Origin of the sequence: Pantoea stewartii subsp. stewartii, assembly GCF_008801695.1 — a bacterium.
Lineage (GTDB): Bacteria > Pseudomonadota > Gammaproteobacteria > Enterobacterales > Enterobacteriaceae > Pantoea > Pantoea stewartii.
This window is the reverse complement of record NZ_VZPF01000039.1, coordinates 1-45,405: the sequence shown is the minus strand read 5'-3', so window position 1 is coordinate 45,405 and position 45,405 is coordinate 1. Positions and strand designations below refer to the sequence as shown.

General features: G+C 55.9%; 38 protein-coding genes and 4 pseudogenes. 17 read left to right on the top strand and 25 right to left on the bottom strand.

Features of this window, described 5'->3' with window-relative positions:
• Both F7Q90_RS13305 and acrD read left to right on the top strand, forming a co-directional pair.
• Positions 1–97, top strand: a 97-nt coding sequence (locus tag F7Q90_RS13305) for a transposase domain-containing protein (protein ID WP_151160719.1), incomplete at its 5' end; no start/stop codon positions are given.
• Entirely contained in the window at positions 90–3,206 is a 3,117-nt protein-coding gene (gene acrD / locus F7Q90_RS13300; protein ID WP_044242379.1) for a multidrug efflux RND transporter permease AcrD, read from the top strand. The genes F7Q90_RS13305 and acrD, both read left to right, overlap by 8 nt.
• Before the next feature lie 127 nt (positions 3,207–3,333).
• Here the strand turns inward: acrD and ypfM are convergent, their stop codons facing one another.
• Positions 3,334–3,396 (bottom strand): protein YpfM, encoded by a 63-nt coding sequence (ypfM, locus tag F7Q90_RS27880; RefSeq protein WP_139015967.1) that lies wholly within the window; start codon positions 3,394–3,396, stop codon positions 3,334–3,336.
• A gap of 386 nt (positions 3,397–3,782) precedes the next feature.
• Between ypfM and F7Q90_RS13285 the strand changes: the two genes are divergently transcribed.
• Genes F7Q90_RS13285 through F7Q90_RS13275 form a run of 3 tightly spaced genes read left to right on the top strand, consistent with a single transcriptional unit; the run spans position 3,783 to position 5,491 of the window.
• Positions 3,783–4,151: an ArsC family reductase gene (locus F7Q90_RS13285; protein WP_006120416.1), complete on the top strand. Its 369-nt coding sequence runs from the start codon at positions 3,783–3,785 to the stop codon at positions 4,149–4,151.
• 1 nt (position 4,152) lies between these two features.
• Positions 4,153–5,280: a succinyl-diaminopimelate desuccinylase gene (dapE, locus tag F7Q90_RS13280; RefSeq protein ID WP_006120418.1), complete on the top strand. Its 1,128-nt coding sequence runs from the start codon at positions 4,153–4,155 to the stop codon at positions 5,278–5,280.
• A gap of 22 nt (positions 5,281–5,302) precedes the next feature.
• Positions 5,303–5,491, top strand: coding sequence for a YpfN family protein (locus F7Q90_RS13275; protein ID WP_006120420.1), 189 nt, complete (start codon positions 5,303–5,305; stop codon positions 5,489–5,491).
• 37 nt (positions 5,492–5,528) lie between these two features.
• Here the strand turns inward: F7Q90_RS13275 and ypfH are convergent, their stop codons facing one another.
• The 6 genes from ypfH to dapA form a co-directional block, all read right to left on the bottom strand.
• Entirely contained in the window at positions 5,529–6,209 is a 681-nt protein-coding gene (ypfH, locus tag F7Q90_RS13270) for an esterase (protein ID WP_006120422.1), read from the bottom strand.
• Between the two features lie 73 nt (positions 6,210–6,282).
• Positions 6,283–8,250: a tRNA(Met) cytidine acetyltransferase TmcA gene (locus tag F7Q90_RS13265; RefSeq protein ID WP_006120424.1), complete on the bottom strand. Its 1,968-nt coding sequence runs from the start codon at positions 8,248–8,250 to the stop codon at positions 6,283–6,285.
• On the bottom strand, positions 8,247–9,110 hold the full coding sequence (ypfJ, locus tag F7Q90_RS13260) for a KPN_02809 family neutral zinc metallopeptidase (protein WP_006120429.1): 864 nt from the start codon (positions 9,108–9,110) through the stop codon (positions 8,247–8,249). Before ypfJ ends, F7Q90_RS13265 begins: the two co-directional genes overlap by 4 nt.
• A 129-nt stretch (positions 9,111–9,239) precedes the next feature.
• Entirely contained in the window at positions 9,240–9,953 is a 714-nt protein-coding gene (gene purC / locus F7Q90_RS13255) for a phosphoribosylaminoimidazolesuccinocarboxamide synthase (RefSeq protein ID WP_006120431.1), read from the bottom strand.
• Between the two features lie 143 nt (positions 9,954–10,096).
• Positions 10,097–11,128 carry an outer membrane protein assembly factor BamC gene (bamC, locus tag F7Q90_RS13250; RefSeq protein ID WP_006120433.1) on the bottom strand — a complete coding sequence of 344 codons (1,032 nt, stop codon included), beginning with the start codon at positions 11,126–11,128 and terminating at the stop codon, positions 10,097–10,099.
• Positions 11,129–11,142: 14 nt separating this feature from the next.
• Entirely contained in the window at positions 11,143–12,021 is an 879-nt protein-coding gene (gene dapA / locus F7Q90_RS13245; RefSeq protein WP_006120434.1) for a 4-hydroxy-tetrahydrodipicolinate synthase, read from the bottom strand.
• 110 nt (positions 12,022–12,131) lie between these two features.
• On the opposite strand from dapA, the gene F7Q90_RS13240 reads away from it, so the two are divergent.
• Together F7Q90_RS13240 and bcp are read left to right on the top strand one after the other, a co-directional pair.
• Positions 12,132–12,746 carry a glycine cleavage system transcriptional repressor gene (locus F7Q90_RS13240; protein WP_369974380.1) on the top strand — a complete coding sequence of 205 codons (615 nt, stop codon included), beginning with the start codon at positions 12,132–12,134 and terminating at the stop codon, positions 12,744–12,746.
• A 144-nt stretch (positions 12,747–12,890) separates the two neighbouring features.
• Positions 12,891–13,358 (top strand): thioredoxin-dependent thiol peroxidase, encoded by a 468-nt coding sequence (bcp, locus tag F7Q90_RS13235; protein WP_006120436.1) that lies wholly within the window; start codon positions 12,891–12,893, stop codon positions 13,356–13,358.
• Positions 13,359–13,395: 37 nt separating this feature from the next.
• On the opposite strand, the gene F7Q90_RS13230 is transcribed toward bcp, so the two are convergent.
• From F7Q90_RS13230 to F7Q90_RS13220, 3 genes and pseudogenes are all read right to left on the bottom strand, one after another.
• Positions 13,396–14,466 carry an AI-2E family transporter gene (locus tag F7Q90_RS13230; RefSeq protein ID WP_006120437.1) on the bottom strand — a complete coding sequence of 357 codons (1,071 nt, stop codon included), beginning with the start codon at positions 14,464–14,466 and terminating at the stop codon, positions 13,396–13,398.
• Positions 14,467–14,663: 197 nt separating this feature from the next.
• Positions 14,664–16,619 (bottom strand): glycoside hydrolase family 127 protein, encoded by a 1,956-nt coding sequence (locus tag F7Q90_RS13225; RefSeq protein ID WP_006120438.1) that lies wholly within the window; start codon positions 16,617–16,619, stop codon positions 14,664–14,666.
• A gap of 10 nt (positions 16,620–16,629) precedes the next feature.
• A pseudogene (locus F7Q90_RS13220) lies at positions 16,630–18,030 on the bottom strand (MFS transporter).
• 248 nt (positions 18,031–18,278) lie between these two features.
• On the opposite strand from F7Q90_RS13220, the gene F7Q90_RS13210 reads away from it, so the two are divergent.
• The gene (locus F7Q90_RS13210; RefSeq protein WP_006120443.1) at positions 18,279–19,100 is read left to right on the top strand and encodes a helix-turn-helix domain-containing protein; all 822 of its coding nucleotides are present in this window, start codon (positions 18,279–18,281) and stop codon (positions 19,098–19,100) included.
• A 67-nt stretch (positions 19,101–19,167) separates the two neighbouring features.
• Here F7Q90_RS13210 and F7Q90_RS13205 read toward each other — a convergent pair whose 3' ends face one another.
• From F7Q90_RS13205 to F7Q90_RS13170, 8 genes and pseudogenes are all read right to left on the bottom strand, one after another.
• Positions 19,168–20,733: a sensor domain-containing diguanylate cyclase gene (locus F7Q90_RS13205; RefSeq protein ID WP_006120446.1), complete on the bottom strand. Its 1,566-nt coding sequence runs from the start codon at positions 20,731–20,733 to the stop codon at positions 19,168–19,170.
• Positions 20,734–20,887: 154 nt separating this feature from the next.
• On the bottom strand, positions 20,888–21,718 hold the full coding sequence (locus tag F7Q90_RS13200) for a phosphodiesterase (protein ID WP_006120448.1): 831 nt from the start codon (positions 21,716–21,718) through the stop codon (positions 20,888–20,890).
• Positions 21,719–21,729: 11 nt separating this feature from the next.
• A complete protein-coding gene (locus F7Q90_RS13195; protein ID WP_006120449.1) occupies positions 21,730–22,716 on the bottom strand; it encodes an ABC transporter ATP-binding protein in 987 nt (328 codons plus the stop codon).
• Positions 22,713–23,528, bottom strand: a complete 816-nt coding sequence (locus F7Q90_RS13190) for an ABC transporter permease (RefSeq protein WP_006120450.1) — start codon at positions 23,526–23,528, stop codon at positions 22,713–22,715. The genes F7Q90_RS13195 and F7Q90_RS13190 overlap by 4 nt, the downstream gene beginning before the upstream one ends.
• Positions 23,525–24,406 carry an ABC transporter permease gene (locus F7Q90_RS13185; RefSeq protein ID WP_006120451.1) on the bottom strand — a complete coding sequence of 294 codons (882 nt, stop codon included), beginning with the start codon at positions 24,404–24,406 and terminating at the stop codon, positions 23,525–23,527. Before F7Q90_RS13185 ends, F7Q90_RS13190 begins: the two co-directional genes overlap by 4 nt.
• Positions 24,406–25,428: pseudogene (locus tag F7Q90_RS13180) on the bottom strand (ABC transporter substrate-binding protein). Before F7Q90_RS13180 ends, F7Q90_RS13185 begins: the two are co-directional and overlap by 1 nt.
• The gene (locus F7Q90_RS13175; RefSeq protein ID WP_006120452.1) at positions 25,412–26,437 is read right to left on the bottom strand and encodes a substrate-binding domain-containing protein; all 1,026 of its coding nucleotides are present in this window, start codon (positions 26,435–26,437) and stop codon (positions 25,412–25,414) included. The pseudogene F7Q90_RS13180 and the gene F7Q90_RS13175 overlap by 17 nt, the downstream one beginning before the upstream one ends.
• A gap of 124 nt (positions 26,438–26,561) precedes the next feature.
• Positions 26,562–27,167: a DsrE family protein gene (locus F7Q90_RS13170; RefSeq protein ID WP_006120453.1), complete on the bottom strand. Its 606-nt coding sequence runs from the start codon at positions 27,165–27,167 to the stop codon at positions 26,562–26,564.
• A gap of 726 nt (positions 27,168–27,893) precedes the next feature.
• Here F7Q90_RS13170 and bepA point away from each other — a divergent pair.
• Positions 27,894–29,357: a beta-barrel assembly-enhancing protease gene (bepA, locus tag F7Q90_RS13165; protein ID WP_006120454.1), complete on the top strand. Its 1,464-nt coding sequence runs from the start codon at positions 27,894–27,896 to the stop codon at positions 29,355–29,357.
• A 5-nt stretch (positions 29,358–29,362) separates the two neighbouring features.
• Entirely contained in the window at positions 29,363–29,710 is a 348-nt protein-coding gene (gene arsC, locus F7Q90_RS13160; RefSeq protein ID WP_006120455.1) for an arsenate reductase (glutaredoxin), read from the top strand.
• Here the strand turns inward: arsC and hda are convergent.
• The 3 genes from hda to upp form a co-directional block, all read right to left on the bottom strand.
• Entirely contained in the window at positions 29,707–30,414 is a 708-nt protein-coding gene (gene hda / locus F7Q90_RS13155) for a DnaA inactivator Hda (RefSeq protein WP_033740991.1), read from the bottom strand. The two genes, arsC and hda, sit on opposite strands and share 4 nt — an antisense overlap.
• A 94-nt stretch (positions 30,415–30,508) precedes the next feature.
• Positions 30,509–31,798: a uracil permease gene (uraA, locus tag F7Q90_RS13150; RefSeq protein ID WP_006120457.1), complete on the bottom strand. Its 1,290-nt coding sequence runs from the start codon at positions 31,796–31,798 to the stop codon at positions 30,509–30,511.
• 156 nt (positions 31,799–31,954) lie between these two features.
• Positions 31,955–32,581 carry a uracil phosphoribosyltransferase gene (upp, locus tag F7Q90_RS13145; protein WP_006120459.1) on the bottom strand — a complete coding sequence of 209 codons (627 nt, stop codon included), beginning with the start codon at positions 32,579–32,581 and terminating at the stop codon, positions 31,955–31,957.
• Positions 32,582–32,799: 218 nt separating this feature from the next.
• Here upp and purM point away from each other — a divergent pair, with 218 nt between their 5' ends.
• Positions 32,800–33,840, top strand: coding sequence for a phosphoribosylformylglycinamidine cyclo-ligase (gene purM / locus F7Q90_RS13140; RefSeq protein ID WP_006120461.1), 1,041 nt, complete (start codon positions 32,800–32,802; stop codon positions 33,838–33,840).
• Positions 33,837–34,475 carry a phosphoribosylglycinamide formyltransferase gene (gene purN, locus F7Q90_RS13135; RefSeq protein ID WP_006120462.1) on the top strand — a complete coding sequence of 213 codons (639 nt, stop codon included), beginning with the start codon at positions 33,837–33,839 and terminating at the stop codon, positions 34,473–34,475. Before purM ends, purN begins: the two co-directional genes overlap by 4 nt.
• A gap of 28 nt (positions 34,476–34,503) precedes the next feature.
• On the opposite strand, the gene pstB is transcribed toward purN, so the two are convergent.
• The 3 genes from pstB to F7Q90_RS13120 are packed head-to-tail and all read right to left on the bottom strand — an operon-like array spanning position 34,504 to position 39,011.
• On the bottom strand, positions 34,504–35,271 hold the full coding sequence (gene pstB, locus F7Q90_RS13130; RefSeq protein ID WP_033740860.1) for a phosphate ABC transporter ATP-binding protein PstB: 768 nt from the start codon (positions 35,269–35,271) through the stop codon (positions 34,504–34,506).
• A 12-nt stretch (positions 35,272–35,283) separates the two neighbouring features.
• Positions 35,284–36,918 carry a phosphate ABC transporter permease PstA gene (pstA, locus tag F7Q90_RS13125; protein ID WP_006120465.1) on the bottom strand — a complete coding sequence of 545 codons (1,635 nt, stop codon included), beginning with the start codon at positions 36,916–36,918 and terminating at the stop codon, positions 35,284–35,286.
• Positions 36,915–39,011: an ABC transporter permease subunit gene (locus F7Q90_RS13120; protein ID WP_006120466.1), complete on the bottom strand. Its 2,097-nt coding sequence runs from the start codon at positions 39,009–39,011 to the stop codon at positions 36,915–36,917. The genes pstA and F7Q90_RS13120 overlap by 4 nt, the downstream gene beginning before the upstream one ends.
• Positions 39,012–39,165: 154 nt before the next feature.
• Between F7Q90_RS13120 and ppk1 the strand changes: the two genes are divergently transcribed.
• From ppk1 to mgtE, 5 genes and pseudogenes are all read left to right on the top strand, one after another.
• A complete protein-coding gene (ppk1, locus tag F7Q90_RS13115) occupies positions 39,166–41,226 on the top strand; it encodes a polyphosphate kinase 1 (RefSeq protein ID WP_006120467.1) in 2,061 nt (686 codons plus the stop codon).
• Between the two features lie 5 nt (positions 41,227–41,231).
• The gene (ppx, locus tag F7Q90_RS13110; protein WP_006120468.1) at positions 41,232–42,755 is read left to right on the top strand and encodes an exopolyphosphatase; all 1,524 of its coding nucleotides are present in this window, start codon (positions 41,232–41,234) and stop codon (positions 42,753–42,755) included.
• Positions 42,756–42,757: 2 nt separating this feature from the next.
• A complete protein-coding gene (tehB, locus tag F7Q90_RS13105) occupies positions 42,758–43,396 on the top strand; it encodes a tellurite resistance methyltransferase TehB (RefSeq protein WP_071988775.1) in 639 nt (212 codons plus the stop codon).
• Positions 43,397–43,493: 97 nt separating this feature from the next.
• Entirely contained in the window at positions 43,494–43,679 is a 186-nt protein-coding gene (locus F7Q90_RS27215; RefSeq protein WP_006120471.1) for a YfgG family protein, read from the top strand.
• 124 nt (positions 43,680–43,803) lie between these two features.
• Positions 43,804–45,237, top strand: a pseudogene (mgtE, locus tag F7Q90_RS13095) (magnesium transporter).
• Between the two features lie 19 nt (positions 45,238–45,256).
• Here mgtE and F7Q90_RS13090 read toward each other — a convergent pair.
• Positions 45,257–45,405, bottom strand: a pseudogene (locus F7Q90_RS13090) (IS630 family transposase); the annotation flags it as partial.

Below are 45,405 nucleotides of genomic sequence, written 5' to 3'. Positions count from 1 at the left end.
GACGTGGTTGCGTTACGTCATCGGTCATATACAGGACTGGCCGGTGAACCGGGTCCGCGATCTGCTGCCATGGAAGGTCGAGCTTCCCTCTGCCTGAACGTCAATACGGTCTGAATGCGACGCTTACGGTTTTGGCAATTTTATTGTGTCTTTGCGGCACGCTCGCCATTATTTCGCTTCCCGTTGAGCAATATCCCGACTTAGCGCCGCCCAACGTGCGTATAACCGCGACCTATCCAGGTGCCTCGGCGCAAACGCTGGAAAATACCGTTACCCAGGTTATCGAACAGAATATGACCGGTATCGATAATCTGATGTATATGTCCTCGAACAGCAGCAATACCGGCCAGGCGCAAATCACCCTCACCTTTACTGCCGGCACCAATCCCGACGAAGCCCGTCAGCAGGTCCAGAATCAGTTAAAGGCAGCCCTGCGTCAGTTACCTCAACCGGTGCAGTCACAAGGTGTGACCGTCAATAAAACCGGTGACAGCAATATTTTGATGGTGGCATTTGTCTCCACTGACGGCAGCATGAACAAACAAGATATTGCTGATTATGTCGCCAGTAATATTCAGGATCCCATAAGCCGAATTGATGGTGTCGGTGAAGTGGATGCCTACGGCACCCAATATGCCATGCGCATATGGCTCGATCCCTACAAGCTGACCGCCTATGCCCTGACCACCGATGATGTGGTGAATGCCATCAAATCCCAGAACACTCAGGTGGCCGTCGGCCAGGTGGGCGGTTTGCCGGCAGTCAATAATCAGGCGCTGAACGCCACGGTGAACGCGCAGTCGATGCTGCAAACGCCCGACCAGTTTAAAGCGATTACCCTGAAGAATAATCCCGATGGCTCCGTCGTCACGCTGGGCGATGTCGCAACGGTGGCACTCGGCGCTGAAAAATACGATTCCCTCAGCCGCTACAATGGCCAGGCCGCCTCCGGACTGGGTATCAAACTGGCCTCCGGTGCCAACGAGATGAACACGGATAAGCTGGTGCGGGCACGTCTGGATGAGTTATCACACTATTTTCCGCATGGGCTGGAAGCGAAGATCGCTTATGAAACCACGCCTTTTGTCAAAGCCTCAATCACCGATATGGTCAAAACCCTGCTGGAAGCCATTCTGCTGGTATTTGGCGTAATGTATCTGTTTATGCAGAACTTCCGGGCCACGTTAATCCCTACCATCGCCGTGCCGGTGGTGCTGCTTGGCACTTTCTGTGTGATCTTTGCCTTCGGCTACAGTATCAACACCCTGACCATGTTCGCCATGGTGCTGGCGATAGGCCTGCTGGTGGACGATGCCATTGTGGTCGTCGAAAACGTCGAACGTATCATGAGCGAGGAAGGGATCTCGCCGCGCGCAGCCACCCGAAAATCAATGGGGCAAATTCAGGGCGCGCTGGTGGGGATTGCGCTGGTGCTGTCCGCCGTCTTTATTCCCATGGCCTTTTTTGGCGGCACCGTCGGCGCCATCTACCGCCAGTTTTCGGTGACGATTGTCTCCGCCATGATCCTGTCCGTGCTGGTCGCAATGATCCTGACGCCAGCCCTGTGTGCCACGCTGCTCAAACCCATCGCCAAAGGTGAACACCACGGCGAGCGCGGCTTCTTCCGCTGGTTTAACTATCATTTCAACCGCAATGCCGATCGCTATGAGCGTGGCGTTGCCCGCATTCTGCACACTGGCGGCCGCTGGCTGCTGCTTTATGTGGGGATAATTGGCGTCATGGCGTTTCTGTTTCTTCACCTGCCTTCGTCGTTTTTGCCACAGGAAGATCGCGGCATGATTTTGACGCAGGTCCAGTTGCCGGCCGGTTCCAGCATGGATCAGACCTCGGCGGTGGTGGCCAAAGTGGAAAAATACTACCTGACGAAAGAGAAAGATAACGTGCTGTCGGTCTTCTCAACGATCGGTTCAGGCCCCGGCGGGAATGGACAAAACGTCGCGCGTCTGTTTATCCGTTTGAAAGACTGGGGTGACAGACCAGGTGCCGATCGTACCTCGTTCGCCATCATTAAGCGCGCGGGTAAAGCCTTTAAACACATCAATGAGGCCATGGTCATTGCGAGCAGCCCGCCGGCCATTACCGGGTTGGGTAGCTCATCGGGCTTCGACCTGGAGATACAGGATCATGGCGGCATCGGGCATGACAAGCTCATGGCCATGCGCGACATGCTACTGGACAAAGCCAGCAAAGATACGCTTCTGTCCCGTGTCCGTCATAACGGCCTTGATGACAGCCCACAGTTGCAAATTGATATTGATGAGCGTAAAGCGCAGGCGCTGGGCGTGTCGCTGGATACCATTAACGACACGCTCGCCACCGCCTGGGGCTCAAGCTACGTGAACTACTTTCTGGATCGGGGGCGGGTAAAAAAAGTGTATGTGCAGGCTGATGCGCCCTATCGCATGCTGCCCGATGATATCGACAAATGGTACGTGCGTAACAGCAGTGGCACCATGGTGCCCTTCTCCGCCTTTGCCACCAGCCGCTGGGAAACGGGCTCGCCGCGTCTGGAACGCTATAACGGCTACGCCTCACTGGAGATCGTGGGAGAAGCCGCAGAGGGCGTGAGTAGCGGTACCGCGATGAACGAAATGGAGAAGCTGGTTGAATCCCTGCCGCTCGGTGTGGGCTTCCAGTGGACAGGTGCGTCGTATCAGGAGCGGTTGTCCGGCTCTCAGGCTCCGGCGCTGTACGCCGTTTCGCTACTGGTCGTGTTCCTCTGTCTGGCGGCCCTGTATGAGAGCTGGTCGATTCCGTTCTCTGTGATGCTGGTTGTGCCGCTCGGTGTGGTCGGCGCCCTGATCGCCACCTGGACGCGCGGGCTGGAAAACGACGTCTATTTCCAGGTCGGCCTGCTGACCGTTGTCGGGCTTTCGGCGAAGAACGCCATCCTGATTGTCGAGTTCGCCAACGAGCTTAACAGCAAGGGCGGCGAGCTGATTGAATCCACGCTTGCGGCTTCACGCCAGCGTCTGCGCCCGATCCTGATGACTTCACTGGCCTTTATCTTCGGCGTCCTGCCAATGGCGATCAGTAGCGGCGCAGGATCAGGCAGTCAGCACTCCGTGGGCACCGGCGTGATGGGGGGAATGATTTCCGCCACGCTGTTAGCCATCCTGTTTGTGCCGCTGTTCTTTGTGCTGGTGCGTCGTCGTTTCCCGCTGAAAGAGAAACATCCCGACTAACCTGCCCGCCTGTCTGGCGAATCAGACAGGCAAAAAAAAACGGCCTCTGGAAACAGCGGCCGTTTTATTTCTGTGTGTGGTAAGAACTGCAGCAGAGGGGAAAGTGCCCTGCTTTTCTCGTCACGTGTTACTTGTTACGTAACATCGCTTCGATAAATTCTTTCCAGTTCCCCATTTCGGTGTCAATCATAGAACCCTCTCTTATTGTAGTGGCAATATTACGCCTTTTTTTTCGCCTGGTGAATACGTTTACATCTGTTAGTACTATCGGCAAAGACGCAAAAAAGCTGAGTCTTTTCTGATTTGCTGGCTGACGCACATTTCAGCAAACCCTTAGCATGACAGGTTTCGCGGGGTGCTTAACCAGGACGTAGCCTAAAAATGGCATTTAAGGAAATTCTTAAAGGAGAAGTGATAAACCAGGAAATCATTAGCGCTCAAACTGAAACCGTTTACGTACACCTCAGGGCTGTCTGTTTACGTATTTTATTCGATGCGGAGCGCCGCTGGCGGATGCTGCATAAGATCACACTATGGTAAACTGCTCAGCGCATTTTTACGGGACAGGAGTAGGCGATGAGCGGGCAATGGGTCATGTTTGGCATTAAAAATTGCGACACAATCAAAAAAGCACGGCGTTTTTTAGAGGCGGCCGGCGTGGATTATCGCTTTCATGATTACCGGGCTGACGGCCTGACCGACGAACAGCTCCAGCAGTTTATCGATGCCCTCGGTTATCAGGACCTGCTGAATACGCGCGGTACCACCTGGCGCAAGCTGCCCGAATCCGAGCGTGACAGCATTACGGATGCCGCCAGCGCCAAAGCGTTGATGCTGGCGCAGCCCGCGATCATTAAGCGCCCTGTGCTGCGCACCGCCGATGGCACCTTGCTGCTGGGTTTCAGTGAAACCCTTTACCAGAATCTTCTTCAGGAGAAGTCATAATATGTTTTGTCCGGTCATTGAGCTGACGCAGCAGCTTATTCGTCGTCCCTCTCTCAGCCCCGATGACGCCGGATGCCAGGCGCTGCTGATTGCCCGCCTGCAGGCAATCGGCTTCCACATCGAAACCATGAACATCGACGACACGCTGAACTTCTGGGCTACGCGCGGTGAAGGGGAAACCCTGGCCTTTGCTGGTCATACCGATGTGGTGCCACCGGGTGACGCCAGCCGCTGGATCAATCCGCCATTTGAGCCGACCATTCGCGACGGCATGTTATTTGGTCGTGGTGCTGCCGACATGAAAGGCTCGCTGGCCGCCATGGTGGTTGCCGCAGAACGTTTTGTCGCAGTCAATCCTCACCATAAAGGGCGACTGGCGTTTCTGATTACCTCTGACGAAGAAGCCAGCGGCACCAACGGCACGGTCAAAGTGGTCGAGCGGCTGATGGCGCGTAACGAACGTCTGGATTATTGCCTGGTCGGCGAACCCTCCAGCAGCGAAATCGTGGGCGACGTCGTGAAAAACGGCCGCCGTGGCTCGATTACGGCTAACCTGACGGTACATGGGGTACAGGGCCATGTGGCCTACCCACAGCTGGCCGATAATCCGGTACACCGCGCGATGCCCGCGCTGAATGAACTGGTGGCAACCGAATGGGATCAGGGCAACGCGTTCTTCCCGGCCACCAGTATGCAGATCGCCAATATTCAGGCAGGCACCGGCAGCAATAACGTGATCCCCGGTGAACTGTTCGTGCAGTTCAATTTCCGCTTCAGTACCGAACTCACCGACAGCCTGATCCAGCAACGTGTGGCAGAACTGCTGGATCGCCATCAGTTGCGCTACACCATTGAATGGAAGCTGTCCGGTCAGCCCTTCCTGACGTCACGCGGTAAACTGGTGGATGCCGTAGTCAACGCCGTTACGCACTATAATGAAATTAAGCCGCAGTTGCAGACGTCTGGTGGCACCTCTGATGGGCGTTTTATTGCCCGCATGGGGTCGCAGGTGGTCGAACTGGGGCCTGTGAATGCCACGATTCACAAAATCAACGAGTGCGTGAAAGCATCCGATTTGCAGATGCTGAGCCGGATGTATCAACGCATCATGGAACAATTGATCGCCTGACAGCGAGGAAAGGAGCAGGCCTGTGGAGTTTATTAAAGATTACTGGTGGATCCTGGTGGTCCTGCTGATGGTCGGTGTGCTGATGAATGTGTATAAGGATTTGAAACGCATCGATCACAAAAAGTTTATGGATAACAAGCCCGATCTCCCGCCTCATCGTGATTTCAACGACAAATGGGATGACGACGAAGACTGGCCGAAGAAGAAATAACGCGTTTGCGCCCTCGCGGTCGCGAGGGCGTGCCCGGTTACATTGTCATAATCACATCATCATCGCCGGGTTTAGCCCCGCCCAACGCCTCGTCAAAGTAGCGTTTCGGCACCGTGTACTGCAGATGATGCAGGGCAAAATTCATGCTGCGGTGGTCGATGGCGTGGGCCAGATCATCCACAACATTCAGCGTGACGTCACCGCCGAGTGCGGTTAAACGCTGTTCGGCCTGATGAGCATGTGCCAGTGGCACGCGGTCATCATAATCGCCATGAATCAGATGCACCGTCGTGCGGGTGCTGGCGCTCTCCGGCAGGGTAATAAAACGTCCGCTGAACACCACTGCGCGTCCCGCCAGATCGTTGTGCGCTTTGATGCCCTCCAGCACCATGCTTCCGCCCTGTGAAAACCCGACCAGCGCCGTGGCTTCCGGACTTATGCCGCTCTGCTGCTGCCAGTGACGAACGGACTCAACAAACTGCGGCATACTGGCGTTAACGCACTGCTGCTCGCTTTTATCATGAAGTCCGGCCTCACTAAACCATTGACCGCCAGGCCCTGGCGATCCCACCGACACGACCAGCGCCGCAGGGAAGGTTTTCGCAAACCAGCTGCCAATTTCCCCCATGGCGTCAGGGTTATCACCCACGGCATGGTAAAGCAAAAACAGCTGGGCAACTTTTGGGGGTTGCTGAACAATTACATATCTCAGTGTCATATCGACCTCCTGCTACTACTCTACGCGCCCTGGCGCAGGATCATATTGGGAATATTTGAACGAGTTGGTGGATTTATTGCAATTGCTGACGAAACCCTTCGCCATCAATGCTTTGCAACGCCAGAAGTGCTTCTGCGGCTTCCGCGCGCAGTGCGGTGATTAACGCCTTGCGTCCGTTTAGCTGCGCGGTCTGCGCCAGCCGGGACAGATTGGTGTCGGCCCTGACGGCCTGCCTGAGAAGGCGTAACGGAGCCTGGCTGACAATGACCAGACGCTGGAGCACCGCCAGACTTGCTTCAAACGGGCGTTGTGCCCAGGCGAACCCGGCTGCGAGCCGGGCATCAAACGGGGTAAACGCGCAGTCATCGGCTGCGGACAAGGGCAATGCCAGTGGTATATGTGCGCTGAGAAATGACCAGTCCCGCGCCAGCTGCTGCGCCGCTTTCTGCTGCAACTGCCTGCCGGACGACGTCAGTCCCAGCAGCGCCATCGCGGCATAGCAACCACTGCTGGCCTCGCGCTGGCTGCCAATGCGCGCTAACGTAAAGCCACAGGCGCGCCAAAACGCCCATAACGCTTCAGTGTAGCCGAAACTCACCGAGATATAGTCGTATCCGGTCGCCGCCGCGCAGGCCGCCGTGACCAGTTGCCTGCCGGTTCCCTGACGGCGTCCGCGGGGTGCCACGGCAATCCGGCTGATACGTAAAGCCCGCAGCGTGGCGGCGTCGGTGAAACCGGCATGGGCCGCCAGTGACTGCGCCACCAGATTGCCGCGCGGCCGTCTGTGGCCCGCCCATACTGCCTGAGCTAACGCCTCGCTCAGTCCGCCCTCTTCCACCAGCCAGAGCGCGCCCTGCAATGCCGGGACAGTGCCCGCCAGCCACAGGTGCATACCTGGCGCATCCAGCAGGCGGCGTAAATCCAGCGGCGAGGTGCGATAATGAGCGCTGGTAAGCAGCTGATAAGCCGCCCGTAAGGCGGGCATATCCGTGCGTTCCGCCCGACGCGGACCACCCACTCTCGCAGGGGGCATATCGGGCGTTTCTTCAAACAGTAGCGCCTGATTCAGCCAGTTTTCCAGCGGATCGTTGCGCGCCCAGCGCAGCGGTTCATCCAGCGTAAAATGGCGCACCTGCTCCAGCTCCGCACAAAACTTCAGCATGAAGCCACGTCCGCTGCCTTCATAACCCTGAATGGTCGTTACCAGCAACACGCGACGAAAACGCGCTACCAGCGCATGCAGCAGCGGTGCGGGAATCGCCGCCACCTCATCGACAATAAGCCAGTCAACGTCTGGCACGGTTTCCAGAGCCAGAATGGCATCGGGCGCCATAAAGCGGTAGTGCTCACCCGCGAAGGCAGACAGGACGCCCGTGGCCACTTTTGCCGGGGCGGTAATAAGGCAACGTGTGTTCTGGCGGGCGAGCATCCCGGCCAGAGCCGATTTCCCTCTGCCGCGTGCAGCGGTCAGGACCGCCACGCCTGCAGAAAGGCCGTTCAACTGGCATAGGATTGTCTGCTGCTGGACGGTTGCCTGACTGTGCCATTCCGGTAAGGCTGGCCAGTCGGGCACGTTAAGTGGCGACGGCTGCCGCAGTAAGAGTCCCTGCGCATCCTGTTCGATCAGGCGTTGCAGATGGCGGATAAAGTGAGGTGTGGCAATGGGTTCGCTGACGTCGGCCCAACGCAGGCTGTCCGCGTCGGGTTGCTGTGGCCACTGTCGCCACGGCGGCACTAACAGCAGCAGCCAGCTGCCAGCCGTCAGCGTGCCCGCCAGCGCGGCGAATGCCTCGGCATGAAAGCCCGATCGGGCATCGAAGACGGCATGATGAAACTCACGCCCCAGTAAGGTACGGAACGCCGCTGGCACACAATGCGGGCCGGGGCCGAGAGGGACGTCACTCAGGCACAGCCAGTCGCCCGCCAGTGCGTCGAACCAGCGCGCAGCCATCGTCAGGCTGTAGTCAGCATCACCACTGATAACGGCTACGCGCCGTATGCCCGCCGACGCCATCGCGCGGCTGGCGGCCGCCAGCGTCATCCTTTACCGGCGAAGGTATCGCACTGGCCAGGATTGCCGGTGTCAAAGCCACGCTTAAACCAGGTATAGCGCTGTTGCGATGTACCATGGGTAAAGCTGTCGGGCACCACGCGCCCCTGACTTTTCTGCTGCAGGCGATCGTCGCCAATAGCTTCGGCGGCATTCAGGGCTTCCTGCAAATCGCCCACCTCAAGGATCTTCTCCTGTTCCATATAGTGGCCCCAGACGCCGGCAAAGCAGTCGGCCTGAAGTTCCATTTTAACGGACAGCTGATTGATCTGGCTTTGACTGGCGCCCTGCTGCATCTGGCGTACACGGGGCTCAATGCCCAGCAGCTTCTGCACATGGTGGCCGACTTCGTGTGCAATCACATAACCCTGCGCAAAATCACCGCCTGCGCCCAGTTTGTGTTTCATTTCGTCATAGAACGAAAGATCGATGTAGACGGTCTGGTCTGCCGGGCAATAAAACGGTCCCATAACCGACTGCCCGGTCCCGCAGCCGGTGCGCGTGGCACCGCGATACATTACCAGTTTGGGTGGCGTGTACTGCTTATGCATTTGTCTGAACAGCTTGTCCCAGGTATCTTCGGTCGTCGCCAGAATGACCGAGGTAAATTTGGCCGCTTCATCCTGATGGGGATCGGCGCTGCGCTGTTGCTGTTGGCTACCCGGCGTCGCCTCGCCGCCCGTCAGCAACGGCGTCAGGTCATAACCGTAATAACCCGCGACGGCGACCAGAATCAGCATGATAATGCCCGCTTTACCGCGTGGCAGAGGAATGCGTCCTCCTCCCATGCCCGATGACTGATTACGGCGGTCTTCAACATTGTCGCTTTCGCGACGTCCTTGCCAGCGCATGTTTTGCTCCCTGTGGCCTGTTATGCAGATGGCATGATTTTAGTTGTGTGAGGCCGCAATCACCAGCTTTCCACCAAAATGAAAAAGGAGAGCCCGCGCTCTCCTTTTGTCGACAGACGAAGGGCAGACTCAGTCCAGCTTCACGCCCAGGCGACGGGCCACCGCTTCGTAAGCTTCAATCAGGCCACCCAGGCTCTGACGGAAGCGGTCTTTGTCCATTTTATCCAGCGTTTCTTTGTCCCACAGGCGCGCACCGTCCGGGGTGAATTCATCACCCAGCACGACCTCGCCTTTAAACAGGCCAAACTCCAGCTTGAAGTCCACCAGGATCAGCCCGGCATCATCAAACAGTTTGCTCAGTACGTCGTTCGCCTTGTACGTCAGCTCTCGCATCCGCGCCAGGTTTTCTTTACTGACCCAGCCAAAGGTTTCGCAGTAGGATTCGTTGACCATCGGGTCATGCTTCTCGTCATCCTTCAGGAACAGGTCGAACAGCGGGGGATTCAGTACCATGCCCTCTTCAACGCCCAGGCGCTTAACCAGCGAACCCGCTGCGCGGTTACGAACGACGCATTCTACCGGTACCATCTCAAGCTTTTTCACCAGCGCTTCGTTATCCGACAGCAGGGCTTCCATCTGCGTCGGAATGCCCGCTTCCTGCAGCTTCGTCATGATGAAATGGTTGAACTTATTATTGACCATGCCTTTGCGATCAAACTGCTCGATGCGGGCACCATCGCCTGCTGATGTATCGTTGCGGAACTCAAGTATCAGCAGATCCGGGTTATCGGTGCTGTATACGGTTTTCGCTTTACCGCGATACAACTCAGCTCGCTTTTGCATCTTATTAACTCCAAACATGAAAGATCCGGTTCTGAGGCAACATATTCAGGTCGATTGCCGTGACGCAATCGATTACCTCGACGTGCGCTATTATGCCAAAAAACAAAATAAAAAGGCCGGAGAATCTCCGGCCTGGGGTAATTTTATTTGTTCATTGCGGCCTGGAACACCGACACCAGCGCATCATTTTGCGCCTGCGTCAGCACATGGCCTTTAGGATCAATGAATTGCAGACTGGTTCGGTTATCGAGATCGCCAACCTGAACCTTGTAATCGCCGTTTGGCAGTTCAGGATCTTTGGCGCCAAGGCTGTCCCAGGTGCTGCTGCCCGGCGCTTTGTAGGTCACTTTCATGCTGCCGGTTGAACGGGTCGTGTCCGTGACGTCCATGCCGACGCGTTTCATTGCCGCAGGCAGGCGCTGCCAGGCGACGTTGAACGGCGTACGTAATACCAGCATAGGCAGGCCGGTATCATCCGCTGCACTCTGCACATCAATCGCACCGTTCACGCGGCCCGCTGCGGCGTTTTCATTCGCCGTGGCAACCTTGTCCATGCCCGCCGCAATCTCATTCAGCATCTGCGCGGTATAGCGTTGGATCTGCTCTGGCGAGGTGATGTTAGTGCCTTCCTGCTGCAGTTCCAGCAGACGCACGGTCAGCACCTGCTGATAGCTCTGTGATTTCACACTGATCTGGTAACGCCCGCGATATTGCTTGTCTTCATCTGCGCGGTTCCACTGCACCCAGTCGGTGGTCAGCTGCTGTCCGGCGTCATTGCGCGACGCAATCGGGAAGTTTTTCGCCTGCACAACGCCCACAACCTGCGACCAAATTGATCCACGGTTGTTGTCGAAAATCAGTGCGCCGGTGTTATTGCTGAACTGCGCGCGTGAGCCGTTCATCAAGGCCAGCGGCTGCGCCGGTGGACGGATATCCAGCTGCTTGCCAACCGGTGTCTGACTGGTTGACGGTGGGATATCGTATTCGCCGTTCTGAACAGGCAGAATCATGCCCGGCGGCGCTTTTAACTCACGCAGCCCGCTGGCCTGCAGGTAAGATTCATCACCGCTGACCTGGCGCTTATAACGCTGATCGTTCGAACAGGCCGACAACAGCATCAGGGTGGAAAGCCCAACCACCGTTGCAATCGTTGACCGCTTTACTGAGTAATTCATTCACACTCCCTAAATTATCGCAAACCCGCTTTCACCAGCGCCTGCTCCACTTTTGGCTGTGCAACCGCCGTCAGTGGCGTCATTGGCAGACGCAGCGTGTCATTAGCGATTAATCCTAGCTGTTTTGCCGCCCATTTAACCGGGATTGGATTAGGTTCACAGAAAAGCGTCTGATGCAGGTGCATCAGACGCTGATTCAGACGGCGAGCTTCAACGAAATTGCCCTGCTGTGCCAGTTTGCACAGTTCGGCCATTTCGCGTGCTGCTACGTTTGCCGTCACCGAAATGACGCCGTTACCGCCCAGTTGCATAAAGTCCAGTGCGCTGGCGTCGTCGCCACTCACCAGGATGAACGCATCATCAACCAGCTCTTGGATCTGGCTGACACGTGATAAGTTCCCGGTTGCCTCTTTGATTCCGATAATATTTTTGATTTCAGCGAGGCGGGCAACGGTTTCCGGCAACATATCACAACCGGTACGGGAAGGGACGTTATACAGCATCTGCGGCAGGCTGGTACTCTCGGCAATCGCTTTAAAGTGCTGGTATAAGCCTTCCTGGGTAGGACGATTATAGTAAGGTGTGACCGTCAGGCAGCCAATGACGCCTGAATTTTCAAATCGTTTGGTCAGCGAGATGCCTTCCGCTGTCGCATTGGCGCCGGTGCCGGCAATCACGGGAATACGCCCATCCGCCAGATCCAGGGTTTGCAGCACCACATCACCATGTTCTTCATGGCTCAGGGTGGCTGATTCGCCGGTGGTGCCGACGGAAACGATCGCCGCAGTACCGCTGGCGACATGGTAATCAATCAGTTTTTTCAAACTCGCACGGCAGACATTACCTTTGTCATCCATCGGCGTAACGAGTGCAACAATACTTCCCGTAAACATTGGCGATCCCCTCGACAAACAAGTGCTTCATGGTACGGTTTACACTTAGGGAAAAGCAAGCAAGCTCCGCTATTCCCGCGCTTGTCAGCAGTTTTTTTTATGTTTACCTTATGGTTATTAGCAAATGCACAGGGAATCCTATTTTGTCGCAATCTCAACCCCATCACTTGGTGATCACCGCTCTGGGTGTTGACCGTCCGGGTATCGTTAATACGATTACTCGCCACGTCAGCAGTTGCGGTTGCAACATCGAAGACAGTCGCCTTGCCATGCTTGGGGATGAATTCACGTTCATTATGCTGCTGTCCGGCAGCTGGAACGCGATCACGCTGATTGAGTCCACGCTCCCGCTCAAAGGCGCAGAGCTGGAACTGCTGATCGTGATGAAGCGTACGCACGCTACCGCACGCCCTCCGATGCCCGACACGGCCTTTATCCAGGTCGAGGTAGCTGACTCACCGCATATCATTGAGCGCTTTACGGATCTCACCGATAAGCACCAGATGAACATTGCGGAACTGGTTTCACGTATTCAGCCTGCTCAACACGGCAAACCCGCCACACTCTATATTCAGATGACGGCACACAGCCCGACGCGCAGCGACGGCCCGGCATTTGAACTGGCGTTTAATGCGTTATGTCAGGAACTGAATGCACAGGGTTCGTTACGGCTTTACAGTCTGAGCGATGCGGACACCCACGAACTGGTTGTACCCGGCAGGTAAAGACGAGCGCCTCGCAGACTGTTCTGCTACGTTAAAAGTACGGTCAGGTGAGGAAACCGTCTGAAATTGATAATTTTCCATTTGGCTGTTTCTCGCCTCATGGTGTATTAACCACAGCATGAACCGAAAAAATGGAGAGATGTGATGAATCCACTGAAAGCCGGTGATACCGCACCGAAATTTAGCTTGCCCGATCAGGATGGCGAACAAGTGAATTTAGCCGACTTCCAGGGTCAGCGCGTTCTGGTCTACTTTTACCCTAAAGCCATGACGCCAGGCTGTACTGTTCAGGCATGTGGTCTGCGTGACAACATGGATGAGCTAAAAAAGGCGGGCGTTGAAGTCCTGGGAATCAGTACGGATAAACCGGAAAAGCTGTCACGTTTTGCAGAAAAAGAGCTGCTTAACTTCACGCTGCTGTCGGACGAAGATCACCAGGTATGCCAGCAGTTTGGCGTCTGGGGTGAAAAAACCTTTATGGGTAAAACCTACGACGGCATCCACCGCATCAGTTTCCTGGTCGATGCCAACGGCAAGATTGAAAAAGTGTTCGACGATTTCAAAACGTCCAATCACCACGACATCGTGATGGACTATCTTAAGTCTGCATGAGCCTCTCAGGGCGCGGTGAAAACCGCGCCCTGATTGTTTACCGACTCAGCGTTTCGTCAAGCGTGGCATCCGGCCAGGCGTGCACCACCGCCTTCACCAGCGTGGCGAGCGGAATCGCAAAAAATACGCCCCAGAAGCCCCATAACCCACCAAAGATCACCACGGATAATATAATCACCAGCGGATGCAAATTAACCGCTTCGGAGAACAACACCGGAACTAACACATTGCCGTCCAACGCCTGGATGACCAGGTAGACGGTCAGCAATGTCCAGAATTCCGTGCCCAGCCCCCACTGAAACAGGGCGACGCCAATGACCGGTATCGTTACCAGCATGGCCCCAATATAGGGAATCAGGACCGATATGCCCACCAGCACCGCCAGCAGCAGAGAGTAGTTGAGACCGAGATACAGAAACGCCAGCCAGCTGGCGATGCCGACGACGATCATCTCCAGCACCTTGCCACGAATATAGTTGGTGATTTGCTGATTCATTTCCTGCCACACCTCGGCGGCCAGACCACGGTTTCGCGGCAGAACACGTCGCACGGCGTTCAGCATCTGGTCTTTGTCTTTCAGCAGAAAGAACACCATCAGGGGCACCAGCACCAGATAAATCATCAGCGTCATCAACCCGACCAGCGAGGCCAGTGAGTATTTCACCAGTGAGTCACCCACGCCGCTCAGACGACCACGCAGGTTCTCGACAATCACATCAATAATGCCGGCATCGACCAGCGCCGGGAAACGTCGGGGCAAACCGGCCGCGTAGAGATAGAGCTTGTTGAGCATGTTAGGCAGATCCCGCGTCAGGTTAATGCCCTGCTGCCACGCCACAGGCGCGACGATCAGCACTAACACCAGCAGGATGCCGGCAAACAGCACCAACACAATGCTGGTGGCCCAGCTGCGCGTGCAGCCAATACGTTGCAGGCGCACGGTTGGCCACTCAAGCAGATAAGCAAGAACCACGGCCACCAGCAACGGTGCCAGCAGGCCACTCAGGAAGAACAGAATGCAAAATCCCGCCAGCAGAATCACCAGCAGGCCAATCGCCTGTGGGTCGCTAAAACGGCGTTTGTACCATTGAATCAATAAAGCCAGCATGCCGTTGGGTCCATGACGTCATAAGGGGCCACGATTGTACCGGATATTTGGGGGCTGAAAAGGCGCGAAAACCGCGCTGACGAAAAATCCTCGCCGCTGGCGGCAGACCGTTGTACACCGCAGACGCTACAAATCAGATCGCGCCTGCGGCAATTCAGACCGGGCACCGGGCCCGGCTGCTGGCAGAGATGACGCCGTTATGCCTCATTCACCCAGATACGCATCTCCCCTTCTCCGCGATTGGCCCAACAGAACCAGGGAATAAAGGTTAAGGTCTGGGGTTGCGCCAGCGCAGGTGCCTGATCGTAATGCCACAGCAGCTGTTGCTCAGGTTCACCCGCCGCTTTTCTGATCCCTTCCGCCTGAATCAGCACCTTGTGCGCAAAAACCCCCTTACCTTCAAAGGTACGGAATGTCGCCGACGCAGGCAGCCACAGATTATGTAACTGCTCGCCGTTATCCGCCTGTTCCAGGCAATAGATCAAGGGCCCGCGCTGAACGGCCACTTTGCCCGCCACATGGCGCACCAGCGGATTGCCGTAAACCCGGCGCACCGGCATGGGCAGGGTTAACGTTACCGTATCGCCTTCCTGCCAGTGACGGTTCAGATACAGGTAACCTTTGCGCGCCGCCTCATTCACTTCCGTCCCGTTACAGGTAATCTGCGGCGACGCACACCAGTCGGGCAGGCGCAAGGCCAGCGCATGGTTCACAGGCTGGGTGGAATCGATGGTGATCGTGACGGTTTCCTGCCAGGGCAGATTACCGCTGATCCGCAGGCCCAACGTTTGATTGCCAACCGGGATCTCGACCCGGTTACCAATATAGAGATTGATAAACAGCGCATCCTCGCGCGGCGTATAAATATAGTGGCCGAGAGAGGTCAGCAAACGGGCGATATTGGGTGGGCAGCAGGCACAGCCGAACCAGCGCTGACGAACCGGTTTCACATGATCGTAAATATGATTAAAAGGCAGGCTTTTCGGATGGACTTCCAGCGGATTGACGTAAAAGAAATGTTTTCCGTCCAGCGCCATACCACCCAGTACTGTGTTATACAGGGCGCGCTCCATGACATCGGCGTACTGGCTGTCCGCTTCCATTTCCAGCATGCGACGGGCAAACATCATCAGCCCAATCGAGGCACAGCTTTCAGCATAAACCGTATCGTTCGGTAAGTCGTAATCGCTACTGAACGCTTCACCGCTGCTCTGCGAACCGATGCCGCCGGTAATATAGAGCTGTCGCTGCGCCATGTTGTGCCACAGACGCAGACAGTCCTGTCGTTTCGATTCATCCTGGCTCAGCCGTGCGAGGTGCGCGACACCGGTCATCAGATAGACAAAGCGCACGGCGTGCCCCACCGCCTGCTGCTGTTCCGCAAGAGGTTGGTGCGCCTGGCTGTAAGCCTTGTCCTTGATCATCCACGCGGGCCCATAGGTGTGCCAGTACGACGTCTGACCACGCTTCTGGTACTCATCATCATAGAAGTGCGGCTGCGTTCCCCGCTGCGTGACAAAATAGTCGGTCAGCGCCATGTAGCGCGGCTCCTGGGTCACGTCATACAGCCGCATCAGCGCCAGTTCGATCTCCGGGTGACCAGGATAACCGTGCAGCTGCTGCTCGCCGGGGCCAAACACGCTGTCGATGTGATCGGCGAGTTTGCACACCACCGCCAGCAGTCGTCGTTTGCCGGTGGCCTGAAAAAACGCTACGCCCGCCTCAATCATATGTCCGGCGCAGTAGAGCTCATGACACTCGGCCAGATTCGTCCAGCGATCCTGCGGGGCTTTTACCGTAAAGTAGGTGTTGAGATAGCCATCCTCACATTGCGCCGCCGCGACCAGCTCTATGACCTCATCGGCGGTCTTCTCCAGCTCAGCATCCGGCTTCTGGCACAGTGACCAGGCCACGGCTTCCAGCCACTTTGCCACGTCGCTGTCCTGGAACACCATCCCATAGAATTCGCCCGTCTGCTGGCCCGCCGCAATGCGGAAATTAGCTATGGCATGGCTCGGTTCGGCGTCGTCAATACGATCGTTAAGCGCGGCCCATTGATAAGGGATCACCACGTCCCGCACCAGATGCTGATACTGACCAAGAAACGGATCGTGAATCTGGAGCTTATGCAGATCGACTTCATTTACAGACATCATGCTCTCCTTAAGACTGTACATGGCGAATACGCAGGTCATGCGAAATCTGCGTCATCATCGGGTTAGTCAGCTTGCAGGCACGGACGGCAAAGGCCAGCAGCAGGTGAAAGAGGGCCGGTAACAGCGTTTCCATGGCGGTAATCGCATGCAGCGAAGCCGGGGTTTGATTGCCTGTGCCCGGTTTATAGGCCACCGCAATAAACAGCAGGCTGATGATGACGGCACTGGATGCCCATGCCAGCTTGATAAAGAACAGGTTAAAGGCGAAATTCATGCCCGATGACCGGACGCCGTTTTTCCACTCGCCATAGTCATCGGCAAAGGCCATCAGGGCGAAGTGCAGCGGCAGGGTAAACCCAAGAATGACACCATTACTCAGAATGACCACCAGCCAGAGACTCTGCCACGCCGGCCCAACCGGCAGAAACCACATGCAAAGCGCCACCGCCGCCAGCACGATATTGGTCCAGAAGTAAAGCCGGACGGTATCGATGCGTCTGGAAAGCGGATTCACGATGAACGAGCCCAAAATAGAGGCTAAGGTCACCATGGTAAAAAACAGGGAGGTATAGGCCGTGCTACCCTGAAGGACATAGGTAATGAAGTACATGTAGCCGCCGCCGCGGATGTTGAAGACGTTAATCAGCAAAAAGGACATCAGCAGCATCAGTAACAACTGATCGTTTTTGCGTAACCCGGCCAGATGTTCCCGCAGGGTGAACTTGCCCAACGTATCCAGCGGTACGCGCTCCCGCACCCAAAAGAAACAGCACAGAAACATCACCACCGCCAGTCCTCACAGGATCCCGACCCCTGCGCGATAGCCGAGCACCGCGTTTCCTTTTCCCAGTTCAGCGACCAGCCACGGCAGCCCTACTGAGACCAGAAAGCCAGCCACACCACACAATACAAAGCGCCAGGACTGACAGGACAACACTTCCGAGTGGCGCGTCGTCATGGTGTTAATCAGCGCGCAATAGGGCACATTGATGGCGGTATAGCTTAGTGAGAGCAGCAGATAGGTCGCAAAGGCCCAGACCAGTTTCATGTCCATGCTAAGCGCGGGCGCGGTGAAAGTCAGCGTGCCAATAATCCCGACAGGCAGGGCTATCCACAGTTGCCAGGGACGAAAGCGGCCCCATCGGCTGTGCGTGCGGTCCGCTATCACGCCCATCACCGGATCTGATATCGCATCAAAAATGCGCAGCACCATAAACAGCGTACCGACCAGCGCTGGCGTTAAGCCAAACACATCGGTATAGAAAAAGGTTAGAAAATTCGTTATCAGGCAGGTAATGACGGTGCCACCGGCGTCACCCAGTCCGTAGCCGATTTTTTCACGCAGGGACAGTATCTGCTGTGTGTTCGACTGCGCCAGTGTGTTCTGTTCAAGTGTCGTAGACGTCATAAAGTCTTCCTCATGCAGGACAGAGAGGGTTGCCCGCTTTATAACGGGCTTATCGGTGTTTTGGCGCCTTACCCGATGTATTCTGTCAGGAATCGGCTAACCCACAAGAGAACGAAAAAGTATAAAAAAGGGAGGATTCCGACCTGAGCGTTAAACTGTGAGCTTGATCAGACAAGGCGGCTATTTTTATTTAATAATCAGGGAGAAGAGTCTAAAAAACGCTATCAGCAGCGGGAAAAGGCATCATGATGTTCGACTTAACCATCGCGTTTCCGGTTCGGGTGCAAAACGGCGGTCTGTTTATTTCGCGCGGGACAGGGTCACATCCGGCGCGCAGACTGACCTCCTGGGAAATTATTTTCATTGAGCGTGGGCAACTCACTATCCGTGAGGACGACGTGCTGTTTCGCGTGACGGCGGGAGAAAGTTTACTGCTCAGGCCCGGGCACTGGCATGTGGGAGAAGGCGTATTTCCGCCTGATCTGAAATTTTACTGGCTGCATTTCGACTGGTTGAAACATCCTGTACCGCAGACAACGTTACACCAGAGCCTGCTGCACCTTCCTCAACATACGCGCGTAGGCGATCCGGCTTATGTCATTGCCCTGTTCCGGCAGTTTCTCAGTGAACAGCAGAATATTCACCGTAGCGTGGCGCTGGAGTGTATTTTACTGCTTATCCTGCAGCAGCTTACCGTCCCGGCCATGCAAGAGAACACCGTTGACAGCCCCGGTGCCGATCTGGCTTGGAAGGCGAATCAGCTGATTCGCACGCAGTATCATTTGCCCCTTTCCACCTCGGGTCTGGCGAAAACGCTGCACTGTAATGCAGATTACCTTGGGCGGGTTTACCGGCGCGTTTTCCGCTTAACGCTGACGGAAGCCATTCACCGCCAGCGTATCGTCATGGCAGAAAAATTGCTGACCGGGGATTCCCTCTCGTTAACCGATGTGGCGCGTCAGTGTGGCTTTAATGATGTCGGATACTTTCGCCAGATTTTTCGCAAGCTAACGGGCTTAACGCCCGCCAGCTGGAAGCGACGCTACTGCCGGGAACATATCAATTCCTGAGCGCAGCCCTGCTGCATCGGGCATCGTTTCTGCCTTCAGACGATGAAAAGGGTGCGCCGCTTTCGCGCTATTTCGCGACTACAGTGCAGTTACGTCCTGCGTTTTTGGCCTGATAGAGCGCATCGTCGGCACGCTTCAGACTGGTTTCCAGCGGCACGCGGCGTGCACTCCATTCGGCCACGCCAATTGAGAGCATGATATTGCCGACATTTTCCACCGCCTCGCCTGCGAAGCTCAGACGTATGCGCTCAGCGATGGCCTCGGCGTCGGCCAGACTGGTATCCGGTAACAGCATCAGGAACTCTTCCCCGCCGTTACGGCTGACAATATCCTGCTTTCTGGCGCTTTGCTGGAGCGTTCTGGCCACCTGCTGGATCACCCGGTCGCCGACGTCATGGCCCCAGTTATCGTTAACGTTTTTGAAATGATCGATATCCAGTGCCAGCACGGCAAAAGGCTGTTGCAGCGTCTGGAAATAATCGAGCACGGCATTCAGGCCACGTCGGTTGAGGAGCTGAGTCAGCGGATCGGTTTGTGCCTCAGAACTCAGACGGCCAATCTTATCCTGCACCAGCCCGATACCGGTCAGCAGGGCACGTTTCACCTGCGCCGCCTCAAAATACCAAGCATGAATGCCGCCGATATCGTTGGTGGCGCTCTGACCATCAATCTTGCTGGCTTTGCGGGCCAGTTGCCAGAGCGGCATAGCGATCATCCGGGCCAAAATCACCGCCACCAGCAAGGTCAGAAGCGCGAAGGGAACCGAGTGTTTCAGGACTTTAAGTATCAGACCCGACAGCGGTTGCAACGTCGCGTCTACCGGTTTTAGCGCCACGACCATCCAGCCCGTGGTCGGAACGATGGCATAGCCCGCCAGCCGGGTGGGTTTGTCGGTTTCCGTTAACACCAGTGAACCGTTGTCTTTTTCCTGCCGTTCGCGGTCGCTCAACAGCGGCGGTATGGTTTTGCCAACCAGTTGCCGGTTCTGGTGATAGAGCACCTGATTATTGCTGTCGAGCACAAAGACGCTGGTGCCGTCCCGGTAAAACTGTTCACCCAGCAGGGCATTCAGAATGCTTTTCTTTTTCAGGTAAATGGTGCCGCCGACATAACCGAGATAGCGTCCCTGACTGTTCCAGATGGGCCATGAAACAAAGATAAGCAGGTTATTGGCGGCGGAAACCGTGGGCTTGCTGATCATGGGCTGCCGGGTTTGCAGCGCTTCACGTGACGCATCACTGGTCAGATGCATGCCGGTCAGGGTCAGCGACTCCGGCGAGATGGCCCGCACCGTACCGTTTTCATCCACGACGGCCACCGAGTTAAAACTGTCCGTCTGCTCGCGCAGGCGATTCACTTCCGTTTTTAACAGTTCTTCGTTATCGAAATCCTTTCCCAGTACATTGGCACTAAAGTGCAACTGTGACTGCGCCAGACGAAAAAAAACCTCACTGGTCGAGGCCAGCTTAGCCGCGTAGGCGCGGTTGGCTTCCAGCGTACTGTCGATCAGCACCATGCGCTGCACGCGCCATGTGGCATATAAATTATTGGCCAGGGTGATAACGATGCTGATGATGACCAGCAGCGCAATAAGCGTGTGTAAGTCAGCTCTTGGACGGAAATTCATTAACATGGCGTTGACGCCACAGTGCGAAAATTCATTGTGCTGTGCCTGGCTCTGTTGTTTTTATCATATCGCGGTTCTACAGCCTGTAAGGCTACACGCTGTAGGACATTTTGAGCAGGCTTAAGCACAGTACAGTTCAAAAAATCGCCCTGACGCGCATTTAATCGATTAAACCGTTTTCGTCATAGAAGGGCCAGGGGCCGTCGTAGTCGCCGATTGCGCACTGGTGGGTGGTCATGCCCTGCTCCCGTTGCCAGCGATGCAGCAAAAACCCCGCCGGTTCCAGCACAAAATTGGCCGGGCCATCCGGTTGCAGATCCAGCGCAACCTGGTGAGAAACGCCGGGCGCAATACAGGCCAGCGTGCCAGCAAACCGCGTCTGAACAGCCCGATGTACATGCCCACACAGCACCCGTTCAACCTGGGGATGGCGGGCAATAATCGCCGCCAGTGCTTCGGGCTGACGTAATCGCTGACGGTCCATATGATCAATACCGCAGACAAACGGCGGATGGTGCAGCATCACCAATGTGGGCATGTCTGGTGACGCAGTGAGTGCGTCATCCAGCCAGCGAAGCTGCCGATCATCAAGTTCACCCCATGGCTGGTGCGGCACGCTGGAATCCAGCGCCAGTAGCTGGACGTCCCTGACGATAAGCCGCCAGTTGAGCGTCGGGCCCTGTTGCAGATAAGTGTGATCGGGAAACGCGGCCCGCAGGGCCTGGCGGTCGTCATGATTACCTGCCATCAGGTAAAAGGGCCGTTCCAGCCCCTCCAGCGCCTCGCGCAGCGTCTGGTACTCTGCGGCGGTGCCGAAATCCACCAGGTCACCGGTAATCACGACCACGTCAGGACGCGGTTGCAGTGCATTCAGCGTGGCGATGGCCCGCAGTAACGCCGTGTGCGTATCGACTTTCTTATAAGACAAACGCTCCTGCGCTTTAATATGTAAGTCACTGATCTGTGCGATCAGCGTAGGATTAGCGGACACTCTTTCACTCCTTAAGCGGTAAATTCCAGCGCGGCCTGCCCGGCCAGTGACCAGCTGATACGCTGCCCGGCATGCCAGTTTTCGCGCGCGTGACGCTCGACCTGGATGGGCTTATCCAGGCCAATATCGATCTGCAGGCGTTGAGAGGCACCGAGAAAGGTGCTGGCGACGATACAGCCGTGTCGGGCATAGCGCCCCGCTTCTGCCAGCAGGACATCCTCTGGACGACAGAATCTCACCGGCTGCCCCTGCTCATCGGTTTCAATGCAGTTAATCGCGCCCACGAAGTCCGCCACAAAGCGCGAAGCCGGACGCTGATAAATGGCCTGCGGCGTCGCAATCTGGACCAGGCGGCCCTGCTCCATGACCGCAATACGGTCGCCCAGTGCCATGGCTTCCTGCTGATCGTGCGTCACATAGATGGCGGTAATCGCCAGCTTTTTCAGCAGATCGCCGATGTCTGCGCGCAGGCGTTCGCGCAGTTTGGCGTCCAGCGCCGCCAGCGGCTCATCAAAGAGCAACACTTTAGGCCGGGCCGCCAGGGCTCTTGCCAGCGCAACGCGCTGCTTCTGACCACCAGAGAGTTTATCGATATGGCGCTGGGCCAGTGCAGTCAGATCGACCAGTTCCAGCATCTCCTGGACTCGTGCCTCGCGTTCGGCACGCGGGATGCCCTGCACTTTCAGGCCGTAGGCCACGTTTTGCGCCACGTTGAGATTGGGAAACAGCGCATAGTTTTGGAACACCATCCCGACGTTACGTTTTTCAATCGGCAAATCGGTCACGTTGCGATCGTCAAACCAGACTTCACCCGGCGCATCGGTACGCTCTAGGCCACTGATAATGCGCAACGTCGTGGTTTTGCCACAGCCCGATGGCCCCAGCAGCACCAGGGTTTCGCCAGCGTGCACGCTGAGATCCAGAGGATGCAGCGCCTGGTGATGCGCAAAACGGCGCGCGCAGCCGCGCAACGTAACGTTAACAGCATCGTTATTCATGCCTTTTCCTCGCTGAGTGGCTGACGTGACTGACGTTCAAGCCAGTGATTACAGGCGTTAAGCATCAGCAGCAGGGGTAAAATCATTAAAATGAAGATCAAGGTGTACGCCGAGCCGACTTCCAGCCGCATGGAGGCATAGCTGTCGGCCAGGCCCACAGGCAGCGTTTTGGTCAGCGGTGTATGTAACATCCAGGTAATATTGAATTCGCCGACCGACAGCGTTGTCACCATAAAAGCCCCGGCAAGAATGCCGTTACGGCAGTTGGGAACCACCACGGTGAAAAAACGCTGCCAGAAGCCTGCCCCCAGGCTGGCGGCTGCCTCTTCCAGTCGGGGCAACTGGATAGCCTGCATCACGGCCAGAACCGGGCGAATCATAAACGGCAGCGTAAACAGCACATGGCCAATCAGGATAAAGACCCAACTGTCGCGCAGGCCTGAAAACTGGCCGTACAGCAGGATAATCCCCAGCGCCGTCGTCAGGCCCGGTAGCGCCACAGGCAGCATCAGGCACTCTTCAATACGTGACGACCAGCGCGATGGCGACTTGAGTAATCCCCAGGCGGCGGGCACGCCGACAACCATCGTGACAAGCAAACAGCTCACCGCGATCATCAGCGACAGCCAAAACGTGTCGCTGTACATGTCCCACACCTGTTCAACCCACTTCAACGTCAGCCCGCTACGCAGACCGACAAAGTCGTTTTGCGTGACGCCCGCCAGCATGGATAACACCACCGGCACAATTATGAACAGGGCGGTCAGCGTCGTGATCGCGATTTGCAGCCAGAACAGTCCACGCCGTTTCATGAGGTCTTCTCCTCCCGGGATTGGGTCAGTACACGTGCCAGCATCAATCCCAGCCAGGCCACCGCGCCCATGACCACCGACAGCGCCGCCGCCGTGGCGAAGTTGGCATAGTTAGTAAACTCGCCGTAAATCGTGAGCGGCAGTACGCTCAGGTCGGTGTCCAGCGTAAAGGCGGTGCCGAATGCGCCCATACTGGTGGCAAAACACAGTGCACCGCTGGAGAGCAGTGCCGGTTTCAGGCCCGGCACAATCACGTCACAAATAATGCGCCACTGACTGGCACCCAATGAGCGGGCGGCCTCCTCCAGCGAACGATCCAGTTTTTCACTGGCGGCGACCAGCGTGACAATGGCGCGGGGCAGTGAAAAGTAGAGATAGCCAATAAACAGCCCCGTAAGCGAGTAGGCCAGCGTCCAGCGTTCATGAACCAGTTGCATACTGATCTGCGCCAGCACGCCCTGCCGTCCCGCCAGCATCACCACTAAAAACCCGACAACCACGCCGGGGAACGCCAGGGGGAACGTGAGCAACGCCAGTAAGGTGCCGCGCCCGGCGAAGCGCTGGCGAGCCAGAAAACAGCCCACCACGCTGGCAATCGCCAGCGTGACCAGTGTGACCGCCAGCGACAACAGGACGGTGTTAAACAGGCTTTGCAGATACTGGGGCTGGGTAATCACTGTCCAGTAACCACTGTGCCGGGTGCTGCGATCCGGCGTCATGCCCATCTGAAATAAACGGGCAAAAGGCAACAGCCAGAAGGCGGCAAAAAACAGTAAGGCCGGCAGCAGCATCCGTGGCCAGTTGGCCCCCTGCTCACGTCGGCGAGACCGGTGGCGCGAGGCCACCGGTAAACCGCTGCGGGCATTTGACAAGGCCATTACCGAATCTCACTCAAATAACGGGCAGAGAAGGCTTTCTGTGCATCAGCCATCTGCTGGTAGTCAACAGTATGGGCGCGCGCGTAATCGCTGTCGGGCAGGAAGCGCTTTTTAGCCTCTGCGGACATCACAGAAGGCCGCACCGGGCGCAGATAGGCGTTAGCCCAAATCGCCTGCCCTTTATCCGACAGCACGTAGTCCATCACTTTCTTGCCATTGGCAGCATGCGGGGCGTTTTTTACCAGACTGATGACGTAAGGCACCGTCACCGTGCCTTCCTGAGGAATGACAAAGACGACGTTGGCGTGATCTTTATACTTCGCGCGATAGGCATTGAAGTCGTAATCCAGCAAAATCGGGATTTCGCCAGAGATAAGGCGGGCATAGGCGGTTTGTTTAGGCACAATCGGCTTGTTGGCCTACAGCTTTTTGAACCACGTCAGCGCGGGAGTAAAATCCTGCATCGTGCCCCCTTTCGCCTGGTTAACCGCCACGGCGGCGACATAGCCGACAAACGCACTGGCGGGATCCAGATAACCCACCATGCCTTTGTATTCTGGCTTCAGCAGGTCGTCCCATGACGTCGGCACCGGCGCGCCGCCCAGGGCATCGACGTTAACCATAAACCCCATGGTGCCAGAGTGCAGCGCGACCCACTTACCCTGCGGGTCTTTCATCCCTGCCGGAACCTGATCCCAGTTGGCGGGTTTGTAGTCGGTCACCACGCCCGCCTGTGCCGCCTGAATCCCAAAACTGACACCGTAATACACCACATCGGCGACGGGGTTATTTTTTTCGGCGACGAGCTGCGCCAGGGCCTGGCCGGAATTTTTATTATCCTGCGGCACGACAATACCGGTGTCTTTTTTGATCGCCTGGAGCTGTGTCGCCCAGTCCGCCCATTCCGGTGGGCAGTTGTAGCAAATCGCATTCTCCTCGGCCTGCGCCAGCGGGCTGGATAATGCACAGGCGGTAAGCAACGCCGCGCTGGCAAACAGCGCAATTTTATTGTGTGTAGACATGATGTTTTCCTGATGTTGAAGAATGAAAAATTGCTGCGATGCTCTCGCCTGAACGCAGGTGGTGGTCCAGTAAGCGCGAAGCCTCAGCAGACGAATCGAGAAGCATATCGATGGCACAGGCACCCAACCGCTCGCTGGGCTGCACCACGCTGGCCAGTGAAGGCGAAAGCTGTTCACCGATGGCAATACCATCGAAGCCCATAACAGACAGCTGTTGCGGTACGTTAATGCCTGCACGCGCGGCCGCCCCCATCAGGCTGATGGCCAGGAGGTCGTTACTGCAAATTACGGCGGTCAGCGGATCGCTGCCCGTCATCAACGGTAAAAAGGGATCGAACAGGGCGTGAATGTGGCTGGGCATATCAACCAGCGCGCTGGGCGTAAAGCCTGCCTGCTGCATCGCATCGCAATAGCCGAGGTAGCGCTGACGTGCACGGTCAGACTGCAACATCGGCCCTGCCGCCATGACAATATGCCGATGGCCCAGCGCGATCAGGTGCGCAGTGGCTTCTGCCATTGCCCGGCGGTTATCCACACAGACGCTGCGCCAGGCGGTGTTCTGCGGCATGTTATGCGCCAGAACGAAAGGCATGCGGGCTTCAGCCAGGGTGGGTAATACGGCGCTGCTGTCAGCATCTGACACGGTCAGGACCATCCCTGCTACGCGCTGACGCAGCATGTGTTCAACGATCGCCGCCTCACGTTCTGGCTGATAATCCGTTGTCGCGACCAGCAGGCCATAACCCGCCAGCCGGGCCTGGTGCTCCATCGCCTGAAGCTGTAACGCAAACACCGGGTTACTGAGTGATGGCAGCAGTACGCCCAGAGTGGTCGAACTCTGCGTACGGAGCTGGCGCGCAATATGGTTGGGGCGAAAACCCAGTGCTTCCGAGGCATCCAGCACCTTTTTCAGCGTGCCGGGTTTAAGCAGATGGGGATCGGAAAAGGCACGTGCGGCGGTGGCGCGCGAAACCCCAGCCCGTTCTGCCACACGAATTAAGTCACTCATTTCACCCTCGTCAGTCGCCAATGAGATCGATCTCATTGGCGCTTACACTAAAGGCATTTTATGACATGCACATCGCGGAAAGATGACGTTAAGGTGACAGCGGCGCGCACCGCCATCGCGAGACTTACAGCATCAAAAAGGCATAACCCTGGTTTTGCAGCGTGGCAACGGTGGTGCCGCTGGAGATCGTGTGGGTGACGCGCGTATCAATCCAGTCACGCTCGAAATGGTGAAACGCCACTGACTGATCGCAAATGGACACTTTCACGCCCGCCTTTTCCAGTGCGCTAATTAACTGGAGGTTAGGATTATCCACCCCGTATGCTTTATGAAACTGTTCATTATTCAGTGCGGCGGGAACGGCATCACTGTTAATTGACACGACGAAATTCAGTTTATCTAACGGTACACCTGCGGCGTAATAGAGATTCGTGACGCGTGCTACGCGCTCCAGCCCCAGATTAGGCCGACGAATATCGCCTTCACTGCGATTAATTTGAAAAACAATTTTATTACTGAGATCCGCTACCGTGCCGGGTTTATACGCGGGTGTATCCACATAATGTATTTTTCCATAGCCCTGAATGGCCGGAGTGCTCCAGTAATCACTGGGTTCTGTTTTACTGGCAAATTTACCGCTGACCTTGTCGACTAATACTGGCAACTGCATAACATTCCCGCCAATAAATCCCGCTACCGCCGCTACCACAATAAAGGCTGCTGGTCGCATCACTCACTCTCCTGCTGTTTAAATCTGATGTATACCGTGCTACCGCAACGTCGGCGGCTTATCTATATCACAGTGGTACAACGCGGAGAGCAGCTGAAATTCTTAATAGCATTTTGTCGGGACGGCCATAAAATAAAAACGGAGCGTGATAAAAAGTATTTTTTATCGACCGTGTTTTTTCTTTCTTATTTAAGATGGTTCATAAAGCGTGTCACGGTTCCTGATTGGATAACGCGATTTCCTGGCGCTTCCTTGCCAGCCATAAATAGCCTGTCGGCAATAAAGGCATTTTTACCATCAATATTTTTAATTTACCTTTCTGATAATCGTTACGGTACAGGGCCTTTTTTTCAGAGAATACCTGGGAAAATGGCCAGTATGTTCAGTTTTTTTGTTGCTTTTCAGCGCGTCCGCCTTGTGGCTACCCGGCCCGCATGTCAGTCCGCGTGTATCTTTGTATTCGGCCCTTGCGTTTATGCCAACGTTGTCGGCCATTTTCATCCGGACAGGCTGTTATTCAGGCGCTTTGCAGATCATTGTACCGTCAAATTTTTTCGTCAGGTTTGAAGCATTATCACAATCCTGCCGCGCAGTGCGCGCGACAACGTCATTTCATTCTTCATGCCCTGTGGTTAAGATACGCAGGACGCCTCGCTATTCGTGGGTAAAACAGAACATATTAGCGGCTTACCTGTCCCATTCAGGGATTCATTACAGGATTCAGGCATGTTGAACCGGTTAAAAAAAACGCTGATTGCTGCGCTACTCCCTGCACTCACGTTATCCTGTCCGCTGACCTCGCAGGCGGATATCAGCGACTCCCTGCCGGATATGGGCACGACCGCAGGCTCTACGCTGTCGATTAATCAGGAGTTGCAGATGGGGGATTTCTATGTGCGGCAACTACGTGCCAGCGCCCCGCTGATTAACGATCCCCTGCTAAATCAGTACATCAATCAGCTCGGTCAACGGCTGGTTTCTCACGCGGACGCGGTTAAAACGCCTTTCCACTTTTTCCTGATTCAAAATGATGAACTTAACGCCTTTGCGTTTTTTGGTGGCAATGTGGTGTTGCACGCCGCGCTATTCCGCTTCACCGATACTGAAAGCCAGCTGGCCTCGGTGATGGCGCACGAGATCTCCCACGTGACGCAGCGCCATCTGGCGCGGGCGATGGAAGATCAAAAGCGCAATGCCCCGCTGACCTGGGTAGGGGCTTTGGGATCGATACTGCTGGCGATGGCCAGCCCACAGGCGGGCATGGCCGCCTTAACCGGTACACTGGCGGGTACCCAGCAGGGCATCATCAGTTTTACGCAGAATAACGAACAGGAAGCCGACCGCATTGGTATTCAGGTTTTGCAGCGCGCGGGCTTTAACCCGCAGGCCATGCCGGACTTTCTGCAAAAACTGGCCGATCAGAGCCGGTTTTCTTCCAAACCGCCTGAAATCCTGCTGACTCACCCCTTACCAGACAGCCGTCTCGCCGATGCGCGCAACCGGGCAAACCAGATGCGCGCGGTGGTAGTCCAGTCTTCTCAGGACTTTTATCTGGCAAAGGTGCGCACGTTGGGCATTTATCCGACCGGCCGTAATCAACTGACCGAGGAGTTACTGAACCAGTATGCCAACGGTAATGCACGCGAGCAGCTGGCTTCCCGGTACGGTAAGGCGGTGCAGTTTTTGCAGGCCAAAAACTATGGCGAAGCCAAAAGGATTGTGACGCCACTTTTGGCTAAGCAGCCTGAGAACGTCTGGCTGCTTGACCTGATGACGGATATTGATATCGGCCTGAATCAGCCACAGCAGGCCATTGCACTGTTGACCGCGACGCAGGCGGCTAAAACCAGCCCGGTCGTTCAGCTCAACCTGGCGAACGCTTATGTTGAAGCGAAGCAACCCGCCAATGCCAGCCGCATTCTGAACCGCTATACATGGACACACAAAGATGACACCAACGCATGGGATTTGCTGGCTCAGGCTTCAGCACAGCAGGGCCATACCGACGAAGAGCTGTTTGCCCGTGCCGAAAGTCTGGCCTTAAATGGTCAGATCGCTCAGGCCATCAGTGCCCTGAGCCAGGCCAGTGCCCAAGTGCCGCTGGGGAGCCTGAAACAGGCGCGTTATGATGCGCGCATCGATCAGTTGCGCCAGTTGCAGCAACGCTTTAAGCAATATCAGAAAGGATAAGCAGTATGGTGACGCTTTATCATAATCCCCGTTGCAGTAAGAGTCGGGAAACTCTGGCACTGCTGGAGCAGCGTGGCATCCAGCCGGTGATTGTGCGCTATCTGGAGACGCCGCCCGACAAAGCGACGTTGCAGATTCTGCTGCAGAAACTGGGCATGGAGAGCGCGCGTCAGTTGATGCGCCGCAACGAACCGACCTATACCGCCCTGGCGCTGGATCAGGCAGCGTTAAGCGAAAGCGCTTTGCTGGACGCGATGGTGGAAAATCCCATTCTGATTGAGCGGCCCATTGTGATCAATGGCGATCGGGCCCGCTTAGGCCGTCCGCCCGAGGCGGTACTGGCGATTCTTTAAAGTCCAAGCGTTTCTTTAACAAACGGGATCGTGAGTTTGCGTTGCGCACTGATAGAGGCGCTATCCAGACGATCCAGCGTATCAAACAGCGTGCGCATCTCCCGATCCAGCCGCTTCAGTAAAAACCGGCCGACGTCTTCAGGCAGTTCGAACCCACGCAGTCCGGCGCGAAGCTGTAAAGCCTGTAACTTATCTTCATCGGAGAGCGGCTGCAGACGGTAGATTTGCCCCCAGTCGAGCCGTGATGCCAGATCGGGTAAATGCAGGTTCAGCTGACGCGGGGGACGATCGCCGGTAATAAAGAGCCGGGTATTGCCGGTTTCCAGGATGCGGTTATAGAGATTAAAAATCGCCATTTCCCAGGCTTCTTCTCCCGCGATGCATTCGATATTGTCGATGCAAACCAGCGGCAGTTGTTCCATGCCGTCCAGCACCTCTGGAACAAACCAGGTGCGCTTATCCAGCGGTACATAGCCCACGGCTTCACCACGCGCGGACATTTCAGCGCAGGCAGCGTGCAGCAGATGGCTGCGCCCTCCTCCTTCGCGCGACCAGAAGTAGAGATAGCTGCCATGTTGTTGGCTTAGCGCCCCCTTGATCGCAGCGATCAGCGAGGGGTTTTCCCCCGGCCAGAAGCTGGCAAAGGTTTCGTTGTCAGGTAGATAGAGTGGCAATGACAATTGTGCCGGCGTGTTCAGAAGCACCTCAGCAAGCGAACAGGCAAAAATCGGGGGCAGTCTATCATAGTTTTTGCGAAGAGATGAATCGGGCGTCCCTGCCCGCGTCTTCAGGGCTTCATCATGACGATGTGTCGCGTGTCTCTTCTGCATCAAGCACCACTTCTTCCGGACGCAGCAGGGAAATGACGCGGAAAATCAACGCCAGCGCAACGCCAACCAGCGTCGCCAGCGCCATCCCTTTCAGCTCGGCGGCACCGATGTGCACTTTCGCGCCGCTGACGCCAATGATCAGGATCACGGAGGTCAGAATCAGGTTTTGCGCTTTGTTGTAGTCCACTTTGGATTCGATCAGGACACGAATACCGGAGGCACCGATGACGCCGTACAGCAGCAAGGACACGCCGCCCATGACCGGCACCGGGATCGCCTGTATAGCCGCTGCCAGTTTGCCCACGCAGGAGAGCAAAATCGCGAAAATGGCCGCGCCGCCAATCACCCAGGTGCTGTAAACGCGGGTAATGGCCATTACGCCAATGTTTTCACCATAGGTGGTGTTTGGCGTGGATCCAAAGAAACCCGAGATGACGGTCGATAAACCGTTGGCGAACATGGAACGATGCAGGCCGGGATCACGGACCAGATCACGCTTAACAATATTGGCCGTGACCACCAGGTGGCCCACGTGTTCGGCGATCACCACCAGCGCGGCGGGCAGGATCGTTAACATCGCCACCCATTCAAAACGCGGCGTATAAAACGTCGGTAATGCAAACCACGGCGCATTTTCCACGCCGCGCCAGTCCACAATGCCCATAAAAGCGGAAAGCGCGTAGCCCACCAGCACGCCGATCAAAATCGGGATAATGGCCATAAAGCCACGAAATAACACCGAGCCAAAAACGGTGACGGCCAAGGTGACCAGCGAAATCAGCACGGTTGTCCCGTCAGGCGCATGACCTTCAGCAGGGAGCAGGCCCGCCATGTTTGCTGCGACGCCCGCCAGCTCCAGACCAATGACCGCCACGATAGCGCCCATTGCTGCAGGCGGAAACATCACATCCAGCCAGCCGGTACCGGCTTTTTTGACGATCAACGCGACCAGACAGAACAGCACGCCGCAGAGAATAAATCCCCCCAGCGCCACTTCGTAGCCCAGCGGCAGCAGGAGTAAAACAGGTGAAATAAAGGCAAAACTGGATCCCAGATAAGCGGGGATCTTGCCTTTACAGATAAACAGATACAGCAGCGTCCCGACACCGTTAAACAGCAGTACCGTAGCCGGGTTGATATGAAAGAGGATGGGTACCAGCACCGTTGCGCCGAACATGGCGAACAGATGTTGCAGGCTGAGCGGAATCGTTTGCAGTAATGGCGGCCGTTCGCTAACGCCGATAGCGCGACGAGTCATTAAAAGTCCCCTTGAGTTGATAGTCTGTTTTTGGTCAAAAAAAAGCCGACTCTCTGGTCGGCTGATGAAGGTTATTGGCTGTTGCGAAAAAAAGCGGCTCGGCCTGCGCCTGCAGGCTGACAGCAAGGTGCTGCATGAAGCCGCCTGAACAGGTCACTATTTGGTGCCGAAAATCTTATCGCCCGCGTCACCCAGGCCCGGAATGATGTAGCCCTTGTCGTTCAGGCCCTGGTCCACGGAGGCGGTGTACAGCTCCACGTCCGGGTGCGCTTTCTCCAGTGCGGCAATGCCTTCTGGCGCAGCGACCAGCACCAGCACTTTAATGCTGCTGCAGCCGGCTTTTTTCAGGAGATCGATAGTGGCGATCATGGAGCCGCCCGTCGCCAGCATCGGATCGACCACCAGCGCCAGGCGCTCTTCAATGTTGGACACCAGCTTCTGGAAATAAGGTACAGGCTCCAGCGTTTCTTCGTCACGGTACACGCCTACCACGCTGATGCGCGCGCTGGGCACGTGCTCCAGTACGCCTTCCATCATGCCCAGACCGGCACGCAGGATGGGCACAACGGTGATTTTTTTGCCTTTAATTTGATCAACCTGAACCGGGCCATTCCAGCCCTCAATGGTGACCTTTTCGGTTTCCAGCTCGGCCGTGGCTTCATAGGTCAGCAGACTGCCCACTTCAGAGGCCAGCTCACGGAAACGCTTCGTACTGATATCATGCTCACGCATCAGTCCCAGTTTATGTTTGACCAGCGGGTGTTTAACTTCCACGATCTTCATTGTTGTTCTCCCGGAGTGAGTTGAGCTAAAAAAAATCGCGGGATTATACCGCCTTTTTAACATCGCGCCACATGTGCTTGCGCAATCCACCGCATAAAATAAGGATTGATGAAAATTGTCGGGGACGCAATCTGAGACTCGCAAACGTTTGCCTGCGCTGATAGAATTGCCGCGCTTTATATTAAACCACCAACCGCAACTCGCGTGGGGACCTCGCAGTGACCGATAAGACCTCTCTCAGCTACAAAGACGCCGGTGTTGATATTGATGCTGGTAACGCTCTGGTTGACCGTATTAAAGGCGTAGTGAAAAAGACGCGTCGCCCGGAAGTCATGGGTGGACTAGGCGGCTTCGGTGCGCTTTGTGCGCTGCCGCAAAAATACCGTGAGCCTGTGCTGGTCTCCGGCACCGATGGCGTGGGCACCAAGCTGCGTCTGGCGATGGATCTCAAACGTCACGATGCCATTGGTATCGATCTGGTTGCTATGTGTGTTAACGACCTGGTGGTACAGGGCGCGGAGCCTCTCTTCTTCCTGGATTACTACGCGACCGGCAAGCTGGATGTGGACACCGCATCGGCGGTCATCACCGGTATCGCCGAAGGTTGTCTGCAGTCAGGCTGTGCGCTGGTGGGCGGCGAAACCGCTGAAATGCCGGGCATGTATCATGGCGAAGATTACGATGTCGCGGGCTTTTGCGTCGGTGTGGTTGAAAAGTCAGAAATCATTGACGGTAGCAAGGTTCAGGACGGTGATGTGCTGATCGCCCTGGGCTCAAGCGGCCCGCACTCAAATGGCTATTCCCTGGTGCGTAAGATTCTGGAAGTCAGCGGCACCGATCCGTTGGTTGAGCAACTGGAAGGCAAACCGCTGGCCGATCACTTACTGGCGCCGACGCGCATTTACGTCAAAAACATCCTCAGCCTGATTGAGCAGGTGGATGTGCACGCGATTGCTCACCTCACCGGTGGCGGTTTCTGGGAAAACATTCCACGTGTCCTGCCCGACAATACTCAGGCGGTGATTGACGAGAAAAGCTGGCAGTGGCCTGCCCTGTTCGGCTGGATGCAGCAGGCGGGCAATGTCAGTCGTCATGAGATGTATCGCACCTTCAACTGCGGCGTGGGCATGATCATCGCGCTGAGCCCGGCTGACGCGGATAAGGCCGTTGACCTGATGCGTGCTGCCGGGGAAAACGCCTGGAAAATTGGTGTGATTAACGCCTCAGACTCGGAAGAGCGTGTGGTTATTCATTCATGAAAAAGCTGGTTGTACTGATTTCGGGTAACGGAAGTAACCTTCAGTCCATCCTCGACGCCTGTGCAAACGGGCGTATTCACGGCAGCGTCGCTGCCGTGTTCAGTAACAAAGCCTCCGCCTATGGTTTAGTTCGCGCGCAGGAGGCCGGGATCCCGGCAAAAGCGCTGGATGCACGTGACTTTAACGATCGCGACAGTTTTGATCGGCAGCTGATGCGTGAGATCGATGCGTATGCACCGGATCTGGTGGTGCTGGCGGGTTATATGCGCATTCTGAGTCCGGGCTTCGTGGCGCATTACTCTGACCGTCTGCTGAACATTCACCCGTCGCTGCTGCCGAAATATCCCGGTCTGCATACGCACCGCCAGGCGCTGGAAAACGGCGATAAGGAGCACGGTACATCCGTGCACTTCGTGACCGATGAACTGGATGGTGGCCCGGTCATTTTGCAGGCCAGGGTGCCGGTGTTTGCTGAAGACAGCGAGGCCGAGATTACCGAACGCGTTCAGCATCAGGAACATGCCATCTACCCACTGGTAATTAACTGGTTTACCGAAGGCCGACTGACCATGCGTGAGGGAAAAGCCTGGCTGGATGGTCATCCCTTACCCGCTCAGGGCTACGCCCACGATTAATGCTCAGGGAGCCAGGCTCCCTGCCTTTTCAACCGTAACGCCCGGTGATGTAATCTTCCGTCCGGCGCACCTGTGGTGTGGTGAAAATCCTGTCTGTGGTGTCAAACTCCACCAGCGATCCCTGATGCATAAAGGCTGTGTAATCCGACACGCGTGAAGCCTGCTGCATGTTGTGGGTGACCAGCACCAGCGTGAAATGCTGCCTGAGCGTGCTCATCAGTTCTTCGATCACCAGGGTAGAAATCGGGTCCAACGCGGATGTTGGCTCATCAAGTAACAGGACGTCCGGCTCAATCGCAATAGCGCGGGCGATAACCAGCCTTTGTTGCTGCCCCGTGGAAAGCGTCAGCGCATTCTGTGCCAGCTGATCTTTCACCTCGCCCCACAGCGCCGCCGCCCGGAGTGCCCGTTCACAGGCTTCATTCAGTACGCGCTTATCGCGCACCCCTTGCAGCCGCAGTCCGTACACCACATTTTCGTAAACCGATTTGGGAAACGGATTGGGCCGCTGAAACACCATCCCGACCCGGCGACGCAGCGCAGAGACATCCTGAGCAGGTCGCATAATCGACTGCTGATCCAGCAGAATGTCTCCTTCGATGCGGCAGCGATCAATCACGTCGTTCATACGATTAAAGCAGCGCAGCAGCGTTGATTTGCCACAGCCGGACGGGCCAATCAATGCGGTGATACGATTTTTGGGCAGTTGCAGCGAGACATCCTGAAGCACCTGGCGCTCACCGTACCAGAGCGACAGATGATCAACGGTTAGCGCAATATCAGTTTCGGGCATCATAGTCATCGTCAGTTATTGAGTCATCAGGCGATAGCGTTCACGCAGGCGGTGACGCAGGCCCATAGCTAACAGGTTCAGTAACAGAATAATGAGCACCAGAAGCAGCGCCGTGGCGAAAACCAGCGGCCGGTCGGCTTCGGTATTAGGGCTCTGAAAGGCGAGATCATAGATCTGAAAGCCCAGATGCATAAATTTTCTGTCGAGGTGCAGGTAAGGGAACACCGCATCTACCGGCAGTTCCGGCACCATTTTAACCACGCCCACCAGCATCAGAGGCGCGGTCTCGCCTGCGGCACGTGCCACGGCCAGAATCAGTCCGGTTAACATGGTCGGAACGGCCATAGGCAATACCACGTTCCAGAGCGTTTCTGCCTGGGTCGCCCCCAGCGCCAGGGAGCCCTGCCGAAGACTGTCGGGAATGCGGGAAAGCCCTTCTTCCGTCGCGACAATCACCACCGGCAAGGTCAGCAGGGCCAGTGTCAGCGACGCCCACAGCAAACCGGGCGTACCAAATGTCGGGGCGGGCAAGGTGCTGCTGTAAAACAGCTGGTCCACCGTGCCGCCCACCAGCCAGACAAAAAAGCCCAGCCCAAATACGCCATAAACAATCGAGGGTACGCCCGCCAGGTTGACCACGGCGATGCGTACCAGACGGGTCAACGCGTTGCGTTCCGCATATTCATGTAGCCACAGCGCCGCGATAACGCCCAGCGGCATCACAACTACAGACATCAGCAGCACCATGAGCACCGTGCCAAATATCGCCGGAAACACGCCAAACTCGCTTTCTCCTTCGGCAGGCGAATCGCTAATAAAGCGCCACACCTGCTGGCAGAAATGCCCCATTTTTTGCGTCAGGCTCATCGCGTTGGGTTGCCAGGCTTCCACAATCTGCGACAGAGGGATGCGGTGATCAGTGCCGTTCACATCGCGCAGAATCAGCGCATCACGCTGGCTTTCCGCTTGCAGACTGTTCAGCCTGTCATTCAGCTGAAGTAGGCGGCGTTGCAGCGCCGCCTGGTTGGCCTCGTATTCTGACTGCGCCTGCAAATCGAACTGCTTTGCCGCGCGCTGATGCTCAGCCTGATCGTCCAACTGGTCCAGTTGTTCATTCAACCGGGCAATATCGACCCGACGCATCTCGCTGGCCTGCTGCTCGATAAGCTTTACCTGTTCAAGTCGCTGTTGCAGAAGCGCCATAATGTCTTTTGCCGTAAGAACATCATTCTCTTCCCGCAGGCCGACAAACCAGCCATAGGCATTCCCCTGACTGCGGCGCTGCAGCACCATCACGTCGTCCGGCTGGCTGACAATCGGTGCCTGCTGACTCAGCACCGCCCGAAAGTCAGGCGCGGCCCAGTCCCGGTTTCCTGTCTTAATCAGATAGCGATGTACGTCGCCCGGTTTGCCGTCTGACGCGGCGGCAGGCGCCGGATAATGCGATTGCCGCTCAAGCGTTTCGCCCAGTACACGGGTTTTGCTGCCATCAGGCAGTGTGAACTGATAGAGATCGACGGGATGGGGCCAGAACGCGCGCAGCCCCTGCCATCCCAGCAGCGCGATCAACAGGGTAAAGGCCAGCAAACAGACCGTCACGGCACCCGCCGTAAGCCAACGCCAGCGATCATTTTGTCGTATCGCCTTCATGCCAGCTCCTTATACTGGCTAAAACGCAGGCGCAGACGCTGGCGGATAAGCTCGGCAACCGTATTGATCATCAACGTGAAGACCAGCAGCACCAGCGCACTTAAAAACAGAATCCGGTAATGTGCGCTGCCAACGGCCGCCTCAGGCATTTCAATCGCGATATTGGCTGACAGCGTGCGCAGGCCACTGAACAGGCCGCCTTCAGTTTGCGGCGTGTTCCCGGTGGCCATTAAGAGAATCATGGTTTCGCCTACGGCCCGTCCGAAACCAATCATCAACGCGGCAAAAATGCCAGCCGACGCTCCCGGCAGCACGACCCGCGTCAGGGTTTGCCATGGCGTGGCGCCCAGCGCCAGTGAGCCCTGCCCCAGCGACGCCGGAACGCTGAACAGCGCATCTTCCGCCAGCGTAAAAATCATCGGCACCAGCGCAAACCCCATCGCCAGCGCCGCTATCAGCAGATTACGCTGCGCGTAATGCGGCAGCCAGTCACCGGCATCCGGCACGATAAGCGTGGGTAGCCAGAGCGTTAACGCCGCGACAATAAGCAGCACGGGCAGCAGCAGGATAACCTCATGGCCCGGCTGCCGCCAGCGGGCCGGTAAGCGGCAGGCCAGAATACCGCAGCCAAGCAGACTGCCCGCCAGCGTGACCGGTAGCAACAGAATTCCTGTTAATGCCTGACCGACATGGGGCGCTAACCATAATCCGGCAATCAACCCAATCACCACACTGGGCAACGCCCCCATCATCTCTATCGCAGGCTTCACCCAACGACGTAAACCGGGTGCCATAAACCAGGCGGTGTACATCGCGGCCGCCAGGGCAAGCGGCGTGGCAAAAAGCAGCGCCATACTGGCCGCTTTCAGCGTGCCCACCACCATCGGAATTAAACTGAACTTCGCCTGATAGCTGTCTCCGGCATTGGTGGACTGCCAGACCCAGTCGGCTTTGGGATAGTTTTCATACCAGATTTTTTGCCAGAAGTTACGCCAGGTCACATCCGGCCAGGGATTGGTCAGTTTAAGGGTTTCCCAACCTGACGATCGCTCCAGCAACAGGCTGTCACCCTGCGGCGAAAACTGCGCCTGCAGGATGCCGGGTGCTAACTGGTGTTGCAGAATGGGCCCATCCTGTTTGCTGGCAAAGACCTTAAGCAGGCCGGTTTGATCAAAGGTAGCGAAAACCCGGCGCTGCGCCTCACTGACGATCAGACCCTGTCCGGCGCTGTGTGCGAACGTGCGGATGGCGTGCAGGCGCAGGCCGTTATCGCCAGCAATGGAAAACCACTGCGTAATACCGTGACTGTCCTGAATTAACAGCGTTTGGCCTCCGGCCAGTAACTGCATATGTTGGGGCGCTTCCGGGAGCATCTGCGTTTCCCGCAGCCAGGCCCGCCCGTCATCGATTTGCCAGACCCGCAGCAGGCGGCCTTCGGTGGTGTACAGCAGGTCGCCTTTAGGCGAAAGCACCAGATGCGCAGGCTGCAGACCCGGCAGCTGGATGAGCGCAGCCTGGCGGTTAGTTTCCAGCGTTAACAGACTGACGCCCGCGTCAGTGAGCGCTGCAATCCGCCATTGATCGGGACGAAGCGTGGCGACAGCCATTTCTTTTACGTCGCCCTGGGGCAGACGAAAGCCGCTATCGCCCAACGGAAAATGCCATTCGCCTTCGCCTTTGCTTATCACCGGCTGCAACAGGGTTAAACTGCCCTGTGCGTTGAGCAGCACCGTATTGCCATCGGCGCTTGTTACCACCTGTTGCGGCGCGGGCGTCAGCATCAGCGCGGGCTCAGGCGGTTGGCCATTCAGCGGTATAAATCGTGCCTTGCCATCACGACTGATACGCCAGCCAACGCTGCCTTTATTACCAATGGCCAGTGCGGGCGATGCATCCCAGAGCCGCTGATGACTGAGACTGTGCACACCCGGTGCGCTAAATAACGGCAGGACCACCCAGAGCAACCAAAAGAACAGCAGCATCATCAGTAACAGAATAGCGACCCCGCAGCACGTGACGAGGCGCCGCGTGTAACGGTCAATAGCACGACGTCGGCGATCGCTAAACTGGACGGGAATATGGTTTACGCTCATGCGGCCCTGATTATGCGGCGAAAATGAGTCGCTATGTTGCCCGTAGCGGCTTGATAAGACAAATTTTGCTGTTGGACAAGCCTGCCATACTCTCGCCATAATGCTGATGGATACTGTAGCGTCGTCAGTCCTGCAACCGTCATACGGAGTGAGAATGGGTCAGGTAAAGCTTTATATTGAAAAAGAAATGAGCTGGTTGTGCTTTAACGAACGTGTTTTGCAGGAAGCGGCAGACAAAAGTAATCCGCTGATTGAACGTATGCGTTTCTTAGGTATTTACTCAAATAACCTCGACGAATTTTACAAGGTCCGGTTTGCCGACCTGAAACGACGCATCCTGATTGGCGAAGAGCAAGGCTCCGCCAGTACACCGCGCCACCTGTTGAAGAAGATTCAGCAGCGCGTCCTGAAATCGGATCAGGAATTCGATGCGCTCTACAACGACCTGTTGCTGGAAATGGCGCGCAATCAAATCTTTCTGATTAACGAACGTCAGCTTTCACCTAATCAGCAAAGCTGGCTGCGTCACTACTTTAAGCATGAACTGCGTCAGCACATCACGCCGATCCTGATTACCCATGAAACCGACCTGACGGAGTTTCTGAAAGACGATTACACCTATCTGGCGGTCGAGATCATTCGCGGCAGCGATATTCAGTACGCGTTGCTGGAAATCCCGTCAGACAAGGTCCCGCGTTTTATTAATCTGCCTGCGGAGCCGCCGCGCCGCCGCAAGCCGATGATCCTGTTAGACAACATCCTGCGCTACTGCCTGGATGATATTTTCAAAGGTTTCTACGATTACGACACGCTGAACGCCTATTCAATGAAAATGACGCGCGATGCGGAGTACGATCTGGTCACCGAAATGGAGTCCAGCCTGCTGGAACTGATGTCCTCCAGCCTGAAACAGCGTCTGACGGCAGAACCTGTGCGTTTTGTCTATCAGCGCGATATGCCGGATTCTATGGTGGCGCTGCTGTGCGACAAGCTGTCGATTTCCAACTACGACTCCGTGCTGGCAGGCGGACGCTATCACAACTTCAAAGACTTTATCGGGTTTCCTAACGTCGGGAAAAACAACCTGATTAACCGTCCGATGCCGCAGATTCGCCACATTGGTTTTGACGGCTTCCGCAACGGTTTTGACGCCATTCGTAATCGCGACGTCCTGCTTTATTATCCGTATCACACGTTCGAGCATGTGCTGGAACTGCTACGCCAGGCATCATTCGACCCCAGCGTGCTGGCGATTAAAATTAATATTTACCGTGTCGCCAAGCATTCCCGCATCATGGATGCGATGATTCACGCCGCCTATAACGGTAAGAAAGTGACGGTGGTCGTCGAACTTCAGGCGCGTTTCGATGAAGAAGCCAATATTTACTGGGCTAAGCGCCTGACAGAAGCCGGTGTTCACGTTATTTTCTCGGCACCTGGCCTGAAAATTCACGCCAAACTGTTCCTGATTTCCCGCCGCGAAGGCGAAGAAATCGTGCGCTATGCCCACATCGGCACCGGTAACTTTAATGAGAAAACCGCGCGTCTGTACACGGACTACTCGCTGCTGACCGCTGATGCGCGGATCACCAATGAAGTGCGCCGGGTCTTTAACTTTATCGAAAACCCGTACCGCCCGGTGACGTTTGATCACCTGATGGTTTCTCCGCAAAACTCACGTCGGATGCTGTATGATTTGATCGATAACGAGATTGCGAATGCCCAACAAAAGCGCCCCAGTGGCATAACTCTTAAAATTAACAACCTGGTGGACAAAGGGCTGGTAGACAGGCTTTATACGGCCTCCAGCGTTGGCGTAAATGTTAATTTACTGGTTCGTGGGATGTGCTCATTGATTCCGGACTTGCCTGGGATCAGTGAAAATATTCGTGTGATCAGTATCGTTGATCGCTTCCTGGAACATGACCGCGTTTATATCTTTGAAAACGGTGGGGACAAGAAAGTGTTTCTCTCCTCGGCTGACTGGATGACGCGTAACATTGATTACCGTATCGAAGTGGCCGTGGCTATCCTAGATCCACAAATAAAGCAGCGCATTCTGGACATCATTGCCATTCAGCTCAGCGACACGGTTAAAGCGCGCGTCGTGGATAAAGAGCTGAGCAACCAATACGTTCAGCGCGGCAATCGTCGTAAGGTGCGGTCGCAAATGGCGATTTACGAATACATTAAGAAGCTGGAACAACCTGAATAACGCCTATGCCAATATCCCAAAAAAGTACGCCGAAACCTCAAGAGTTTGCGGCCATCGATCTCGGTTCAAACAGTTTCCACATGGTCATTGCCCGTGTGGTGGATGGGGCTTTGCAGGTATTGGGGCGACTGAAGCAGCGCGTGCATCTTGCTGATGGCCTGGATGCCAAAAATTACCTGAGCGAAGACGCCATGGAGCGCGGTCTGAACTGCCTGGCACTGTTTGCCGAACGCCTGCAGGGCTTTAATGCCAGCAACGTGACGATTGTTGGCACACATACGCTGCGTCAGGCGGTTAACGCTGAGACGTTTTTACAGCGCGCGGCAGAGGTTATTCCTTATCCAATAGAGGTGATTTCCGGTCACGAAGAAGCGCGCCTGATCTTTATGGGCGTCGAACATACGCAACCGGAAAAAGGACGCAAGCTGGTGATTGATATCGGTGGCGGCTCGACAGAGCTCGTCATCGGTGAAGATTTTGAGCCCCAGTTGGTCGAAAGCCGCCGTATGGGCTGCGTCAGCTTTGCCCAGCTTTACTTCCCTGGCGGCGAAATCAGCGTTGAAAACTTCCGTCGCGCCCGACTGGCCGCCACGCAGAAGCTGGAAACCCTGGCGTGGCAATATCGTCTGCACGGCTGGCAATATGCCCTTGGTGCTTCCGGCACCATCAAAGCGGCCTGCGAAGTGCTGCTGGCGATGGGCGAGAAAGAGAAGCTGATTACGCCAGAGCGACTGACAAAGCTTTATGATGAAGTGATCAAGCATAAATCGTTCGCTGCGCTGAGTCTGCCAGGTCTGGCTGAAGAGCGCAAAAGCGTATTTGTTCCGGGGCTGGCGATTCTTTGCGGCGTGTTTGATGCGCTGGCGATTCGTGAACTGACCCTGAGCGATGGCGCGCTGCGTGAAGGCGTACTTTATGAGATGGAAGGCCGTTTCCGCCATCGGGATATTCGCAGCCGCACCGCTCAGAGCCTGGCGAATCACTATGCCATCGACAGCGACCAGGCGCGTCGAGTGCTGGAAACCACCGAGCAGCTCTATCTGCAATGGCGCGACCAGAATCCCAAACTGGCGAATCCTCAGCTGGCGGCGCTGTTGAAATGGGCGGCGATGCTGCACGAAGTCGGCTTGACGATCAACCACAGCGGTATGCAACGCCACTCAGCCTATATTTTGCAGAACACCAACCTGCCGGGGTTCAACCAGGATCAGCAGATGCTGCTGGCAGCACTGGTCAGATTCCACCGTAAAGCCGTCAAAGTGGATGAACTGCCTCGCGTCACGCTGTTTAAGAAAAAACAGTTTCTGCCGCTGATATTCCTGCTGCGCCTTGGCACCTTACTGAACAACCAGCGCCAGGCGACTACACGTCCTGACGCGTTAACGCTGACCTGTGATGAGGGCCACTGGACGCTTACCTTCCCGGCGGGCTATTTCAGTCAAAATAACCTGGTCCAGCTCGATCTGGAGCGTGAGCAAAACTACTGGAATGAGGTCACCGGCTGGAAGCTGATTCTGGCAGAAGCCTGATTGTGCGGGCACTTGCTGCCCGCATTACCGAACGGATAATCATGACATTGCGAACCGATAACTATTTTTCAGAAACCTATGGCTTAACCCCTGTGCACTCGGAGGTGGCCGAGGCGCTGCCTAAACTGACACCAGGAAAAGCGCTTGATCTGGGGTGCGGAAGCGGACGTAATACACTGTTCCTTAACCAACATGGTTTTGACGTGACGGCCTGGGATCACAATCCCGCCAGTCTGGAACGGCTCAATCAGATCATCGCCGCTGAAGGGCTGACCGGCATTCATACGGCGCTGCAGGATTTAAATCAGGTGCGTTTTAACGGGGCCTGGCAGGTGGTCATCTCGACGGTGGTCATGATGTTTTTGCAACCGGCCACCATTCCGCAGCTCATCGCGGATATGCAAGCCTGTACCGTGAAAAATGGCTTTAACCTGATTGTGGCCGCGATGAATACCGAGGATGCGCCCTGTCCGTCTGACTTCCCTTTCGCGTTTAAGTCCGGTGAGTTAAGCCATTACTACCGCAACTGGCACATTGTGAAATACAACGAAAACTGGGGACAGCTACATCGCAAAGATGAAAACGGCAACCGGATTAACTGCCGTTTTGCGACCCTGCTGGCCCAGAAAGCCAGCTATTGATCCGTTGTATTTTTTTTAAACAGCGGTTGATTTATCCGGGCGACTGTGACTAAATATTGCTGTCGCCCGGTCCGGGTTATTACAGGAATTTCTTTGCGTGAACAGCGCCCTTTCTCCCCGAAGACGTAAAAAAAGCGTCAGTATGACGCGGGTTGTTTTACTCATCAGTTTTATCATTCTGTTTAGCCGTCTCGTTTTTATCCTGCCTGCGGCCTTCGAGCATCATCAGCAAAAGCAAACTGAATCCGCGCCTGCTATCCCGACGCTTTCCAGCAGTCGTTAATCCCTTACAGGCTTTTCGCTGACACATCCGCGCGCATTCCCGCCTGCGGGACGATTTTTTGCCTCCCTTTTTCAGTCAAAACGCTACACTTCGTGCAGGTGCTTTCAGACTAAAGGGATGCAATGTGTCTGCCTCACACACTCAACGTTTAAATGAAATTCGTCATCGTATTCTGACGCTGCTGCTCAATGAGCAGGGGCTCAGCGAGACACTACGGAATAAAGCCGGTCATCTCTCGCCTGAGCAGCAACGTGAAAATGTGATACATCGGGAAATTCTGCAACAAGACATCGACCAGCTCCATGCGGCTGACCTGGCCGACATCCTTGAAGCGTTGCCTGAAGAAGCCCGCCTGGCGCTCTGGAGCCTGGTGCCGCCGGAAAAACGCGGCCATGTGCTGGTTGAAGCGTCAGAAACCGTCTGGGACAGCCTGACCGACGAGATGAGCGACCGCGATATTCTCCAGGCTATCGCGCCGCTGGATATTGACGACCAGGCCTGGCTGGTGCGCTATCTGCCGCGCGGCCTCACCGGGCGCTTACTGACCTCCCTGGAGCCCAAACTACGGGCGCGTATTCTGAGCGTGATGAAGTTTGACCGCGATCGCGTGGGTCGGGTGATGGACTTCAATATCCTCACTGTACGCGAGGACGTCACGCTGGCGACCGTGCAACGGTTTTTGCGCAAAGGCAAAAGCATGCCCGATGGCACGGACAAAATCTTCATTACCAATGAACAGAATCAGCTGCTCGGCGAACTGCTGTTGACGGATATCCTGCTGAATAAACCCAAAACCCTGGTGAGCGAGGTGATGAATCCCCATCCCACCACCTTTCAGCTGGACGATAAAGCCGAAGACGCCGCCAGTGCCTTTGAACGCTATAACCTGATTTCCGCAGCGGTGACGGACGCCTAGGGCAAGCTCATTGGCCGTATCACGATTGAAGATGTGGTCGACCTGGTAAACAAAGAAAACGAAAGCAACATCCGCAAAATGGGCGGGATCAGTCAGGAAGAGGATGTCTTTGCTCCGGTCCGTAAGTCGGTGCGAAATCGCTGGGCCTGGCTGGCCATCAATCTCTGCACAGCCTTTATCGCTTCCCGCGTGATTGGGCTGTTTGAGGGCACTATCTCACAGATTGTCGCACTTGCGACTTTAATGCCGATTATCGCCGGCATCGGCGGCAATACCGGTAACCAGACCATTACCATGATTGTCCGCGCCCTGGCGCTGCATCAGGTTGAACCGGGAAATTTCTCGTTTCTGTTTAAGCGAGAAATTGGCGTCGCCCTGATTAACGGCCTGTTCTGGGGCGGGATTATGGGTGCCATCACCTGGCTCATGTACAGCAATATGGCACTGGGCGGCGTGATGATGCTGGCGATGGTGCTGAATCTTTTGCTGGCGGCCATCATGGGCGTGATGGTGCCGCTGGTAATGACCAAAATGAAACGCGATCCCGCCGTGGGCTCCAGCGTTCTGATTACGGCCATTACCGATACCGGTGGCTTTTTTATTTTCCTGGGCCTGGCGACGCTTTTCCTGTTGCCGCACTAAATAACTGATCCTAATACCGCTACACTTTAGCCAGCCCATGTTTTCCCCCGGGGAATGGGCTGACGGTATTCATAAAGTGATGGACCTTTTTCAACAGTTGCCACATTGAACTGCACTGGTGATTTCGGGTTATTGTCTCATGAAGCGCCTGCCACAACCGTTCGACAT

Coding starts and splice junctions, on each gene's coding strand:
- F7Q90_RS13185 (WP_006120451.1), bottom strand. CDS start 24,406: ATGGCCTTGTCAAATGCCCGCAGCGGTTTACCGGTGGCCTCGCGCCAC.
- bepA (WP_006120454.1), top strand. CDS start 27,894: ATGTTGAACCGGTTAAAAAAAACGCTGATTGCTGCGCTACTCCCTGCA.
- purN (WP_006120462.1), top strand. CDS start 33,837: ATGAAAAAGCTGGTTGTACTGATTTCGGGTAACGGAAGTAACCTTCAG.
- ppk1 (WP_006120467.1), top strand. CDS start 39,166: ATGGGTCAGGTAAAGCTTTATATTGAAAAAGAAATGAGCTGGTTGTGC.
- F7Q90_RS13285 (WP_006120416.1), top strand. CDS start 3,783: ATGAGCGGGCAATGGGTCATGTTTGGCATTAAAAATTGCGACACAATC.
- purC (WP_006120431.1), bottom strand. CDS start 9,953: ATGCAAAAGCGAGCTGAGTTGTATCGCGGTAAAGCGAAAACCGTATAC.
- F7Q90_RS13190 (WP_006120450.1), bottom strand. CDS start 23,528: ATGAAACGGCGTGGACTGTTCTGGCTGCAAATCGCGATCACGACGCTG.
- bamC (WP_006120433.1), bottom strand. CDS start 11,128: ATGAATTACTCAGTAAAGCGGTCAACGATTGCAACGGTGGTTGGGCTT.
- pstB (WP_033740860.1), bottom strand. CDS start 35,271: ATGATGCCCGAAACTGATATTGCGCTAACCGTTGATCATCTGTCGCTC.
- ypfH (WP_006120422.1), bottom strand. CDS start 6,209: ATGACACTGAGATATGTAATTGTTCAGCAACCCCCAAAAGTTGCCCAG.
- F7Q90_RS13170 (WP_006120453.1), bottom strand. CDS start 27,167: ATGCGACCAGCAGCCTTTATTGTGGTAGCGGCGGTAGCGGGATTTATT.
- F7Q90_RS13195 (WP_006120449.1), bottom strand. CDS start 22,716: ATGAATAACGATGCTGTTAACGTTACGTTGCGCGGCTGCGCGCGCCGT.
- ypfJ (WP_006120429.1), bottom strand. CDS start 9,110: ATGCGCTGGCAAGGACGTCGCGAAAGCGACAATGTTGAAGACCGCCGT.
- F7Q90_RS13205 (WP_006120446.1), bottom strand. CDS start 20,733: ATGTTAATGAATTTCCGTCCAAGAGCTGACTTACACACGCTTATTGCG.
- dapE (WP_006120418.1), top strand. CDS start 4,153: ATGTTTTGTCCGGTCATTGAGCTGACGCAGCAGCTTATTCGTCGTCCC.
- F7Q90_RS13210 (WP_006120443.1), top strand. CDS start 18,279: ATGTTCGACTTAACCATCGCGTTTCCGGTTCGGGTGCAAAACGGCGGT.
- F7Q90_RS13240 (WP_369974380.1), top strand. CDS start 12,132: ATGGTTATTAGCAAATGCACAGGGAATCCTATTTTGTCGCAATCTCAA.
- dapA (WP_006120434.1), bottom strand. CDS start 12,021: ATGTTTACGGGAAGTATTGTTGCACTCGTTACGCCGATGGATGACAAA.
- arsC (WP_006120455.1), top strand. CDS start 29,363: ATGGTGACGCTTTATCATAATCCCCGTTGCAGTAAGAGTCGGGAAACT.
- uraA (WP_006120457.1), bottom strand. CDS start 31,798: ATGACTCGTCGCGCTATCGGCGTTAGCGAACGGCCGCCATTACTGCAA.
- F7Q90_RS13175 (WP_006120452.1), bottom strand. CDS start 26,437: ATGAGTGACTTAATTCGTGTGGCAGAACGGGCTGGGGTTTCGCGCGCC.
- ppx (WP_006120468.1), top strand. CDS start 41,232: ATGCCAATATCCCAAAAAAGTACGCCGAAACCTCAAGAGTTTGCGGCC.
- bcp (WP_006120436.1), top strand. CDS start 12,891: ATGAATCCACTGAAAGCCGGTGATACCGCACCGAAATTTAGCTTGCCC.
- upp (WP_006120459.1), bottom strand. CDS start 32,581: ATGAAGATCGTGGAAGTTAAACACCCGCTGGTCAAACATAAACTGGGA.
- F7Q90_RS13120 (WP_006120466.1), bottom strand. CDS start 39,011: ATGAGCGTAAACCATATTCCCGTCCAGTTTAGCGATCGCCGACGTCGT.
- pstA (WP_006120465.1), bottom strand. CDS start 36,918: ATGAAGGCGATACGACAAAATGATCGCTGGCGTTGGCTTACGGCGGGT.
- F7Q90_RS13265 (WP_006120424.1), bottom strand. CDS start 8,250: ATGACGCTGGCGGCCGCCAGCCGCGCGATGGCGTCGGCGGGCATACGG.
- F7Q90_RS13225 (WP_006120438.1), bottom strand. CDS start 16,619: ATGTCTGTAAATGAAGTCGATCTGCATAAGCTCCAGATTCACGATCCG.
- F7Q90_RS13230 (WP_006120437.1), bottom strand. CDS start 14,466: ATGCTGGCTTTATTGATTCAATGGTACAAACGCCGTTTTAGCGACCCA.